This is a genomic window from Acidovorax sp. WCS2018Noco2-16 (assembly GCF_031843945.1).
Lineage (GTDB): Bacteria > Pseudomonadota > Gammaproteobacteria > Burkholderiales > Burkholderiaceae_C > Paracidovorax.
In genome coordinates this window covers 57,345-113,939 of record NZ_JAVTJJ010000001.1, presented here as the reverse complement: position 1 = coordinate 113,939, position 56,595 = coordinate 57,345, and the positions used below count along the sequence as shown (strand labels likewise).

Sequence of the window (56,595 nt, the reverse complement as noted above, 5' to 3'; positions counted from 1 at the left end):
CATACTGGCCGAAGTAGCTGAAAGGCCAGCCGTAGAAGCCGCCGTCCTTGACCGAGGTGAGGTAGTCGGGCACCAGGTCGCTGCCGATCTGGTCGCGCTCGTTCACCACCGTCCACAGGGTATTGGCGCCTGGCGCCCAGCCCATGCCGTTGGGGTTGCGCAGCCCGCTGGCAAAGATGCGGTGGGCGCCGCTGGCGCGGTCTACCTCCCAGATGGCGGCGCGGCCGCTTTCAGCCTCCAAGCCGTTTTCAGCCACGTTGCTGTTCGAGCCGACGGTGACGTAGAGCTTGGCGCCGTCCGGGCTGGCGATCAGATTCTTCGTCCAGTGGTGGTTGAAAGGCAACGCGGGCAAGTCCACCACCTTGGTGGCAGGCGCGGTGATCTGCGTCTGGCCGGGCTGGTATGGAAAGCGCACCACCGCGTCGGTGTTGGCCACATACAGGTCGCCGCCCACCAGCGCCATGCCGAAGGGCGAATTCAAACCCTGCTGCAGCAGCACGCTGCGGGTTTCGGCAATGCCGTCGCCGTCGATGTCGCGCAGCAAGGTGATTCGGTTGGCGGGCGTGCCGCCCGATCCGGCTCGCGCCATGACCTTGCCCATCACCCAGTTGGTCACCTTCTTCACCACGCCTTCGTCGGGCGATGGCGCCTTGGGCGGCGTGTTGGTTTCTGCCACCAGAACGTCGCCGTTGGGCAGCACCGCCAGCCAGCGCGGGTGGTCCAGCCCGGTGGCGAAAGGCGTCACCTGCATGCCGGTCATGGGCACCGGCTGCTGGCCTTGCGGCCAACCCTTGGCTGGGGCGATGTGGACGGTGGGGATCAGCGTCTTGTTCGGCTCGGGCAAGGTGGGCGCGGGGCCCACGCCGGCTTCAAACGGCAGCTTGGCGGTGTCGCCGCAGGCGGCCAGGCTGGCGACGGCGAGCACGCCCAGCACGCACGCGGGCCAGCGACGGTTGATGGTGGAAGGTTCGAGGGAAGATAGCTGATGAGCCATGGCGCGGTGATCGGGTGTCGAAGAATGTCGCGCAGTGTGGCAGCGCACCGGCTGCACGGTCTGTCAGTGGGCGGCCTGACATGCATCTTCCACTTGCTATTATTTCAATAGCTATCAGCGCTTATACAACAAGCGCTACAGGCCATTTTGATCAATATTTTGGCCTGCAACCCGTCGTATGAATCAATGCGATGCCGTCTTGGACAGCAGCTGGATCACCGCCACGCCCGCCACGATCAGCGCCATGCCGGCCATGGCCGCCGCGTCCAGCTTCTGGCCGTACACCACCCAGCCGACGATGGAAATCAGCACGATGCCCAGGCCCGACCAGATCGCGTAGACGATGCCGGTGGGCAAACTTTTCATGACCTGCGACAGCATGAAGAACGCGATGCCGTAACCCACCACAGTCAGCGCGGACGGCCACAGGCGGGTGAAGCCCTGGGACGATTTGAGGGCTGATGTAGCGATGACTTCCGCCACGATGGCGATGCCCAGAAGTGCGTAAGGATGCATTGGCGTGTCGAATGAGTGATGGGCTGAACGAGACAACGCGTGAACTATAAGGACGGCGGTCGCCCGGGCGCAGTGCACTGCCGGGTGCCCTGCACGGGCCTGCGGGCTTGGTTGCAGCAGTGGCAAGACTGTGCGCACACGGCGGTTGGGCGCAGCCGGTCGCTTCGCCATTTTGTAGGCCAACACCGCATTCCGTCGGCACAGGCCTGCTGCGTTGGCCGCGGGCCTTAGCCTTGCGGCTTCCCGCCGTTCCACCCGCCACCACGCCTGTCACTTCATGCCTACGCGATTTCCCCGCCACCCTGCCCGCCCCGCCACCAGCAACGCCGCACCCCGGCGTGCCCAGCCGTCACCACGCCCGTTGATCGCCCTGTGCGCGGCGCTGGCAGCCATGCCAGCCGCCTTTGCGCAGGGTGCAGGCTCAGGTGGCGCACTGCCCACGGTGGAAGTGCAAGGCGGCAGCGCAGACGCGCAGCGCCGCTTTGACGCCGCCGCCAGCAGCACCCGCGTGGAGGTGGATTCGTTCACCGCTGCCACGCCGCTGGTCAACCTGTCCGAGCTGCTGGCCGGCCAGGCCGGCGTGGTGGCGCTGGACCGGCAGAACTACGCGCAAGACCTGCAGATCGCAGTGCGCGGCTTTGGCGCGCGCTCCACCTTCGGCGTGCGCGGCGTGCGCATTCTGGTGGACGGCATTCCGGCGACCATGCCCGACGGCCAGGGCCAGGCCGCCACGGCGCAGCTGCAGTCGGCCGCGTCGGTCGACGTGCTACGTGGTCCGCTGGCCCAGCTGTATGGCAACGCAGCCGGGGGCGTGCTGCAGGTCACCACGCGCGAGCCGCGCGAAGGCGGCGGCGCGCAGGCGGCCGTTGCGGCCGGCTCGTACGGCCAGCGGCTGGTGGATGGCTCGGTCGACTTCGGCGACCGCACGCTGGGCGGGCTGGTCGACGTGTCGCGCTTTGAAACCGATGGCTTTCGGGACCACAGCGCCGCGCGCCGCACCCACCTGAACGGCAAGCTCGTCGCCCGGCCCGATGGCGACACCACCATCACCACCCTGCTGAACTTGTACGACCAGCCCAAGGCGCAAGACCCGCTGGGCCTGACCCGCGCGCAGTGGGATGCGGACGAACGCCAATCGCCCGAGGTCGCCCGCAGCTTCGACACGCGCAAGTCGGTGTCGCAGAACCAACTGGGCGTGGTGCTGGAACGCCGCCTGAGCGAACAGGACAGCGTGCGCGCCCGCGCCTATGGCGGCACACGGCAGCTGCGGCAGTACCTTTCGTTCAGCGGCGCGGCGGCCAGCAGCGCGGGCGGTGTGGTCGACCTGGACCGCGACTATTACGGCCTGGGCCTGGCCTGGACGCATGCCACGCGCATGCCATCGGGCCTGCCGCTGACCTGGACGCTGGGCGTGGACGCCGACCGCCAGAGCGAGCACCGCCAGGGCTTCGTCAACGACAGCGGCACGGCCGGCGCCCTGCGGCGCGACGAGCGCGACCGCGCCGGCAACACCGATCTCTACGCCCAGGTGGACGCATGGATCGCCCCCGCCTGGCGCGCCGTGGCCGGCCTGCGGTCGAGCCGCGTGCGCAGCACGGTGGACGACCGGCTGGTCAACGCCGCCAGCCCCGACGACAGCGGTGGCCGCACCTGGAGCCACACCAGCCCCGCGCTGGGCCTGGTCTGGGCAGCGACCGATCAATTGAACCTGTATGCCAACGTGGGCCGGGGTTTTGAAACGCCCACGCTGGCCGAGATGGCCTACAGCACCACCAATACCGGCCCCAACTTCGGCTTGGCCGCATCGCGCAGCCGGCAGATGGAGCTGGGCGCCAAGTGGCAGGGCGCGGTACACCGCGTGCAGGCTGCCTGGTTCGACGCGCGCAGCCGGGACGAGATCGTGCCCGCCGCCACGGTCAACGGCCGCACCGTGTTCCAGAACGCAGACAACGTGCGCCGCCGGGGCGTGGAGCTGGCCTGGAGCGCCCGCGCCGGCGCCTGGACGCCGCGTGCCGCCTACACCTATCTGGACGCCTACTTCGGCAGCCCCTACACCGGCGCGGGCGGTGCGCAGGTGGCTGCCGGCAACCGCCTGCCGGGCACCGCGCGGCATGTAGCGCAACTGGTGCTGGACTACGCGCCTACGCCTGCCTGGCAATTGGGCGCATCGCTGGATGTATCGAGCAAGGTGCGGGTCAACGACACCAATTCCGACGCGGCCCCCGGCTATGCGGTGGTGGGCCTGCGCGCCGGCTACACGCTGGGTGGGCGGGCCATGGGTGCAAGCAGCGGCGAAGGTTCAGCCACGCGCTGGCAGCTGTGGGCGCGGCTGGACAACCTGATGGACCGCCGCTATGCCGGCTCGGTCATCGTGAACGACGGCAACGGCCGCTTCTTCGAGCCCGCAGCCGGCCGCCGCGTGATGGTGGGCCTGCGCGCGCAGTTTCTTTAAAAGCGCTCAACGTTGCCGGGCTTGCGGCGCCGTGCCTGCGCGCAGGCGCCGCACTGCATAGGCACCAGCGCCGGCGAGCGCCAGCAGCATGCCATCCACACCCCAGACCGCCGCTGGCGTCTGTGCGATGGCAGCGCCATAGGCCCCAGTCGTCCACGCGTTGAACGCCACGCAAGCCAGCGCCAGCAGTGCGATGGACGCAGCCTGTTCACGCCACGCCCGCACGTCACGGATCAGCGCATGCGCCAGGCAGGCCAGCCACACCGCGCAGAACACCGCGACCTCCAGGCCGCTGCGGTCCAGCCCGCCCCACGGTGCGCCGGTGTGCGCCTGCGCGGGCAGCAGCCGGTTGGCCGCCAGATACGCCAGCGTGGCGGCGATGAGACCGGTGATGCCGGCGACGCACAGCGCCTCCACCAGCTGCCAGCGCGCACCGGGCGGCGTGCGGGCGCGGCGTGTGGCCAGCCAGTGGATGCTGCCGGTGGCGATCATCACGCAGCCCGACAACCCGAGCCCGAAGTACAGCCAGCGCAGCAGCCAGTGGTCAAACTGCACGAAGTGCAGGCCCGAAAAAAAGCGCTGCACGCCCATGGCGGGCGCGGCCTCGAAGCGGTGCAGCAGGCGCCCGGTGGCGGCGTCGAAGTAGAGCTGGTCAAGGTTCATCGACACCTCGCGTGCATACGAGCGGCGCAGCTCCACATAGCTGTGCGCGCTGCCGGGCTTCCACACCCGCACGAAGTACGGCTCGGCCCCGTTGCCCCACAGCCGGCGCGCTTCGCCCGCCATCGCCTCCAGCGAAGCCATGGGCGGCGCGGCACCTGGGTTGACCGCACGCGGCGGTGTGTATCGCCCATAGCCATCGGCCTGCACCGTGGCTTTGGCTCTTGCGCCGGGGCCGTACACGCCCACGTGCGCCTGGGGAAAGTAGATGGCCCAGAAGATCACCAGCCCCGACAGCGTGATGGCGAAGTGAAACGGCAGCGCCACCACGCCGGTGAGGTTGTGCAGATCCAGGCTGCTGCGCGGCAGGCGCTTGTGCGGGCGGAAGGTGAAGAAGTCGGCCAGCAGCTTGCGGTGGATGACGACGCCGCTGGTCAGCAGCACCAGCATGCCCATGCCCGCCAGGCCGACCAGCCATTTGCCCATGCCGTTCCAGTCGATGTGCAGGCCGTAATGGAAAGGAAAGAAAAAGCCGCTGGCACCCAAAGTGCCCGCATCGGGCAGCGGCGCCAGCGTGGCGGGGTCGAGGTAGCGCTGCTCACGCTGGCCCTCACGCGTCTGCCATGAAAGGCGCAGCACAGGCGTGCGCGCCGTGGGCCAGTCGATGCGCCACTGCCGCGCGCCATGGGGCACCTGGGCCTGAGCCAGCGGCATCAGCGCGTCGAGCCGGGGCGGGCCTTGTGGCGCGGCCAGGCGGGTGGCAGGCATCATCCAGCGATCGATCTCGCGGTCGAACACGCTGAGCGTGCCCATCCAGAAGATGGCGAAGAGCAATGCGGACAGCACGATGCCCGCCCAGGTATGCACGCCGCCCAGGCGCTTGCGGTAGCTGCTCATGCCGGCTGCCCCAGCCGGGCGAGCCAGGCCAGCAGCGCGAACGCAGCGCCGCCACACACCATCACTCCCACCAGGCGCGCCAGACTAGGGCATGCCAGCCCCCACATCAGCACCACCAGATAGGCGGGAAAGCCCAGCATCCCTGCGGTCACGACCGCATCGGACGGTGCCATGCCGCAGCGCGCCAGCACGGCCGCCACACCCACCACGGCCAGCGCCGTGAGCGCATAGCCGCCCACCACGGCGACAACGGCGCGCAAGACCGTCATGGCAGTGCTCATTGCCATGGCAGAAGGCGCCCGGCGCTGCATGCTCATCAGAAGTCGATGGAGTAACCCACCGTCAGCGTGCGGCCCCGGCCAGCGAAGTAGCGCAGCGGCTCGACCAGCGCGCTTTGCGAGTAGTAGGTGATGTAGTTGCGGTTGAGCACGTTCGCCACGGCCAGGCGCAACGTGCCCTTGGGCAGCTTGTAGTTCACGCTGGCGTCCACCAGCGTGTAGCCCGAAAAGCGCTTGGCCGCGTCGTCGAAGTTCTGGTTGAACGCGTGCTGCACCTGCAGGAACGAAGACAGGCGCTCGTCCCATTGCGCCGTCCACGACGCCATCACGCGGTCGGGCGAGACGTTCAGGCCGTCGAGCCGGGCGTCCAGGCTGCCGTTGTCGTCGCTGTCGTAGCGGCCCTTGGTGTGCACGTAAGACAGTTTTCCCTTGTGGGCGCGGTTGAAGCGGTAGCCCAGGCTGGTGTCCACGCCTTCAATGCGGTTCTTCTCGCGCGCCAGCAGAAAGGCGTCGTTCGCGCGGATCACGCGGCTGCCGTAGTCCGACTCGGACCGGAAATAGCTGGCCTCGGCCTCCCACGCGCCGCGCTTGAAGCGGGCACCCAGCTCCACGCTCTGGGTGATGATGGGGCTCAGGCTCTGCATGTCGTCCACGTTCTGCCCGGGCGTGTTGATGGCGCGCAGCACGCGGCCCACGTCGGGCATGCCGAAGCCTTCCGAATAGCTGGCGAAAACGTTCCAGTCCTTGGTGGGCTCGAACACCACGCCGGCGTTGTACAGCGTCTCTTTGAAGTCCAGCGTGCCGCCCTGCACCGCCACGCGGTTGTAGCGGGCCAGGGTGTTGTACGAATCGATGCGCAGGTCGGCCCGCTCGTGGCGCACGCCGCCGTGCAGCGTCCATTTGTCGAACGGCTTGTACTCGCCCTGCAGAAAGAGCGACAGGTTGCGGTATTCCGAATCGGGCACATAGGTGCGGCCCGTGCCATACAGGTCTTGTTTGCCCTTGTCGACCAGCGTGTCAAAGCCGGTCGTCAGCTTGAGGCGGCGGTCCAGCAGGTCGGCGCGGGTCAGCGCGACCTTGCTGCCGAACTTCTTGGACACGGCGCGCGACTGGTCGTAGAGCGTGCCGACCGGGGCAATGCGTGCGTCCTGGAAGGTGGCGGAGTTGTCCGCACCGAAGAGGCCTTCGAAGTCCTGGTGGAAGGCCATGGCGGATAGTTCCATGCCGGCCAGGTCGTAATGGTTGTAGCTGACGCTCGACGTCCACACATCGTTCCAGGGCGGCGTGCCCTCGGGCGTGCCGCGCACCGACGTGGTGGGCAGGCCCGTGGCACGGTTGCCGGCCACGGCCAGGTAGTTGGCCTCGGACTTGATCTGGTAGCGGTTCACCGAAAACTGCAGGCGCTGGTTGTCGTCCAGCCAGTAGCCGATCTTGCCCAGCACGTCGTAGCTGCGCGAATCCATCAGGTCGCCCTGCGTGTTGTCGGCGCCGATGGAGCGGCCCTTGGCGTCGCGGTACAGGCCCTGGTCTTCGCCAGCGATGGCGAACAGGTAGTCCAACCGGTCCTGGCGGCCACTGGCGCGGTAGGTGGTCTTGTAGGCCATTACGTCGCTGCCGATGTTCGACGTGGGCATGGTGGCCTGCACGTCCACATGCTGGTTGAAGGCGCCGTTCTCGGGCCGCTTGGTGATCAGGTTGATGGTGCCGCCGGTGGCGCCCAGGCCGTTGATGGCGTTGGCGCCCTGGATCACCTCGATGCGCTCGACCATCGAGAAATCGATGGTGTGCGCCTCGCGCCCGGTGGGGCGAATGGGGTTGGACTGCGGCACGCCGTCGATCAGGATCAGCGGGGTGCGGCCGCGCAGCGTCTCGCCGCTGCCGTTCATCTTGCCGCGGCTGGGGGTGTACGAAGGAATCAGGTTGCTGAGCACGTCCGACGAGTTGGTGGACAGCGTCAGCTGCCGCTCGATGTCGGCCTTGCCGATGATCTGCACCGTCTGCGGCGCTTTTTCTGCTTCGATGTTGGAGCGCGAGGCCTGCACCACCACGGTTTCCAGCGCTTCGCCCTCGTCGGGTTGTGCAGGTACGGTCGCCGTGGCCTCTGCGACGTCTGGGGCCGCGGCAGGCGCATCGACCGCAGATTCGCTGCGAGGCGCGCCAGCAGCAGCCGGCGTGGCCGGGGCCAGCAAGTATCCGGCGTCGGTCTTTTGAATGGCCAGGCCCGTGCCGCCCAGCAGTTGGGCAAAACCTTCATCGACGCCGTAACGGCCTCTCAAGCCCGGCGTTTGCAGGCCCGCCACACGATTGGCATCCACCACCAGCGCCACGCCGGCTTCCTGCGCATAGCGATTGAGCGCCGGCGCCAGCGGGCCGGCAGGAATGTGGAACACCCGCGCGCTCGCCGCCGCAGCGGGCTGGGCGTGCACGCCACTGCCAAGGGCGGCCAGCGCCAGGGACAGCGAAAGAGCCAGGGGCGAGAGGCAGCCACGAGGGCTGAAACGCTTTGCGTCGCGCATAGGGGAAGAGTCCTTTTCCATTGAGTTCATCGGCATTGACGAACCAGAACGAAAAAGTGGAACCACCAGCGCCCTCTTTTTTTCAGAAAAAGAGAACGCGGCGCCATCAAGACGCAGGCTGCCGGTCGACCCAGACCCAGCGCGAGGCCACCGACCGAACGCGCAGCTGCGGAAAATTGCGTTGCAGCAGGCGCAGCGCCTGTGCGGTGTCGTCCAGCGGCAGCACGCCCGACACGCGAATGCCTTGCAGCGCGTCTCGGTCGAACTGCAATGGCCCGGAGTGGTGGCGCGCCAGCTGGTCCAGCACCTCGGGCAGCGGACGGTCGTCCACCACCAGTTGATGCTGGCGCCAGCCCTGCTCCACCCCGCCCGGGTCCATCGCCTGCACGGCGCCCGCACCGGCGGGGCCCACCTGCACGCGCTGCCCGGCATCGACGAACAGCGCATCGCGGCCGCCCGCCTGCCACTGGCTGGGCGTCTGCACCGCCACGCGCGATTCCAGCATCTCGAGCGTCATGCCGCTGTCGTCGTAGGTGACGGCAAAGCGGGTGCCCAGCGCACGGATGCGGCCCAGCGGCGTCTGCACAACGAAAGGACGCGCGCCGTCCTTGGCCACGTCCACCAGAATGCTGCCGCGCACCAGCTCCACCACGCGGCTGCTGTCGTCCATGCGCCAGTTGAGGGCGCTGACGCCGCTGAGGGTGACCACCGATCCGTCGCTGAGCGTGTGGCGGCTCCATTCCCCGCTGCTGCTGCGCAGATCGGCCCACAGATGCGCGGGCGGGTGGCTGTGCACCGCCAGCCACGAGGGCACGGCAAGCAAAACCACCAGCGCCACCGCGCTAGCCACACGTGCGGCCGCCCGGCCCCGGCGGCGCAACAGGCGCGAGCCTTCCTGCGTTGCATCCAGCGCGGCACGGGCAGCCTGCGCATCGCCCCCGCCAGCGCTGCCCACCTGTTGCACCTGGCTGACGAAAGCCTGCAGCCGGGCCGCAGCGGCGGCGTGGCGCGGGCTCTGGGCCTGCCAGACGGCAAAGCCCTCGCGTGCACTGGCGCGCTCGGCCGCGTCGTCGCTATCGAGCAGGACGATCCAAGCGGCGGCCTGCTCCGCAATGTCCGACGCCCTGTCTTGAAGAGGCTGCACGTCAGCCCTCCAGCGCGCGGTGGCAGTGCGCCAGCGCCTGGATCAGATACTTTTGCACCATCTTGGTCGACACGCCCAGTTCCGCGGCGGCGACCGCGTGCGTGGCGCCTTCCAGGTAGCACAGCAAAAATGCCTGCCGCGCCTTCAGGGGCAGGCCACCCAGCGCCGCTTCGATCTGCATCAGCGCCTGCACGGTCTGCACCACGTCTTGCGCCGATGGCGCGCCCTGCGACGACGCGGCGACCAGCGCGAGTTCTTGCAGATAGGCCTTTTCGATCAGCTGACGACGGGCCTCGTCGATCAGCAGGCGCTTGGCCGTGGTGACCAGATAGGCGCGGGGTTCGCGCACGCCCAGCAGCGCGTCGCGCGAGCCGAGAATGCGCACGAAGGTGTCCTGCGCCACGTCGGCCGCATGGTGGCCGCAGCCGAGCTTGCGGCGCAGCCAGCTAAACAACCAACCATGATGTTCGCAATACAGCAGGCGCATTTGCCGCTGCATGGCCGTTTCCACGGCTGCCATATCGCCTCCAGAAGCGCTTGGTGCGCTCGCCCACACATTTGAGAATGTTTCTCATCTTAGCGCAGGGTGTTGGAGCCCTTTCACCTTGCTCGGGACAGCGCCGGCAGATGCGCCCCACTCCCATGGGCGAGCCTGGGCAGTCAAGCAGCAGTCACGGCATGGCGGAGAGACATTCAAGCGTTTTTGGCCTCTAGCGCTTGATTGAAAAGCGCGGGTAGCTACTATTTTTATAGCAAACATGACTCATGACAGGTCCGGCCATGGAAAGCCGTGCCAGCACGTCACAGCCGGCGGCAGACTGCGCCCATTCGTCTCTCTCCTACACACCAAGCGCCGCCGCGGGCGCAGCGTCCGGCGATGGGCAGGCTTCTTCCAGGTGTTGTGCTCCGCAAAATTGAGACACTTATGCGTCACTTGGTCAGGTGTTCGTCAGTGCCGAGTCAGCTTGGCGTCAGTTTGAACCCGCGAAATGGCAGCGAGCCTTGGCGACAGACCCGGGCCATGGGGAGGGCGTCATCTCTGGTTACGCCCTGAGGAGAACTATCGTGCGCAAGCCTAAATCGCTGAGCCATTCGACGCGCAAGATATTGATATTGCTGGTGCCAGCTCTGATCGTGGCCCAGATTGCAGCGTTCTTTTTTCTGCACTTCTCCAATCGCCGGATAGCACTGGAAACTGTTGATGCGGCTCTGGAAGCCGGCTCGCAGACCTTTGCCTACACCACGGCCACCCGGCGCGAGTACCGCCAGCTCACGTCGCAGCTGGTGGCCAAGGACTACGGCCTGCTGGGCACCATTGCCACCGGCAACCGGGTCACCACGGAGTCGGCGTTGGTGAGCCAGCTGGCGCGCACGGGCGCAGAAATGATCGTGCTGACCGATCTGGAGCATCAGGTGCTGGCGCGCGCTGCCAGCACGCCTTTGCTGAACGAGCGCGACGACGAACTGGACCGCAAGCTGGCGCAGGTAGCCGCACAGGTGCGCGAAAGCAGCGGCAACCTGATGCCGCTGCCCACGGGCGAAAGCCCTACACCGCTGTACGCCTGGGTCAAGATCGTGGTGCGCGCCCCCATGCCGGTCGCCAACATGTACCTGGCCTACCGCATCAGCGATGCCGCCATTGCGCAGTTCACCCGGATGACCCAGATGCGCATGGCCTTCGTTTCGCGCGAAGGCGATGGCGGCGCGCGCATCGTGCACACGTCCACGCTTCCGGCCGGCATCCTGGCCAGCGACATCGGTCAGGATGAAATCAGCAAGGACAGCTCCACCGTGACCACATCGACCGGTGAGCAGTACCGGGTGAAGCTGCTTCCCATGGGCGGCATCGTGGGGCACACCGTCGAGGCGCTGGTCGCCAAACCGTTCGCCCCGGTGTTTTCGCCCTTTTTGAAACTGGAGGGCCTGTTCGCCGCCAGCATCATCGTCAGTTCCGTCATCTCCATCCTGGCCGCCAACCTGATCACCAGCCGCGTGGTGAACCCGCTGGAAGACGTGGCGCAGAAAGACGCGCTCACCGGCCTGGCCAACCGCCGGCTTTTTGAATCGAACCTGAAAAATGCCGAGCAGAACCAAAAAGCGCTGGGCACGGGCTTTGCCGTCATGCTGATGGACCTGAACAAGTTCAAGCACGTGAACGACACCTACGGTCACGAGTCGGGGGACCTGGTGCTCAAAGCCGTGGCTCAGCGCGTGCGCAAGCTGATGCGGGCGCCAGACACACTGGCCCGGCTGGGTGGCGATGAATTCGCGGTGCTGTTGCACACCAACGACCCGCAGCGGGTGACGGCGCTGGCCCAGGCCATCGTGGAGGTGGTGGGCCAGCCGATTCAGCTCACGTCGGGCGCACTGGTGCAGGTGGGAACGAGCATCGGCATCGCCTTCGCCCCGCGCCACTCCACGCTGGGTGCAGAAGTGGTGCACGGTGCCGACCTGGCGATGTATGTGGCCAAGAAGCAGGGCAGCGGCTTCGCCTTTGCCGAGCCACCGCCCGCCGCAGCCTGAAGGCGCCTTGCCGACAGCGCCTTCAGCAAGTCGATCAACAGGTCAGGTCAGGTCAACAGATCAACCCATCAGCCGCGCGGCGCGCCCGGCTGCTTGCTCTTCTTGGAGCCCAGCCGCGACTCGGTACCCTTCATCAGGCGTTGGATGTTCTCGCGGTGGCGCCAGGCCAGCAAGGCCGACATGATGGCGATGGCCAGGCCGATGCGCGCGTCGGTGTACCAGACCACGCCCCCGAACAGCACGTAGTAAAGCAGCGCAAACACCGCCGCCACCAGCGAGGCCAGCGACGAATACCGAAAGAAGAAGGCGATGATGATCCAGGTCAGCAGCGTGGCCAGCCCCAGCCAGGCGCTGATGCCCAACAGCACGCCCAGCGCCGTCGCCACGCCCTTGCCACCTTCGAAGCGGAAGAACACCGGCCACAAGTGCCCCAGGAAGGCAGCCAACGCCACCAGCGCGACGGTGCCCTCTTCCAGCCCGAATGGCTGGCCGAACCAACGCACCAGTACCACCGGCAACCAGCCCTTGAGCGCGTCGAACAACAGCGTGACGACGGCCGCGGCCTTGGAGCCCGAGCGCAGCACGTTGGTGGCGCCGGGGTTCTTGCTGCCGTAGGTGCGCGGATCGTTCAGGCCCATGGCGCGGCTGACGATCACGGCGAACGAGAGCGAGCCGAGCAGGTAGGCGGCAAGGGCGGCCAGCAAAGGGTAGGCGGCGGGCAGGAAGGTGGCGGTCAAGATGGGCAATCCTCGTCAGCAGGGGAAGCGAAGCGAAACGCACGCCGGGGCGCGGCGCGCAGCGGGCTATTCTGCCAGCGCGCACTGCACCGGCTGCGCGCCCAGCACGCCCACGCACACCTGCGGGTCGATCTGCACCAGAAAGCCGCGCCGCCCGCCGTTGATGGCGATGCGCGGCAGCGCGAGGATGCTTTGCTCGATATAGACCGGCATGGCGCGCCGCGTGCCGAAGGGCGAGGTGCCGCCCACCAGAAATCCGCTGTGCCGCTGCGCCACCTCGGCCTTGCAGGGCTCGACCGACTTGGCACCGATCTGCCGCGCCAGGTTCTTGGTGGATACCTTGCAGTCGCCGTGCATCAGCACGATGAGCGGCTTGGCGTCCTGGTCCTGCATCACCATTGTCTTGACCACCACGTGTTCGCTCAAACCCAGCTGGCGCGCCGACTCGGCCGTGCCGCCATGTTCCACGTAGTCGTAAGGGTGCTCGGTAAATTGAACGCCCTCGGCCCGCAGCCATTGGGTGGCGGGCGTTTCACTGACGTGGACGGTTTTGGCGTTCTTCTTGCTCATTGATCAAAAATGCTTGACTAGATATCTGTCTCAGATCAACCCCGTTCGCCCTGAGCCTGTCGAAGGGCCTATCCAAAGCAGTGCCCTGGCTTCGACCCTTCGACAAGCTCAGGACAGGCAGGCTCAGCCCGAACGGATGGGGTGAGATATCTGAGACAAGTCGCTATTCAGGCAAAAATGATAGCTGCCTGCGCTTGCTGGATAAGCGCTACAGGCACTTTTGGCTTAAAAGTGCCTGCCTGATCAAAGAGCAGGGTCGCGCACTTCCCAGCGGATGGCGTCGATGGCCGCCAGCACTTCAGGGGACAGCTGCGTGCCCCAGGCGTTGAGGTCTTCGTCCAGCTGCGCCACCGACGTCACGCCGATGATGGTGCTGGCCACCTGCCACTTGGTATAGCAAAAGGCCAGCGCCAGTTGCGTGGGCGTCAGGCCATGGTCGCGCGCCAGCTGGTTGTAGCGGCGTGCGGCGGCCAGCGCTTCGGGCCGGCCCCAGCGCTGCTTACGCACCGACTCGTAGCGCGCGATGCGGGCGTTCTGCGGCGCGCCTGCATCGGCGGGGGCATGCTCGTCGTACTTGCCCGTCAAGAGGCCAAAGCCCAGCGGCGAATACGCCAGCAGCGACACGCCCAGGCGGTGGCAGGTTTCGTCCAGGCCGTTTTCCCAGGTGCGGTTGACCAGGCAGTACGGGTTCTGCACCGTGGCCACGCGCGGCAGGCCATGCGCTTCGGCCAGGCGCACGAATTCATGCACGCCGTAAGGTGTCTCGTTCGACAGCCCGATGTGGCGCACCTTGCCGGCCTTGACCAGACCGGCCAGCGCGTCGAGCTGTTCGTGGATTGGCGTGGCCGAGGTTTCCTTGGCCGGGTCGTAATACAGGTTGCCGAAGGCCGGCACATGCCGCTCGGGCCAGTGGATCTGGTAGAGGTCGATGACGTCGGTCTGCAGGCGGGCCAGGCTGGCGTCGCACGAGGCCACGATGTCGGCCGGCGTCATGCCCTTGCCTTCACGTACCCAGGGCATGCCGCGCGAGGGGCCGGCCACCTTGGTCGCCAGCACGATCTTGCTGCGCGCACCGGCGCGCTGGGCGAACCATCGGCCGATGATGGCTTCGGTGGCGCCGAAGGTTTCGGCGCGGGCCGGCACCGAATACATCTCGGCGGTGTCGATGAAGTTGACGCCGCGCTCCAGCGACCGGTCGAGGATGGCGTGTGCATCGGCTTCGGCAACCTGTTCGCCGAAGGTCATGGTGCCCAGGCAGATAGGGGTGACGCGCAGATCGCTCTGGCCCAGCAAGAGAGTGTTCATGGGAAAAGTGGCTTTCATGGACAAGCGCGGCAGTTTACGTTTTGCGGGCCGATGCTGCAGAAAGCTGCCATGCCGCTCGGGCAGCGCTGTCGCCGCCGGGCCAGCCGCAGCCGCCGGCCTTCCGGAATAATCGGGGCCATGTATCAGCCCCTCCGCCCGTCACGCAGCGACACCCTGCCCGTCCGTACCCTCGACTATCACGTTCGCCTCTGGGGCCCGTCTGCAGAGCAAAACGCCAGCGCCCTGCCCCCGCTGGTGCTGGTGCATGGCTGGATGGACGTGGGCGCTTCGTACCAGTTCGTGGTGGACGCGTTCTCGAGCGCCTTCGTGCAGGGCCGCATCATCATCGCGCCCGACTGGCGCGGCTTCGGCCTGTCGATGCCCAAGGAGCCTTGCGACCATTACCAGATCGCCGACTACCTGGCCGACCTGGAGCGGCTGCTGGAGCATTACGCGCCCGGCCAGCCCGTCGACCTGGTGGGCCACAGCATGGGCGGCAACGTCTCCATGACCTACGCCGGCATTCGTCCGTCGCGCATTCGCCGGCTGGTGAACCTGGAAGGCTTCGGCATGCCCGACGTGCCGGCGGCCAGGGCGCCCGACCGCTACGCCCAGTGGCTGGACGAGCTGGCGCAGTTCGAGCGCGGCGAGAAAGCGCTGAAAAGCTACGACAGCGCCGACGGCGTGGCCCAGCGCCTGATGAAGACCAACCCGCGCCTGTCGCCCGACAAGGCCGCCTGGCTGGCGCAGCAGTGGGCCAAGCCCGATGCCGACGGGCGCTGGCGCATTCGGGGCGACGCGGCCCACAAGATCGTGCGCCCGCACATCTACCGCGCCGACGAAACCCTGGCGCTCTACGAACGCATCGCCGCGCCGCTGCTGGCGGTGGAAGCCAGCGACGACAGCCTGGGCCAGTGGTTCAAGGGCCAGTACACGCTGGCCGACTACCACGAGCGCCTGCTGCGCGTGCCGGACAGCCGCACGGCGCTGGTCGAAGACGCGGGGCACATGCTGCACCACGACCAGCCACAGGCTGTGGCGGCGCTGATCGAAGACTTTCTGCGCTGAAGCCTAGCGAAAATTTAAGCCAAATCGGGCTATAGCGCACTATCCATAAGCGCTAACAGCTATATTATTGATAGCAAACTCATGGCTGCGTATCCCAGTGCACGCTGATGACGGTGCGGCCGGGTTCGGACGTGACGCTCAGCGTCGCGCCCATGCGCTGGGCGCGCTCGGCCATGCTGCGCATGCCCACGCTCAGGCCTGCATGCTGCACTGCAGACACGTCAAAACCCACGCCGTCGTCTTCGATGCGCACGCTCAGCGGCCCCGCTGAAGGCAATGCCCCCTCCATTTGCGCCGCCACCTCCACCGTCACACGCAGCCGGCACGCCCCGCTGTGCTTGATGACGTTGGACAGCGCCTCTTCCACCAGCCGTGTCAGGCCCAGGCACTGCAAGGTGCTGGGCATGGCTTGCCACTGCGGGGCAATATGCCATTCAGACGCCACGCCCATGGCCTCCAGAATGCGCGTGACGCGGTGGCGCAGCGGCGCCATCCAGCGCACCGGCGTTTCAGGCACCGAGGCGCCCGCGCTGGAGCCGTGATCGATCACCTGGCGCAGGTCGTCCCGCAGCACCTTCAACAGCGACATCACACGCGCATTGGGCATGGGCTGCCGTGCCTGCTCCACCAGCGCCATGCTGCGCACCAGGCTGCCACCCAGGCCGTCATGCAGATCGTGGGCGATGTGCATGCGCTCTTGCAGCTTGGCATGGTCGAGCGCGTGAACATGCTCGCGCGCCAGCACCTGCGACAGCTCTGCGCGCGCGTGGGCCACATGCGCTTGCAGCTCATGGTTGAAGCGCTCGATGCGCCGCGTGCCGGCCACCAGCCGCTCGCCCAGCAGCAGCGCCATGCACACCGTGCACAGCGGCGCGGCGATGGCGCTCCACGTCTCGCGCGCATGCCACACCGACAGCACCACCAGCACGTCATGCACGCCCACCACCAGAAACACCAGCCAGCACATCGCCAGCCACATGTGCGGCAGTTCGCGCCCATCTGGACGGGGGCGCCAGGCGTGCCACTGGAACTGCAGGCAGTTGGCAAAGAACACCAGCACACTGCCCAGCAAAACCACCAGAAAAACGGTGTCCACCAGCGCGCCCGGCGCCCACATCACCGCGCCCACCCCCACCGCAGCCGCTACCCATAACGCCTTCTCGGTACGCGGCAGCAACTGCACTCCGAAGCGCCAGGTGAAGAGGCAAAAGCACAGCACGTACAGCACGAAAGCGGCGATGTTGACGCGCGACATCGTCAGCGTGTCGGCAAACGGCCAGGGCGTGACAGCCAGCAGGGTGAGCATGTAGACCACCCAGGCGATCGACATCAACGCATACCAGCCGAACGCACGCTCGGAGCGGCGCAGGCACCACACCACGCCAAAGAGACAGCCCACCGCAACCGAGAGGCCCGAGCAAAACAGATACACGGTGCGCTGGCGCCACAGGCTGTGCGCGTGCTCGGCCTGCACCGCGTCAGCGTTGCCAATCCGCAGGGTGCCCAGCCCCGGCGACAGCACGTCGAGCCCCACCACCCGCACCCAGACGGTGTTGACGCCAGCCTGCAGGGCCGATGCGGGCAGCAGCCACCAGCGCGGCGTGTTCCAGCTGCGCGACAGCGGCTCTGCCAGCGATGCATCGCTCCACAGCAGGTCGTCGTTGATGAAGACGGCGCCCGCCATGCTGATGCCGTCCACGCCCAGTCCGACGGGCCCGCTGGAGTCGGCGCAGCCGCGTTGCCAGGTGACGCGGTACCACACCGTGCCGTCGTGGCCCGGCCAGCGGCGGGTCCATACATCGGGCACCTGCACCGGCTCCCAGCCATCGGCAGGCCGCACCTGCGGGTCGGCGCCGGTCATGACTCGCGCGGCCTCCACGGCCAGCACGCGCGGCGAACACGCTCCGGGCATGGCGACGGATTGCGCCCACGCCGGGCTGCACACCGCCATCGACCAAGCCACTACACACACCGCTCTCCACGCCGTCCTCCACGCCATTACCCAGACGCTGCGCCACCCACTCATCCGATCACCCCTCGCGCGCGTCCGGTGCGCACGGCCATGGTGCGCGAGGACACCGCCAGCTTGCGGTAGATGCGCTTGACATGGCTCTCGACCGTGTAGCGCGACAAGAACAAAGCCTCGGCGATCTCGCGGTTGCTCAGGCCGTCGGCCACCAGCCGCAGGATCTGGCACTCGCGCTCGCTCAAGGCGTCGCCAGCCACCACCGCAGGGGTAGAGTCAGAGGCAGAGGCAGAGGCCGGCACGGGCACGGCTGCGGGCAGCAGTTCGAGAATGCGGCGCGCGATGAACGGATCGATCGGCGCGCCCCCGCGCAGCACGCTGCGAATCGACAGCGACACCTCGATGTCGTCGCGCTCCTTCAAGACGTAGCCCGTCGCCCCGGCGCGCAGCGCGCCCAGAATGGCTTCCTCGGAACTCCACGCCGACACGACCAGAATGCCGAGCCCCGGATCCTCGGCCCGCATCTGCTCGATCAGCTCCATGCCGCTGCCATCGGGCAGCGCCAGATCCACCAGCGCCAGCGCCATGGGCTGGGCCGCCAGGCACTCGCGCGCCTGAGCCAGCGACGAGGCGAACACCAGCGCATCCGGCGCGTACCCCAACCCTACCAGCAAGGTGCGCAGGCGCTGCTGCAGCAAAGGCTCGTCTTCCACCACCAGCACGGGGGCCGGCAAGGTGGATTCAACGGGAAACGGCATGGGATCAGGCATGAATGGAGGGAGGCGTTGTGGCACCAGGGCGCGCCATGGTAGGCGACGCTGGAGCGATTGCACGTCCCTGCCCTCCACGAATCGGCAGGCGCGAAGCAAATTACCTGATTTCAGGGATAGCCGTAGCGATGACAAATTCTTACAGTCACCTCATGCGTTGCGCCTTGGATGCCAAAAATGCCCCCAGCGCTTATTCATCAAGCGCTGACAGCTATAAAAAATAGAGCAAACCGAGAGGCTGCCGTGGCCGTGCGTCTCTATCCCGCCGGACGTTTTCGTCAGCAGCAAGGGCCCCACACGGGGTCGCCAAAGCACATTCCCGCTCACTCATGCCCATGCCATGCCTTCCTCGATGAACAAGCCTCTTTGCCTCGCCACCTTGGCACTGGCCTGCACGGCGGCCAATGCTGGATGGGTGATGCCTGCCGGCACGCAAGTGCATCTGGGCGGAGGCACCGCCACCATGGGGTGCGCCGATGTGGCCAGCAGCGGCACGCTGACCCTGGGCGGCGGCACCGTGCGCGCTGCGCGTGACGTGCTGGTGACGGCAGGCTCCAGCGTTCAACTGGACAGCGGCCAGATTCAGCTCGCACAGCAGTGGACCAACGATGGCACCGTCACCGCGACCAGCGGCGGTGTCGTGCGCGCGGCCAGCACCGGCTGCCCCGTGGTGGGATTGCCCGGGCCGGTGCCGCTGCAGGCGCTGCCCACACCCCAGCCCGTGCCGCTGCCGGGCGGCGGTACGGCCCAAGTCACCATCAGCGGGCTGCCTTCCGGCTGCCTGGTAACCCAGCCAGCCACCATCAGCCACACCGCGCCGCCAGGCACCCCGGCCAACGCCACCTTCCCGCTTGGACTGCTGCGCTTCACCGCCGCTGGCCTGGGCTGCCAGAACGCCACGCTGGCAGTTCGCATTACCTACCCGCCTGGCAGCCTTGCCGGTCTGGCGATGCAAAAGCACGGCCCCCATGGCGCAGCCCCGCGCCAGACCGGCTGGTTCACGCCGCCCGGCCTCACGGTGAGCGGCGACACCGTGGGTTTCACGGTGACGGACAACGGCGACGGCGACAACGCCCCTCAGCTCGGCACCATCGAAGACCCTTTCGCCCCCCTGCTGCTGGCCGCGCCCGGCCCGGGCGCCGCCGGTCTGCAAGGCATTCCTACCCTCAGCGAATGGGGGCTGCTGCTGCTGTCTGTGCTGGCAGGGCTGACAGGCGCGTGGCGCATGAAGACCCATGTACCTAGCGTCCCACGCCGACCCCGTTTTTGATCCGATTTTTGCCTTGAACAGGACAAGCGTTCCATGAACTTCCCACACCGCGCCTCAGCCATCGCATGGGCCGTATCGGCTGCCTCGGCACTCTCTTGCGCCCTGCCTGCGGCGGCCGCCGACATGACCTTCACGCCGGCCCCTGGCAGCGGGGTGGTGATCGACTCCTCCGCCGGCACGCCTGCACTGCGCGTACAGCCCACGGGCGAGGTGCAGGTTCCCGGGCTGTTGGGCACGCCGGCAGCCGGCAGCGCGGCCGTGTGCCACGACGCCAACGGCACCCTGGGCCGCTGCGATCCCACGGCGCTGGCCGGAACGCCTGGGCCCGCTGGGCCTGCCGGCCCTACAGGTGGCACCGGGCCTGCGGGAGCAACAGGCGTTGCCGGCCCCGCCGGCGCTGCAGGCGCCAAGGGCCTGACAGCGCGCGTGGCCTCCTCGGTGGAACCCATCGGAGCCAACTGCTCCACCGGCGGAGTACGCATGGCCCAGGGGCTGGACACCAACGACAACGGCACGCTGGACGCCGGTGAAATCACGCAAACCAGTTATGTATGCAACGGGGCACAGGGTGCCGTGGGCGCCACAGGCCCACAGGGCCCACAGGGCCCGGCAGGGGCCACTTTGACCGGGCTGGCAGAGGTACGCCATGGCTGCTTCAACAAGGACGCGGTCGCTGTCAGCGGCGCTGGCTACAGCGTGGCCAAAGACGCAGGTGGGACGTTCGCAGTCAGCTTCGCCCCGGCGCTGGGCGCGGGCGACTACACCCTGCTGCTGGACGCCCGCACCAGCACGGGCCGCGCGTTGGCCGTCAACACCACCGGCGATGTGAACACGGGCATGGTCTTCACGCCCGGCTGGCTCGCCGCCGACGGCCCCGAGACCATCGCCCGCATCTGCTTCATGCTGGCCCGCTGACCATGGCACCTATCGCACTCCCCTCTGCCCGATGCCGGTTGCCGGTTTGGCGCCGCCTGGCCATCCATGGCGCTTGCGGTTTCGCATTACTGGCGGCTTGCCAGCAGGCCCAGGCCGATGTCGATCCCTTTGTCGGCTCGCTGATGCCGATTGCGAGCCTATATCGCACCGACCCGGTCTGCACCTTTAGCTATTTTCTCAAGAGCGTTCCATCCTCTTTGCGAGCCGCCGCGCTGACTGTCATGGCACTTGTTGCCTGCGGTGGTGTGCAGGCCAATGAACCCTACCTCGGCGAACTGCGTGCCTTCGCCTTCGACTTCTGCCCTCAAGGCTGGGTCGCGGCAGACGGATCCACCCTTCCAGTCCGGCCCAATCCAGCACTGTTTTCGCTGGTGAACACCACCTTTGGCGGCGACGGCTTGGTCAACTTCGGCCTGCCAGATCTGCGCGGGCGCACGCCGCTGGGTTCGGGCTTCGACAACTTGGGCAACAACTACCAGCGCGGACAAAAAGTCGGACAGGAAACCGTCACCCTCAGCGTCGCCCAGATGCCGGCACATGTGCATGGGCAGATCGCCACCACGGCTCTGGCGACGCACGCCATGCCCACCGCTAACGCCCTGCTGGCCCAGGCGCAGAACGCTGGCCTGTATGTGGACAGCGCCGCTGCCAACACCACGCTGGCGACTGCTGCTGCTGGCAACGGCGTGCCCGTGCCCACACGCGACCCGTATCTGGCCATTACGTGGTGCATGGCGAAATCGGGCATTTTTCCAGCTCCACCTTGAAAATAAAAAAGGCCTCTAGCGTCCGTCTTTAAAGCGCATAAAGCTATTATTTTCATAGCATTTCACAACGCTGGCAGCTTGGTGCGTCCCTGCTGCAGCAAGACCTTCCGCGCTGGGGGCCAAGCCGCGCGGCACGGTGTGCGTCCCATGAGAAAATCGCGTGTTATTCCACAGAACACTCAGGACAAGCACCATGGACGCAGAACGTATCAACCTCATCGGCACCTCCCTTCAAGACTTGGCTCTGCGCACGCAAGAGTTACGGAGGTATCTTTGACTTCGATGCCAAATTTGAACGCCTGCGCACGGTAAACGCGTCGCTGGAAGACCCGGCCGTCTGGAACGACCCCAAGAAGGCCCAGGAACTGGGCAAGGAACAGAAGTCGCTTTCCGGCGTGGTCGTCACGCTCGACAAGCTCACCCGCGAGCTGGCCGACAACGCCGAGCTGTACGACATGAGCAAGGAAGAAGGCGATGAGGCCGGCCTGCTCACCATCGAGGCCGAGACCGCCAAACAGCGCACGGCCGTCGAAGAGTTGGAGTTCCGCCGCATGTTCCGCATGGAGGCCGATCCGCTGAACTGTTTTGTGGACATCCAGGCCGGCGCCGGCGGCACCGAAGCCTGCGACTGGGCCAGCATGCTGCTGCGCCAGTACCTCAAGTACGCTGAGCGCAAGGGCTTCAAGGCCACGGTCGAAGAGGAAACCCCCGGCGACGTGGCGGGCCTCAAAAGCGCCACCATCAAGATCGAGGGCGAGTACGCCTATGGCTTGTTGCGCACCGAAACCGGTGTGCACCGCCTGGTGCGCAAATCGCCGTTCGACTCCTCGGGCGGACGCCACACCTCGTTCGCGTCGCTTTTCGTCTACCCCGAGATCGATGACTCGATCCAGATCGACATCAACCCCTCGGACGTGCGCACCGACACCTACCGTGCCTCCGGCGCGGGCGGCCAGCACATCAACAAGACCGATTCGGCCGTGCGCCTGACGCACATCCCCACCGGCATCGTCGTGCAATGCCAGGACGGCCGCAGCCAGCACAGCAACCGCGACGTGGCGTGGCAGCGGCTGCGCAGCCGCCTGTACGACTACGAGCTGCGCAAGCGCCAGGAAGAGCAGCAAAAGCTCGAAGACACCAAGACCGACGTGGGCTGGGGACACCAGATCCGCAGCTACGTGCTGGACAACAGCCGCATCAAGGACTTGCGCACCAACGTCGAAATATCCGCCACCCAGAAGGTGCTGGACGGTGATCTCGATGCGTTCATCGAGGCCTCCCTCAAGCAGGGTGTTTAAGCCAAGCTGCCCGCAAGCCGCCAAGCACCATGCCCATGCCCATGCTCCACCAACGGTTCATCCCTCGATGGAGTCTTGGCGTGCTGGCGTCTGCATGGGCCTTGGCTGCCGGTGCGCAAACGCCGGGCGCGGACGAGATTCGCCAGCGCAAGATCCAATACTTGCAAGAGTGCTGCTACAACGCGGGCGGAGTCTCCGAAGCCAGCATTGCCGCGATCCCGACCGACGAACTCCTGCAGTACCCCGCCCGGCGCGAGACCGCCGAAGCCCAGGTGCCGCGGCTGAACCAGATGTTTGCGGGGCGCTACCTGGGAAGCGTCGTCGCGCTCGATGACTTCAAGCCGCGGATTCTGTATTTCGTCAAAGGTCTGACTGCGGCAGACCGGGCCCGCGTTCAATCAGACCCGGCCTTGGCCGGCGTGTTGCTGGCGGACACGGCCTATTCGCTGCAGGACATTCCCCGGCTGAGCCGGCAGATCGAAAAAGAGCACCTTTGGCGGGAGCTGTCGCCGCAGGCGAAAGCGACCTCCATGCAAACGTACCAGGTGCAGTACCCCAGCCTGCAGTCGGTCAATGCATTGCCCGATGAGGTTTTCATCCAGCATTGGCCAGCGGATACGAATGCGCTCTACGACGCGGCCACCCAGATTTTCGGCGAACAACTCGTCTCCATCGCCTGGAACAACGGTGTCTTCGGCCACGCGACGCTCGATGTATTTGTGTATCAACCTCAGCCAACGCAATTGCGGCAGCTGCGCGCGGATCCGAAGCTCCGTGACGTTCGTGTGGTGGCGTTTGCCATGAGCAAGGCAGAAATCGAGCGAATCAAAAGCCGCATCGCTGACGCACTCTTCGACGCCATCAAGGAGAGCGGAACGCCGCCGCTGGTGAGCTTGTCGTTTGATCATCGAAAGCGCCGATTCGACGTGGGCATATTCACAGGTCAGGTAGAGAGGGCCCGAAAAATCTTGCAGGATCATGCCGATATCCCTGAGGACTGCTGCGACGTCCAGGAGCGTCTGCCGTTTCAATTCTTCAACGGCACGGTGGACGCTCCGTGACCCCCGCCCTCCTGTTGACACGCGCACCAACGCTGCGTGCAATCCCATCCCAGCGATACGCGCACCGCTTCTCATCCCCGAGGAACATGCACGCCATCACCCGTTCCGCCGCCATGCCTCTCGGCATGAAGCCAGTGCCTCGCCACGGAGTGGCAGCATGCTCCCGCTCCGACACCCGATTTTTTTGACCCTGCTCAACAACCAATTTTTGGAGAAGCATCCATGATGCGTGAAGGACAAGCACAGACCGTGCACCGCGCCGACTACCAGGCCCCCGCATGGTGGATCGACACGGTCGACCTGACATTCGACCTGGACCCGGCCAAGACCCGCGTGCTCAACAAGATGCGGGTGCGCCGCAACCCCGCCGTGCCGACCGCGCCGCTGCGGCTGGATGGCGACCAACTGAACCTGGCCCGCGTGATGGTCAATGGCGCCGGCACGTCGTTCAAGATGGAGGGCAGCTGCCTGGTGCTGGAGAACCTCCCCGGAGGCGACGCGCCGTTCGATCTGGAGATCTTCACCACCTGCTGCCCGGTCAAGAACACCCAGCTGTCGGGCCTGTACGTGAGCCAGGGCACTTTCTTCACGCAGTGCGAGGCCGAAGGCTTCCGCCGCATCACCTACTTTCTGGACCGTCCGGACGTAATGGCCAGCTACAGCGTGCTGCTGCGCGCGAACAAGGCGGACTACCCCGTGCTGCTGTCCAACGGCAACCTGGTGGACCAGGGCGTGCTGGACGACGGCCGCCACTTCGCCCAATGGGTCGACCCGCACAAGAAGCCCTGCTACCTGTTTGCGCTGGTAGCGGGCAAGTTGGTGGCGCGCGAGCAGCGCATTCGCGCACGCACAGGCACTGACCATCTGCTGCAGATCTACGTGCGCCCGGGCGATCTGGAAAAGACCGAGCACGCGATGAATTCGCTGATGGCCAGCATCGCGTGGGACGAAGCACGCTTCAACCTGCCGCTCGATCTGGAGCGCTTCATGATCGTCGCCACCAGCGACTTCAACATGGGCGCCATGGAAAACAAGGGCCTGAACATCTTCAACACGAAGTACGTGCTGGCCAGCCAGGCCACGGCCACCGATGTGGACTTCGGCAACATCGAAAGCGTGGTCGGCCACGAATACTTCCACAACTGGACGGGCAACCGCGTCACCTGCCGCGACTGGTTCCAGCTGTCGCTGAAGGAAGGCCTGACGGTCTTCCGCGACCAGGAATTCAGCCAGGACTTGTCGGGCAGCCCGTCGGCCCGCGCCGTCAAGCGCATCGAGGACGTGCGCGTGCTGCGCACCGTGCAGTTTCCCGAAGATGCCGGCCCCATGGCCCACCCGGTGCGCCCCGACAGCTACGTGGAAATCAACAATTTCTACACGGTCACCATCTACGAAAAGGGTGCGGAAGTCGTCCGCATGCAGCACACCCTGGTGGGCCGCGAAGGCTTTGCCAAGGGCATGAAGCTCTACTTCGAGCGCCACGACGGTCAGGCCGTGACTTGCGACGACTTCGCCCAGGCCATTGCCGACGCCAACCCAGACAGCGACCTGGCGCGCCTGCTGCCGCAGTTCAAGCGCTGGTATTCACAGGCAGGCACGCCGCGTGTTCGCGCCACTGGGCAGTACGACGCGACTGAGCGCACGTACACGTTGACGCTGTCGCAATCGCTCGCGCCTACGCCCGGCCAGCTCACCAAGGAGCCGGTGGTGATCCCCGTGGCGCTGGGCCTGCTGACCCAACAAGGCGAGCCCATCGCCCTGCAGTTCGAAGGCGAAGCCACTGCTGGCGACACCAACCGCACCGTGGTGCTGACCGATGCCAGCCACCGCTTCACCTTCATGAACGTGGATGCCGCACCGGTGCCGTCGCTGCTGCGTGGCTTCAGCGCGCCGGTTCATCTGGACATCGATTACACCGACGAAGCGTTGCTGACCCTGCTGGCGCACGACACCGACGCCTTCAACCGCTGGGAAGCAGGCCAGCGCCTGGCGCTGCGAATTGCTATTAATTCAATAGCATCCAACGCAGGTAATACGGGCGCTACAGGCCCAATTGCCTCTGATCTGCTGCCAGAGAGCTTCATCGCTGCGATGCGCGACGTGTTGCGCCACCCCACGCTGGACGCTGCCTTCAAGGAGCTGGTGCTGACGTTGCCCTCCGAGGGCTACATCGCCGAGCAGCTGGACGTGGTGGACCCGCAGCGCATTCACGCGGTGCGCGAAGCAATGCGCACGCAACTGGCCGTGGCGCTGCAGACCGAATGGGAAGCGATCTGGGATCAGCACCACGACACCGGCGCTTATCGCCCAGACGCACTGTCGTCCGGCCGCCGCGCGCTGGCGGGCATGGCGCTATACATGTTGTGCGTGGCTGCGCGCGAATCGGGCGACACCGTCTGGCCCGGCCGCGCCTACCAGCGCTTCAAGGATGCCGGCAACATGACCGACCGCTTCAATGCCCTGAGCGCACTGGTGACCAGCGGCCAGGCCCTGGCCGAGCCCGCACTAGCGCGCTTTCATGCGATGTTCAAGGACGACGCACTGGTGCTCGACAAGTGGTTCTCGCTGCAGGCTGCCACGCCCGATCGCGGCGGCCAGGCGCTGCCAGCCGTGAAGGCGCTGATGGGCCATGCCGACTTCAGCATCAAGAACCCCAACCGCGCGCGCAGCGTGATCTTCAGCTACTGCAACGGCAACCCCGGCGGCTTTCATCGCGCCGACGGCGCGGGCTACGCTTTCTGGGCCGACCGCGTGCTGGAACTCGACGCGATCAACCCGCAGGTCGCATCGCGACTGGCGCGCGGGCTGGACCGCTGGACCAAGCTCGCCGAGCCCTACCGCAGCGCAGCGCGCCAAGCCATCGAACGCGTGGCGGCCAAGCCCGCCCTGTCGAACGATGTGCGCGAAGTCGTCACGCGCGCATTGGCCGACTGAACCGAATCGCACTCAACCGCACTCACCGCATCTGAACGAAAGAACCATTTCATGGCCCAAAAGATCAGCCTGACCCGTTACCTCGTCGAGCAGCAACGCGTCGATGGCCTCATCCCGTCCCAACTGCGCCTGCTGCTCGAAGTGGTAGCCCGCGCCTGCAAGCACATCAGCCATGCCGTGAACAAAGGCGCCCTGGGCGGCGTGCTGGGGACCGCGCACAGCGAGAACGTGCAGGGCGAGGTGCAAAAGAAGCTCGACATCATCGCCAACGAGGTGCTGATCGAAGCCAACGAATGGGGCGGCCACCTGGCGGCCATGGCGTCTGAAGAGATGGACAGCATTTATGTCGTGCCCAACCGCTACCCGCAGGGTGAATACCTGCTGCTGTTCGATCCGCTCGATGGCTCCTCCAACATCGACGTCAACGTCAGCATCGGCACCATCTTCAGCGTCCTGAAAAAGCCCGAAGGCCACCCTGGCGTGACCACCGAAGACTTTTTGCAGGCCGGCTCGCAGCAAGTCGCGGCGGGGTACTGCATCTACGGCCCCCAGACCACTCTGGTACTGACGGTGGGCGACGGCGTGGCGATGTTCACCCTTGACCGCGAGCAGGGCTCCTTCGTGCTGGTGGAAGAGAACGTGCGCATTCCGGCGGACACCAAAGAATTCGCCATCAACATGAGCAACATGCGCCACTGGGACGCACCGGTGACGCGCTACATCGAAGAGTGCCTTGCCGGCACCGATGGGCCGCGCGGCAAGGACTTCAACATGCGCTGGATCGCCAGCATGGTGGCCGACGTGCACCGCATCCTCACGCGCGGCGGCGTGTTTCTGTACCCCTGGGACAAGCGCGAGCCGAACAAACCCGGCAAGCTGCGACTGATGTACGAAGCCAATCCCATGGGCTGGCTGGTGGAGCAAGCCGGTGGCGCTGCCACCGACGGCAAGCAGCGCATCCTCGACATCGAACCGACCCAGTTGCACCAGCGCGTCAGCGTCATCCTGGGTTCAAAAAATGAAGTGGAACGCGTGACCGGTTACCATTCCGCTATATAATTCGAGTCTTAGCCGGTGTAGCTCAGTCGGTAGAGCAGCTCATTCGTAATGAGAAGGTCGGGTGTTCGATTCATCTCTCCGGCACCAAATGCAAAGCCCTGATTCGCAAGAGTCAGGGCTTTTTGCGTTGGCCCCGCCATCAACTCTTTGCAACATCCTCGCAAGGCGGCAAACCGCTTCGGCAGAGCATCACTGGCTAGACTTCACGGTTGTCCGTGTGGACGCAATCCCAAGGAGTTTTTTCGCATGCTCAAGTCATCGGCCGCGCTCTGCTGCGCTCTCCTCGTCTCATTTGGCGCCTCGGCGTTGGAACTCGCCAAATACCCGCAGGTGTTCAACGGCCCGCAGGGTCTGGAAGTGGCGCTGGCGCCCAGCCGTGATGGCAAGCAAGCGCTGATGCGCGTGAGCGGTGTCAACCACCCGATCGACGCGGTGGTGTTTCTGGGCGATCGCGAGCAACGCGGCGCCTCTACCGAGGCTTATGTCACCACGCTGGACGGGCGCGAACATGGGCTGGTGCAAAAGCAGCGCAGCGCTTACGGCGGCAATGAGCAGACCGTGGCGTATTTGCCCGGCCAGCGCGACGCGATTGCATTGACCTACGACGAGCAGAAAAGCAAGGCGCTGCAGCCTTCGGCGCTGCTGGCCGTGTACGACCGGCAGAACAAGGAAGGCATTCAGAACACGCTGGCGCGCTTTGACCGTGAAAAACGCATGGCGCAGGCGCAAAGCGCGCTGCAGCGCGTGGACCAGACCGCCAGCGAATCGTGCGGCAGCCAGGTGAAAACAACGGTGGACTGGTCCTCGGTTTCAGAGGCGCAATTCAAGAGCCTGAGCATCGCCGGCTATTGCGGCGAAGTGGCGTCGCAACTAGATCAACAATGCCGCAGCGTGCCGGCCTTCAAACAGAAGGTGGCCGAGTTGGGCCAAGTCAATTGCCGCTTCGGCACCGAGATGAAGCTGCGGACAGAGAACCGTCAGCTGATCTTCACCACGCAGGAAGATGCACCTAATCAAGGCGACTTCGTGCAGCAGTTTTTGCGTAATCAGTGAGCTTCAGCGGTAGGGCGCCTTTGCGATCACTGGATTTTGGGGTCGGCCTCAGTGGTCGGCACGGCTCGCCGCACTCGCGTGCAGACAAATGGCTGCCGCGGCACCGACGTTCAGCGACTCTTCGCCACCCGGCTGCGTGATACGGATGTGCTGGACAGCTCGCTGCTGCAGCGCAGTCGAAACGCCCTGCCCTTCATGCCCCATGACCCACGCGCAGGGCCAAGGCAGTGCCGCACGGTGCAGGTAGCTGCCTTGGTGCGAACTGGTGGCAAGCAATGGCAAGCCGAGACCATCGATGTTCTCGGGCTCGAGCCCTTCCACCAGCCGAAGCGCGAAATGCGCGCCCATGCCGGCACGCAACACCTTGGCACTCCAGAGCGCGGCCGTGCCTTTCAATGCTGCGATCTGGCCGAAACCGAAAGCCGAAGCACTGCGCAAGATGGAACCGACGTTGCCGGCGTCTTGCAGGCGGTCGAGCACCACGGTCCCCACACCAGGCTGCAACAGCTGCGCATCGGACAGATCGAGCACAAACCCCATGCGCGCAGGTGATTCCAAGCTACTGATGTCCGGCCACAGCGCATCGTCTATTACTACCATTTTGATAGCTGGCTGCGCATACTCATGCTGCGCTAGAGGCCAAAAAGACTCCGAAAAAACGGCGATAGAAGGCACCTGCCCACGGTCCAACGCCGCGCGGCAAAGATGGTCACCCTCCAGCCAGATGCGCCCTTGTTTTCTATAGGCCGTGCTGTCTTGTGCCAGACGGCGCAAGTCTTTGATGAATGCGTTGTCGCGAGAGCGTATAGGTATGAGCGGAGCAGTCATGCGGGTCGGCAATCGTCAGACGCCAATGGTGGGCTGAAGCGATGGGGCAATCACTGTCATCGTCGTGATACATGTCATCTGCGCCACCTGTGCCACCGGCGCAAACGAACGGCGATGCTGCGGGCAGGCACCGTGCAGGCGCAATGCAGCCATGTGCTCGGCCGTGCCGTAGCCCTTGTGCGCGGCAAATCCGTACTGCGGGTACTCATCGTGCAGCTGTGCGCACCAACGGTCGCGCGTGACCTTGGCCAGAATGGATGCAGCCGAGATGGCCTGCACCAGCGCGTCGCCCTTCACGATGGCGTCGGCGGGCACGTCCAGTTGCGGCAGCCGGTTGCCGTCAACCAGCACGCGCACCGGCCGCAGCCGCAGGCCCTGCACGGCTCGTCGCATGGCCAGCAGGGTGGCCTGCAGAATATTGATGTCGTCGATCTCGTCGACACTGGCTTCGGCCACGCTGCAGCACAGCGCCTTGGCGCGAATCTCGTCGTACAGCGCTTCGCGGCCGGCTGCGGTGAGCGTCTTGGAATCCGCCAGGCCCTTGATAGGGTTCAGGTCGTCCAGAATGACCGCAGCAGCCACCACGGGTCCTGCCAGCGGGCCGCGTCCGGCTTCGTCCACGCCGGCGATGAGGCCGGGCGGGTGCCATTGCAGCGAGCCTTGCTCAGGCAGCGATGATTTTCTGGATCGCATCGGCAGCCAGTCGGGGGGTGTCGCGCCGCAGGCTTTCGTGCAGCGCTGTGAAGCGTCGGTGCAAGGCATCCAGCGCGGAAGGATTTTCGGTGCGGGCGTTCAACCACTGCTGAACCGCAGCCGCCAAAGCTTCGGGCGTGGCGTCGTCCTGAAGCAGTTCCGGCACGACGAAATCCTGGCACAGGATGTTGGGCAATCCGACCCACCGCTGCAGCTGCTTGCGCCGCATCAACCACCAGCTGATCGGGTGCATGTGGTAGCCAATGACCATCGGCCGCTTGAACAACGCCGCCTCCAGCGTGGCGGTGCCGCTGGCGATCAAAGTGCAATCACAGGCCGCGAGCGCGACGTGCGACTGCCCACGGATGATCTGCACCGCGTGGCGCACTCCGCATTCCTGTGCAATCTGCTCAATACGAGCGTGCAGTGCCGGCACGGCAGGCACTACTATTTTTATAGCAGGCCGCGCTTGCAGAATGAGCGCTGCAGCCTGAAAAAAGGGTTTGGCGATGTACGCCACCTCGGCCGAGCGGCTGCCCGGCAGGATGGCGAGGACCTCGTCATCCGCATCCAGGCCCAGTTGCGCGCGCGCAGCCAGGCGGTCGGGCTCCATCGGAATCACATTGGCCAGCGGATGGCCCACATAGGTCGCGGCGATGCCGTGGCGGGCCAGCAGCTCGGGCTCGAAGGGGAAGATGCACAGCACATGGTCAGCGCTGCGGCGGATCTTGTCGACGCGTTCAGCGCGCCAGGCCCAGATCGAGGGGCACACGAAGTGCACGGTCTTGATGCCGTCAGCGCGCAGGGCTGCTTCCAGCCCGAGATTGAAGTCGGGTGCGTCCACGCCGATGAAGACATCCGGCCGCGCATCCGGTGACTGCAGGCGCCGGCGCAACTGCTTTCGGATCGCCAGGATGCCGAGCAGCTTCTGCACCAGCTCCAGGCTATAGCCATGCACGGCCAGGCGCTCGCTGGGCCACCAGGCATCGAAACCACGGCGCTGCATCTGGGGGCCGCCAATACCCTTCGCGACCAGTCCGGGCCATTGCTGCTGCAGTCCGTCGAGCAAAAGGCCCGCCAGCAGGTCACCGGATGTCTCGCCGGCCACCATGGCTACATGTGGCGCCTGCCTCACCGCACTCACCCTGTGCGTCACCGCGCAATACCGCGGCGGGATGCAGCAGCGAATTCGCGAAGGAGTTCGATGTCGGCAGAGGCTTCAGGATGGTCGGCCGGCAGAGCCTGCAGCGCTGCCAGCGCGGCGTCGAGCGTCAGCCCTTGCCGGTACAGCAGCCGGTGCGCCTGCTTGATGCCTGCAATGCGGCCGGCCGAAAAGCCCCGGCGGCGCAGGCCTTCCACGTTGAGGCCGCGCACGGCCAGCGGGTTGCCGTCCACCATCATGAAAGGCGGCACGTCCTGCGACACGTGGCTGGCGAAACCTGCCATCGCATGCGCACCCACCTTGGTGAACTGGTGCACGCCCGTCAGCCCGCCGATGATGGCGTAATCGCCCACATGGACATGGCCTGCCAGCGCGGCGTTGTTGGCCAGGATGGTCTGATTCCCCACCACGCAGTCGTGCGCGACGTGGACGTATGCCATGACCCAGTTGTCATCGCCTACCGTGGTCACGCCCAGGTCTTGCGTCGTGCCGGTATTGAACGTGCAGAACTCGCGGATGGTGTTGCGGTCGCCGATGATCAGTTCGGTCGGCTCGCCGGCGTATTTCTTGTCTTGCGGCGCCGCGCCCAACGACGCGAACTGGAAAATCCGGTTGTCCGCGCCAATGGTGGTGCGGCCTTCGATCACGCAGTGCGCGCCAATGGTCGTGCCTGCGCCGATGCGCACGTGCGGGCCGATAACGGCATACGGCCCGATGGATACCGAGCCGTCGATGACCGCAGCGCCGTCGACGATGGCTGTGGGGTGAATGCTGATGCTACTGGTCACGTGCCGCCCTGCCCTCACGCCCTGGTCAGGCCACGGTGCGCATGGTGCACATGATTTCGGCTTCGCAAGCCACGTTTTCGCCCACGCGAGCGACGCCCTTGAACTTGTAGATGCCGCCCTTGATGCGGTCGAGATCGACGTCGAGGAGGAGCTGGTCGCCCGGCTCCACAGGGCGCTTGAAGCGCGCCCCGTCGATACCCACAAAATAGAACACCTTGTCGTCGCCCGGGGCCTCGCCCATCATGTCGAACGAGAGCAAGCCGGCTGCCTGGGCCAATGCCTCAAGAATCAAAACGCCGGGCATCACCGGGCGTGCCGGAAAATGTCCAGTGAAGAAGGGCTCGTTGATGGTGACGTTCTTGAGCGCTCGAATGCGCTTGCCCCGTTCGAGCTCGACCACCCGGTCCACCAGCAAAAATGGGTAACGGTGTGGCAGGAGCTTGAGAATTTGGTGGATATCCATCATTGCTGGAGCGGCCTAGCCGTCCTTTTGAGTTTGTTTTTCAAGGGCCTTGATACGCTCACGCAGGGTGTGCAGCTTCCGAAGCGTGGCCGCGTTCTTTTCCCACTTCGCATTTTCGTCCATTGGGTACACGCCCGTGTAATGTCCGGGTCGTTTTAGCGAATGCGTGACCACGGTATTAGTGGACACGTGCACATGATCGGCCAATTCCAGGTGCCCCAGGATCGACGCTGCGCCACCAATCGTGCAATGAGCGCCAATGGTCGTACTACCCGCGACGCCCGAACAACCCGCCATGGCGGTGTGCCGCCCGATGCGCACGTTGTGGGCAATCTGGATCAGGTTGTCGAGCTTGACCCCATCTTCAATCACCGTGTCTTCCAGCGCTCCCCGATCGATACAGGTGTTGGCGCCGATCTCCACATCGTCGCCCACGCGCACCGACCCCAACTGCTCGATCTTGACCCATTCGCCACGCCGCGGAGCGAAGCCGAATCCGTCTGCACCGATCACGACACCAGGGTGCACCAGACACCGCTGCCCGATCTGACACCGCTCACCCACCGTCACTCGCGACTTCAGCACCGTATGCGCGCCAATGCGAGCGCCCCGCTCCACCACGCACAGCGGGCCGATGGTGGCTGTCGGATCTACTTCGGCTTCTTCATCGACTACTGCCGATGGATGAATTCCGCCGCCTGTTCGAAGCGCATGGCTGCGTTTCCACAACTGGGTGACCTGTGCGAAATACACATACGGGTCATCTGTGACGATGCACGCACCGCGGGCCAATGCGGCGTCGCGCATGGCAGGCGCCACAATGACACAGGCCGCCCGGGAGGCGGCCAGTTGTGGCTGGTATCGCGGGTTGCTCAGGAAGGCGATGTCACCGGGGCCTGCGGATTCCAGCGGGGCGATACGGAGAATTTCCACCGTGTTGTCACCACCCTCCAGAATCCCGCCCAGTGCATCGACGATCTGTCCAATACGCAGGCTCACGGACAGCCCGCCGAGCGCACAGAATTACTTGGCAGCGGTGCCATTCGCCGCATTCAGCGCCTTCAGCACCTTGTCGGTGATGTCGTGCTTGGGATTGATGTAGACGGCCTCTTGCAAGATGACGTCGTACTTTTCGGCCTCTGCCACCTGCTTGACCACGCGATTGGCGCGCTCGAGCACTTGGCTCAACTCTTCGTTCTTGCGGGCACCCAGGTCTTCCTGGAACTCTCGGCGCTTGCGCTGGAAATCACGGTCTTGGTCGACCAGTTGGCGCTGGCGCGTAGTGCGCTGGCTTTCCGCCATCGTCGGTGCTTCACGTTCGAACTTTTCGGTAGCCGTTTTCAGCGTGTTGCCCTGATCGACGAGTTCCTTTTCGCGGCGGGAGAATTCCTGCTCCAGCTTGGCCTGGGCCGCCTTGGCGGTGTTGGCTTCGCGGAAGATACGGTCGGTGTTGACGAAACCGGCCTTGAACTCCTGTGCCTGTGCTTGTGCAGGCACCGCAGCGGACAGCGTGCCGAGCAGGAGGACGAGAGGAATGTGGCGGGAAATGGATTTCATTAGAAAGACGTTCCGATCTGGAATTGCAGTTTCTGGATTCTATCGCCGGCAAACTTGCGCACTGGTTGCGCAAAGGCGATGCGCAACGGGCCCAACGGAGAAATCCAGCTCAAGCCAAGACCTGCGGAGACCCGCATGTCGGCCAACTCTACCTTGTCATTTTCACCATAGACATTGCCCGCATCCACGAAAGTGAACACGCGCAGCGTGCGGTCATTGCCCGCGCCAGGGAACGGCGCGATCAACTCGGCATTGAGTGTGACCTTCTTCGGGCCACCCAAAGAGGCACCGGTGACGTCACGCGGGCCCAACGTGCCTTGGTCGAAACCACGGACCGACCCAAGACCGCCGGAATAGTAGTTCTTGAATACCGGGAACGGGCGACCGTTCATGCCGGTACCCCAACCGAGCTCCCCGTTGAATGCAGCGGTGAACTGCTTGTTGAGGGGCACGTACTGCTGAACCTGGTAATTGGCGCGCACGTACCGGGCATCTCCAGCAACGGACCACTCTGAATTCAAGCGCTGATAGCGACCGGAATTCGGAGCCAATGCGCTGTCACGATCGTCACGCGACCATCCGACGGTCAAAGGCACCGAGAAGCTCGTCGCACCGTAGTTGTCTGCATAGGCCAGATACGCAGCCGGAATGTTCGTGCCGGCCTTGATCTTGGTCTGCTCCAGGCCACCGCCGAAGAACACCGTGTCAGTCTCACTGAAAGGGATGCCGAAGCGCACGCTCGTACCGGCAGTCACCAGCTCGTAGTTGCCGCCTTGGTCTTCATAGGGCTTATCAGTACGGTAGTACAGATCCAGCGTGCGGGAAATGCCGTCCTTGGTGAAGTACGGATCCGTCGTGCTGAACACCAGGGTGCGGCGGTACTTGCTGGTGTTTACGTCCACGCCCAGGTAATTGCCCGAGCCAAAGACGTTTTCCTGCTTGATGCTGAACGACAACGATACCTTTTCGGCACTGGAGAAGCCGGCGCCCAGCTGCAGCGAGCCTGTCGGCTTTTCAGCCACGTTGATGACCAGATCGATCTGATCGGGCGAACCTGCCACCTCCTGCGTTTCGACGTTCACTTCCGTGAAATAACCCAGACGGTCCACGCGGTCCCGCGACAGCTTGATCTTGTCACCGTCATACCAGGAGGCTTCGTACTGGCGGAATTCACGGCGGATCACTTCGTCGCGTGTCCGGTTGTTGCCGCTCACGTTGATGCGTCGCACATAGGCACGGCGCTGCGGCTCCGCACGCAGAACCACGGCAACGCGATTGTTCTCACGATCGACTTCAGGCACGGCTTCTACACGCGCGAACGCGAAGCCGAAATTGCCGAAGTGATCGGTGAATGCCTTGGTGGTTTCCGCCACCTTGTCAGCGTTGTACGGCTCGCCTGGACGGATGGTGATGAGCGACTTGAACTCGTCGTCACGGTCGAGGAAATTGCCCTCGATCTTGACACCAGACACCACATAGCTCTGACCCTCCGTCACATTGACGGTGATGGTGATGTCTTGCTTGTCGGGCGAGATGGCGACCTGCGTGGAGTCGACCTTGAATTCAAGGTAACCGCGCGACAGGTAGTACGAGCGTAGGGTTTCCAGATCGGCGTTGAGCTTGGCGCGCGAATAGCGGTCAGACTTGGTGTACCAGCTGAGCCAGCCACCGGTGTCCTGATCGAACAGGCCTTTCAAGGTCGATTCGCTGAACGCCTTGGCGCCCACGATGCGGATGTCCTTGATCTTCGCGGGTTCGCCTTCGGTCACCGTGAAAGTCAAGTTCACCCGGTTGCGTTCAATAGGCGTCACCGTCGTCACCACTTCGGCGCCGTACAGGCTCTTGCTGATGTATTGGCGCTTGAGCTCCTGCTCGGCGCGGTCGGCCAATGCCTTGTCATAGGGACGGCCTTCGGTCAGGCCAACGTCGCGCATCGCCTTCTTCAAGGTGTCCTTGTCGAACTCCTTCGTGCCGGCAAAATCGACATCGGCGATGGTGGGACGTTCTTCAACGACCACCACCAGCACATTGCCCGAAGCCTCGAGCCGCACGTCCTTGAACAATCCAAGTGCGAACAATGCGCGGATCGCAGCCGATCCTTTTTCGTCGTTGTAGTCGTCGCCCACGCGCAGCGGCATGGAGGCAAAGATGGTACCCGGCTCCACACGTTGCAGACCCTCGACACGGATGTCCTGCACCTTGAAGGGCTCCAGCGCCCATGCGGCGTTGAAGGCCAGAATCATTGCGGCAGCGGCCACCGTTCTGCGCACGCCCATGCGATTGTTGTGTTTTTTCATGAAGTGAAGCTGTAGCCGTTGCGGGGTTGCAGATGCGGCATTAAGTTAGCCAAACAGGCGGGTGACATCGTTGAAAAGGGCAATGGACATCATCAGAAGCAGCACCGCAACGCCCCCGCGCTGCAAACGCTCCATCCAGGCTTCTGACACGCCCCTGCCCGTCACGCCCTCCCAAAGATAATACATCAGGTGACCTCCATCGAGGACGGGCAGCGGAAGCAGGTTCAACACGCCCAGACTGACGCTAATAAGCGCCAGAAACGCGAGATATTGCGTCAGGCCCATGCTGGCGGAACGGCCCGCGTAGTCGGCAATGGTCAGTGGCCCGCTCAGGTTCTTGAGCGAGGCCTCTCCGATCACCATGCGGCCCATCATCTTGAGAGTGAGTAAAGACACTTCCCAGGTTCGCACGGCGCCGTTCCACAAGCCTTCCACTGCCCCGTGACGAACGGTCACAAACTCAGGGGGGTTTCCGACATAGGCAGCGATGCGCCCCACCGTCATGCCGGCATCCTGCTGCACTTCGGGTGTGACTTGCACGGCCTGCGACTGGCCGGAACGCTCGATCAACCAAGTCTGCGTGACCGACTGTCCGCCGCGCACGGACGCACGAATCAGTTCACGCAGTTGCTGGCCGTCGACCACGGCGACCGAGCCGACCTGGCGCACGAGATCTCCCTCACGCAGCCCGGCACGTTGCGCGGCACCACCCTGCATGACTTCACCCAGCACCGGCCGTGTCCACGGGCCGACGATACCGATCTTGCGGAACAGTTGCGCATCGGCTTCGCGCGTTTCGATTTGCGAAAGGTCGAGCAGATACTGGCGTGTCCCCGAACCGGCAGCGGGCTGCACCTCCAGACGCACACTGTTGCCGTCCAGCGCACCGCGCGTGAGCGTCCAGCGCAGGTCTTCGAAAGAACGCACCGGCTCGGCTTCATCGCCGTTCAGCGCGGCACTCAGCACCAATTCGCCGCCTTGCAGGCCTGCCCGTTGGGCGACGGACCCTGCCACAGGGCTGGCCAGATAGGCTTTCGGCTCCTCGACGCCCGACCAGTTCACAGCGGCATACAGCGCCACGGCCAACAAGAGATTGGCGGCCGGCCCCGCCGCCACGATGGCTGCCCGCGAGCGCAACGGCTGGGTGTTGAACGCCAGATGCCGATCTTGCGGTGCCACGGGCGCCTCACGCTCATCGAGCATGCGAACGTACCCGCCCAACGGAAACGCGCCAATCACAAATTCAGTGGGCGACCCTTTGGGTTGCCAGCGCAGCAAGGGTTTGCCAAAGCCGACAGAAAATCTCAGTACTTTGACCCCGCAGGCCACGGCCACGCGATAGTGGCCATATTCATGCACCGCGATCAGCAAGCCCAGCGCGACGATGAAAGCAACCACGGTCAAAAGCATGTAATTTCCTCAGCGACTATCAGTTGGAGGATGCCCACCGGCCAGCGATCTGATCGGCCGTGGCGCGCGCCTCGGCATCCAACGCCAGCAAGGCCTCGAGCGATTCCGGTTTGGAGGGTGATACTGCCTCCAAAGTTGCAAGATTCAACTGGTGAATCTGATCGAACCGAATACGGCGATCCAGAAAAGCGGCTACCGCCATTTCGTTGGCGGCATTCAGCACCGCGGTAGTTCCCGGCGCAGCGCGTAACGCCTGCCAGGAAAGGTGCAAGCCGGGGAATCGCGTGGCATCGGCCTCCTCGAACGTCAGCCCGGCAAGCGTCGTGAAATCCAGCCGACCCGCACCACTCTCGATGCGCTCGGGCCACGCCAGTCCGCAGGCAATGGGAACACGCATGTCGGGCGTACCCAACTGCGCGATCACCGACGCATCGACGAACTGCACCATAGAATGAATGATCTGCTGTGGATGAATAACCACCTTGATCTGCTCAGGCGTCAGATCAAACAGCCAGCGCGCTTCGATCACCTCAAGCGCTTTGTTCATCATCGTCGCCGAGTCGACGGAGATCTTGCGCCCCATGGAAAAATTGGGATGCGCACACGCCTGTCCCGGCGTCACATCCCGCAGCGTCGCAGGGTCGCGCTGACGGAAGGGCCCACCGGACGCAGTCAAAAGGACGTGATCGACCCTGCGTGCCCAGGTCGATGCATCTTCCGGCAGGCTTTGGAAGATGGCCGAATGCTCACTGTCGATCGGAAGCAAGGTGGCACCACCCGACTTCACCGCCGACATGAACAGGTCGCCGCCGACAACCAAGGCTTCCTTGTTGGCCAAAAGCAAACGCTTTCCGGCGTAAGCCGCAGCCAGACAAGGAGCCAAGCCGGCCGCACCGACGATGGCCGCCATCACCAGATCAACATCCGCATGCGATGCTATTAATTCAATAGCGCCCTGCGCTTGAAGGACCTGCGTTGGAAGTCCATTTGCCTTGATTTTTTCGGCCAGAGCCTCAGCATGCGGTGCGCTGGCCATCGCTGCAAACCGTGGCGTGAAGCGAGCGCACTGCGCCAGCAACTGGTCTACCTGGGTCGCAGCACTGAGGGCGAAGACTTCGTAGCGATCCGGATGCCGGCTCACCACATCGAGCGTGCTGGTGCCGATCGAACCGGTCGATCCCAGTACGGTAAGACGTTGTTTCATGCAGAAGCGAAGAAGGAAAGCATCATGGCCAGGGGCAGCGTGGGCAGCAAAGCGTCGACACGATCAAGCACGCCGCCGTGGCCCGGCAACAAGGCGCTGCTGTCTTTGACACCGGCGCTGCGCTTGATGAGCGACTCGATAAGATCACCGGCCACACTCATCGCCGCCATGAAAACGGCGCCGATCACCAACAGCCACCAGCCCGCGGCCGCAAGGCGGCTGTAAAAACTAGGCACGTCTGTCTGCGAATAGGCATCTGCAGCCACCCATGCAATTGCCAGCACCAGCACACCGGCCATGCCGCCCCAGACACCTTCCCAGCTTTTGCCAGGACTGATGGCTGGCGCCAGCTTGCTTTTGGTAAAGCGCAAGCCGAATGCACGTCCGGCAAAGTAGGCAAAGATGTCGGCCACCCAGACGAGCACCAGGATCGACATCAGAAAATTGATACCCGTCATGCGAGCCTGCACCACGGCGACCCAGGCCATCCAGAGGGCCAAAATGCCGCCCACGAGACGCAGCATTCGAGGAACGCGGGGCCATCCAGCGACGCCGGCGCGCAGCAGCCAGGCTCCGCCCAGCACCCAGGCCGCACCGCCCAAAGCCCACACCCACGGCAGAGGACGTTGCAGTCCGCCCAACGCCCAGGTCAGCCCGCAAAGGGCAACGCAGACGGCGCCGACCGCCACGGCGCCAACGCCATGCACGCCATTGAGCCGCGCCCATTCCCATGCGCCTGCAGCCATGAGCACCAGGACCACCGCGGCGAATGGCTGCGGCGATGGATAGAACAAGGCCGGCAGCAAAATGGCCAGAAGTACCAGGGCTGTGATGACACGCTGTTTGAGCATGGGGCGCCCTTCGAAAGAGGATGGAACGATCAGGCGTGCAGCGAATCTGAATGCGGCGTTGCATTCAGGATCTGCGCGGATGTGCGGCCGAAACGACGTTCACGCCGGCCGTATGCCGCAATGGCCTCGTCCAGCGCAGCCTCGTCGAAATCGGGCCAGAGGCGGTCGCTGAAATACAGCTCGGAATACGCAGCCTGCCACAGCAAGAAATTACTGATGCGCATCTCGCCGCCCGTGCGGATGACCAGATCGGGATCAGGCACGTGCGCCAATCCCATCGTCGTGTGCAGGCTGGCTTCGGTGATGGGCTCGCCCCGTGCAGCCAGCGTGGCGGCAGCCTGTGCGATGTCCCAACGTCCGCCATAGTTGAAACAGACGTTCAACACGAGCCGATCATTGTGAGCCGTAGCCTGTTCGGCCTCGCACAGCCCCGTGCGCACCTTGTCCGACAAAGTGCTCTTGTCGCCGACGAAGTGCAGACGCACACCGTCCTTGCGCAGAGTCGGCACCTCTCGCGACAAAGCCCGTGCCACCAGGTCAAGCAGCCCAGACACTTCGTCGGCAGGCCGGTTCCAGTTCTCGGAAGAAAAGGCAAACACCGTCAGCACCGACACGCCGCGATCCGCGCAAGCACGAGCGCATCGACGCAGAGACTCAACGCCTTGCCGATGTCCTGCAAGGCGAGGCAGGAAGCGCCGTGTAGCCCAGCGGCCATTGCCATCCATCACGATGGCAATGTGCGCAGGCGCGGTGGTTGCAGCGGCAAACATGGAAACAGCACCCATGAGTAGAAAAACGACCGTCCAACGCTGAAGCGTCAGACCGCCATGATTTCCTGTTCCTTGGCGTTCACCAGGGAATCAATCGTCGCAATGTGCTTGTCTGTCAGTTTCTGCACTTCGGTCTCGGCACGCTTCTGGTCGTCTTCCGATGCCAGCTTGTCCTTGACGAGTTTCTTGACGCTTTCGTTCGCATCGCGGCGCAGGTTGCGCACGGCCACTTTCGCGCTCTCGCCTTCGTTGCGCACTAGCTTGGTCATTTCCTTGCGGCGCTCTTCGCTCATGGGCGGCAGCGGTACGCGGATCAGGTCACCCATGGAGGCCGGGTTGAGGCCCAGGTCGCTCTCACGGATGGCCTTCTCGATCTTGGCGCCCATGCCCTTTTCCCAGGGCTGCACACTGATCGTGCGCGAGTCGATAAGCGATACGTTGGCGACCTGCGATAGGGGCACAGCCGAGCCGTAATAGTCGACCATCACCGAGTCCAGCAGCGCCGGATTGGCACGGCCGGTGCGGATCTTGCCCAGGTTGTTGTTGAATGCCGCGATGGACTGATCCATCTTGGCTTCGACGTTCTTCTTGATATCGGCAATCGTCATTTTCAATTCCTCTGCAAAAGGCCGCGTTCGTAGCGCGGGCCAGCCGTCAAGCGTACACCAGCGTGCCTTCGTCCTCGCCCATCACCACACGCTTGAGAGCGCCATGCTTGATGATCGAAAACACACGGATCGGCAGCTTCTGGTCGCGGCACAGTGCGAACGCGGTCGCATCCAGAATGCCCAGGTTGCGAGACATGGCCTCGTCGAACGTGAGCTTGGTATAGCGGGTGGCGGATGGGTCCTTCATCGGGTCAGCCGTGTACACGCCGTCCACCTTGGTGGCTTTCAGCACCACCTCGGCACCGATCTCAGCACCGCGCAGAGCAGCAGCCGTATCGGTGGTGAAGAAGGGGTTGCCGGTACCGGCAGCGAACACCACGACCTTGCCCTCTTCCAGATACTGAAGCGCCTTCGGGCGCACATAGGGCTCGACCACCTGCTCGATGGCAATGGCCGACATCACGCGCGCAGTCAGGCCTTGCTTGTCCATGGCATCTGCAAGCGCCAATGCGTTCATCACCGTAGCCAGCATGCCCATGTAGTCGGCCGTGGCACGGTCCATGCCGACGGAGCCGCCCGCCACGCCGCGAAAGATGTTTCCCCCGCCGATGACCACCGCGACCTGCACGCCCATGCGGGTGACTTCGGCAATCTCCTCCACCATCCGAACGATGGTGGCACGGTTGATGCCGAAAGCGTCATCCCCCATGAGCGCCTCGCCAGACAACTTAAGCAAAATGCGCTTGTGGGCTGGGACAGCGAGGGTCATGGGAGTTTCTCCGTGAGGCAATGCGGTTGTCAGGAAGGGGATGGGAAGCAGAGCGGAGATCAGGCTGCCGACTTGGCAGCAGCCACCTGCGCGGCCACTTCGGCTGCGAAGTCGTCGACCTTCTTCTCGATGCCTTCGCCAACCACGTACAGGGTGAAGCCCTTGATGGTCGTGTTGGCAGCCTTGAGCATCTGGCCCACGGTCTGCTTGCCGTCGGCGGCCTTCACGAAGACCTGATCGAACAGCGAGACTTCCTTGAGATACTTCTGCACGCCGCCTTCGATGCGCTTGGCAACGATCTCATCGGACTGCACAGGCTTGCCTTCGGCTTCGGCCTTGGCCTTGTCTTCCGCAGCCTTGGCAGCGGCGACCGAGCGTTCCTTTTCGATCAGGTCGGCAGGCACGTCGGCGCTGGTCAGCGCGACAGGCTTCATGGCAGCGATGTGCATGGCCACGTCCTTGGCAGCCACGTCGTTGCCTTCGAACTCGACGACCACGCCGATGCGCGAGCCGTGCAGGTAAGAAGCGAGCTGGGTGCCGGTGAAATGCTTGAAGCGGCGGAACGACATGTTCTCGCCGATCTTGCCGATCAGGCCCTTGCGCACCTCTTCCAGCGTCGGACCGAAGCCGTCCTGGCTGTAAGGCAGCGCGCCCAGGGCTTCGACGTTGGCGGGGTTGTGCTTGGCGACCAGTTCAGCGGCGGCTTTGGCCAGGCCCATGAAGCTGTCGTTCTTGCTCACGAAGTCGGTTTCGCTGTTCACTTCGATCAGGCCACCGTTCGTGCCGTCGATAAAGCTGGCGACAACGCCTTCAGCCGTGATGCGGGAAGCGGCCTTGCCAGCCTTGGTACCCAGCTTCACGCGCAGCAGTTCTTCCGCCTTTGCCAGGTCGCCTTCGGCTTCCGTCAGGGCCTTCTTGCATTCCATCATGGGCGCGTCTGTCTTAGCGCGCAGTTCAGCCACCATGCTTGCGGTAATTGCAGCCATCGGTATTTCTCCAGTCTCAGTTCAGTTCGTTACAGAATAAAAGGCTAAAAAAAAGGGGGCTCACCAGGGGCCCCGCTTTCATTCGCGACGCATCGCGTGGCCAGGAACTCAGGCAGCAGTTTCTTCCACTTCCACGAATTCGTCAGAGCCTTCCTTCGCCACAGCCTTGGCCACGTCGTTCACGGCGTTGTTGCGGCCTTCGATGATGGCGTCGGCAATACCGCGGGCGTACAGAGCTACAGCCTTGGCCGAGTCATCGTTGCCAGGAATCACGTAGTCAATGCCTTCAGGCGAGTGGTTGGTATCCACCACACCGATCAGCGGAATACCCAGCTTCTTGGCTTCTGCGACGGCGATCTTGTGGAAGCCGACGTCGATGATGAAGATGGCGTCAGGCAAGGCATTCATGTCCTGGATGCCGCCGATATCGCGCTCGAGCTTGGCGATTTCACGGCTAAAAGTCAGCTGCTCCTTCTTGCTCAGGCTGTCGAGGCCGGCTTCTTGCTGGGCCTTCATGTCCTTCAGGCGCTTGATCGACGTCTTGACGGTCTTGAAGTTGGTCAGCATGCCGCCGAGCCAGCGCTGGTCGACGAAAGGCACGCCAGCGCGCTGGGCTTCGGTGGACAGGATTTCACGGGCTTGACGCTTCGTGCCGACCATCAGGATCGTGCCGCGGTTGGCCGACAGCTGCTTGGCGAACTTCTGTGCGTCCTGGAAAAGCGGGAGCGACTTTTCCAGGTTGATGATGTGGATCTTGTTGCGGTGACCGAAGATGTACTGAGCCATCTTGGGGTTCCAGAAACGGGTTTGGTGACCGAAGTGGACACCGGCTTCCAGCATTTCGCGCATGGTAACGGACATGAGATTCTCCAAAAGGTTAGGTCTAAAATCCAACCCCGACTTCACACCCGAACACCGTGAAACGGGCGGGAATGACACCTTGGGAGGGCTGGTTTGCGATTAGTCTTGCCGTAAGCCGCGAAGCCATCAAAGCCCACGATCATCGGCAAAACCACGGGATTCTAGCACAGCCGCCCTCCCTCTTTTGGCGGCTAGCCCTCTGAGGGCCTAAGCGATCCACTACGAAAACAATAGCTGCCAGCGCCCGTCGACGGGGCGGCGCAGCCCAGATAATCCCATCCATGCAGATCGCTATCGTCGGTGCCGGCATTGTCGGCGCCGCCACCGCCCATGAACTCGCCCTTGATGGCCACGACGTCACCGTTTTCGAGCAGCGCAGCGCCGCCGCCGAAGAAGCCAGCTTTGCCAATGCCGGGCTGCTGGCCCCTGCCCTGCTGATTCCCTGGGCTGCTCCGGGTCTGGGCAGCGGGCTGCGACGCCAACTTTGGGGGGCGCAAGCTTCACTGCGTATGGCGGGGGGCACCTGCCGGGCCGATTTGGCATGGCTGTGGCGTTGGCAGCAGGCGTCCCGCTCGGCGACCGCGCCGGCAACGCTCGCTGCCCTGGCCCGGCTCGGCCAGTACAGCCTGGAGCGCACCCGGCAGATTTCCGCAGACATGGAGATGGATGCGGAAACCAGCCGTGGCACTCTGGTGTTGCTGCGCACACCGCAAGACCAGGAACAGCTGCAACCCGCACTGCACGCGTTGCGCGAGGCCGGTGTCGTCGTGAATGCGGTCGACGCCGACACAGCCCGGTTGATCGAGCCCGGCCTGGGGGCCGAGGTGCCGTTGGCCGGTGCACTGCACGCACCCGATGGCGAATCCGGCAACTGCCGCTTGTTCGCACAGATGCTGCGATATGCAGCGCAAGAGCGTGGCGCGCGGTTTCTGTTCCAGTCGCGTGTTCAATCCATTACCGGCGCACCGACAAGTGTGCGGATCGCGGGCGAACCCGTCGGCCAGACCCACCGGTTCGACGCGGTGATCGTCTGCGCCGGGCTGGCCACGGCCAGCTTGCTGCGCCCGCTGGGCCTGCCACTGCCAGTCGTCGCGCTTCACGGGTACTCGATCAGCGCACCACTGCGCGAGGAATCGCACGCGCCGCAAGGCGCAGTCGTCGACCCCCTTCACCGCGTGACCATCACGCGTCAGGGTCAACGTGTGCGCGTGGCGGGCGGTGCAGAACTGGGCCACGGCAGCGCAGAGCACCATGCCCCGACGCTCCAGATGCTCTATCACACGTTGTCCGGCTGGTTTCCTGGCTGCGCGCAGTTGTCCTCACCGCAGGTACAGGTCTGGCGCGGCGCACGCCCCACCCTGCCCGATGGCGGACCCGTGCTGGGCGCCAGCGGCATTCCCGGGGTGTGGGTCAACGCGGGGCATGGGGCGGCCGGCTGGGCGCAGGCCTGCGGCAGCGCACGTGTGGTGGCCGACCTGCTGCTGCAGCGTGCGGCCGCCGTGGATGTGCAGGCCCTGTCGATGCAGCGCTTCTGACCGGCGCTTCCCTTCAGCCGCCGAGAGCAACAGCCGGCCACAATCGCCGCATGCTGCAGCGCATTACCTCCCACCACTCCCACCTTCTTCACGACACCGCTGCCACGCGGCGGCTGGAGCAAAGCGCCGCCGCGCAGTGCCCTGCGCACACATTCATGCAAAGGGCCGGATTGGCTCTGGCACGTCTGGCGCAGGCACTCGCGCCCCACGCGCCCACCATCTGGCTGGCGTGCGGCTCCGGCAACAACGGTGGCGACGGGCTGGAAGCCGCCGCGAACCTGCGTCGGGCCGGGCGCCATGTCGTGGTGACCTGGCTCGGCACGGCAGCATCCTCGCCCGCCGACGCCCTTGCCTCCTGGCAGCGCGCCCAGGACGCGGGCGTCACGTTCCTGCCTGACGCACCCGAAGACCTGGGACAAGACGACTTGTGCATCGACGCCCTGCTGGGCATTGGGCTGTCGTCGGCGCTGCGCGACCGCCCTTCCCGCGCGAATCTGGATCTACTGCGGCTGCTGCAGCGCTTGCAGACCACGGCTGCGCCGGTGCTGTGCGTGGACGCGCCTTCTGGCCTCCTCGCAGACACCGGCCAGTTCGCACCGGGCCTGGAGCCCGTGGCGCCAGCATCCCGCTCGCCCCGCCACACGCTCAGCCTGCTCACGCTCAAGCCCGGACTCTTTACCGGCATGGGGCGCGACGTTGCCGGCACCGTCTGGCTGGATGACCTGGGCGCGTCGCCCGGCAGCGAACTGCCCAGCGCCCAGCTTACTGCGGCCGCATCCGCCTCACCGCGCGCCCACGCCACCCACAAGGGCAGCTTTGGCGACGTGGCGATAGTCGGGGGAGAAGGACTGCAGGCGCGCGGCATGGGAATGACCGGCGCGGCCTTGCTGGCCGCCTCCGCCGCGCTGCACGGGGGTGCAGGCCGCGTAATGCTGTCGCTGCTGGATGCCGGCGCACTGCAGCTCGACGCCCTGCAGCCGGAATGCATGCTGCGGCGCTTCGATGCGCTGGCGCTGGAAGCGCTCACCGTCGTGTGCGGCTGTGGCGGCGGAGACGCCGTGCGCACGGTGCTGCCCAGCGTGCTGCGCGATACGCGCCGGTTGGTGCTTGACGCCGATGCCCTTAACGCCATCGCACAAGACCCCGCCTTGGGCGAGCAGTTGGCCGACCGTGCGAGCCGGCAAGGCAACGGCGCCACGGTGCTCACACCCCACCCCCTGGAAGCGGCCCGTCTGCTGGACACGGACACCCGCAGCGTGCAGGCCGACCGCCTGCGTGCCGCGCGGCAGCTGGCAGAACGTTATCGCTGTGCCGTCGTGTTGAAGGGCTCGGGCAGCGTGGTAACCGCTCCCGGCCAGGTGCCGCGCATCAACCCTACCGGCAACGGCCTGCTGGCCACTGGCGGCACCGGCGATGTGCTGGCCGGACTGCTGGGCGCCCTGCTGGCCGCCATGCCAGCCGACCAGGCTCACGCCGCGTTTCTGGCGGCAGAACGGGCCTGCTGGCTCCATGGCTCCGTGGCTGACCATTGGCCTGCTGACAAGGCATTGACTGCATCCGAGCTCGCCCGTGCCCTTCGTGCTCATTAACGTTCAGCCAAAAGCAGCTAACGGTTTTTAACAGGCAGCAACCAAAAGTAAATCCAGTCTCCGCACGCGTCCCAGAGCGTTTGTCTGACAGTTTTGAGGGGTTTTGCAGCGTTTAATCCAAACAACGCCTTCCCGACCATCACCTCACCCAATCCCCACCGAGGACACCGCCATGAAACGCCATCTCCCCCCAGGAATCCGCGCTTTCACTGCTTTCACCGCAACGGTGTTGCTGGCCTTGGCGGCTACCGCCATGACTTTGGTGCCGGACGAAGCGGTGCAGGCAGCGGATTCGCTGGTCACCTTGCCCAATCAGCTGGACACGATCCTGCCTTCCGACGTCTTCAACTGAGTCGTATCACCCGGTCGATTTCCTTCACCAGCCTCCGCAAAGCCGCCGTCACTGGCGGCTTTGTCGTTTTCGGGGGGACTTCACCCGCGCTCAATCTCTTGCAGGTGGAGCGCCCTGCTTCTCGATGAGTTCGATGCGCCGCTGCAAGGCCGCAGCAGCGGTACCGTCGCCCTGCGACTGCAACCGCTGAGAGCGCAACGTGAGCCAGGCCAGCAAAGGTCGTCGCCACCCTCGCTCCGATGCAGCATCGACCGCCAGCGCCAGCATGGCATCGTCGGCCTGACCCGCCTGAACAGCTACTGAGGCCGCCACCAGCCGAGAGAGCGGATCGTCAATGCCTGCAATGCTCCGCACGCCGCCCGAGGCCACTGCGCCGCGCTGTGCCGAGGGAAGCAGCGCCACGTCGCCCGGCGCGATTCGTCCAGCCAGATAGTCGGCGTAAGCGCGCTCGGCCGCCGCCGCATCGGCGCGCAACGGCTCGAACGCTGTGCACTCCTGCAGATCAAGGGCCGCCCGCTGCGCCGCGCAGCGCAGCAGTTCCAGCCGGGCCAGCAGCTCCGGGCGGCCGGTGCGGGCGACCTCGGCACGGGCGCGCGACCATTCCAGATCAGCCACGCGGGTGTTGCCCGACAAGTAGGCCTCCGTGGCCTTGGTGGCGGCCGCGTGCGCGTTCATCTCCCAGTCAGGCGCTGGTGGGCGACTGCCGCAGCCGGCCAACGCTCCTGCCAAGGCCGCCACGCACAGCGCGGCAGTGGCCGCGCGCAATGAGGAAAAGCGGAGCAATGTCATGGCAGCTTCAGCTCCGTGTCGCGCGCAAACGGCCATTTGCGCTGGATGTCGTTCACCAGCCCTTCCACCTTGCGCAGATTGGCTTCGACCTCGGCGCGCAGCGTGCCCAGGTCGTTGGTGGCTTCTCGCGTATTGGCGCCGATGGCCTGGGCCTCGGCCAGCACGGCGTCGACCTTTTTCAGGCTCTGGCGCGTGTCGGCCAGCAGGCCGTTCAGCTGGACCACGGTGGCGCGCACCTCAGGCACCAGGCCAGGGTCGCCCGCCGCGCCGAACACCTGCTTGTCGGCCTTGGCGGCCATGCCGTCGATGCGCGCCAGCAGCTGGTTGGTGCGGTCCAGCGTGGCGACGATCTTCTTCGCATCGCCCTCGTTGCCCATCAGCACGCCCAGGGCACCGCCGGGCGCGTTCAACCGCTCGGTCAGCGAGCGCACGTTGGCGACCGTTCCGCTCAGCGCCGCACCTTCTGCGGTGATGGCGTTCAGGTTGCCGAGCAGTTCGCGCGCAGACGCCATCAGCTGCGGGATCTCGGCCGTGGCGTCGCCGCGCAGCACCGGGCGCTCGGCACCGTCGGCCATGGGTGGGTCAGTCAGGATGCCGCTGTAGGCCTTGATGGTGGTGCCGCCGACCAGGCCGCGCACCAGGGTGAAGACGCTCGATTCGCGCAGCCAGTGCGCGTCGCGCCGGGCCACGTCGATCAGGATGCGCACGTTGCCATCGGGCGCCAGTTCGATGCGCCGCACGCGGCCGATGGGAAAGCCGGAAAACGTCATGTCCATGCCGACCACCACGCCCTCGGAATCATCAGCCGTCAGCACCAAGCTCTGCGTGGGCTCGAAGGCGCCGCGCGCATACAGCAGGTAGATCGTCGCGCCGATCACCAGCGCGAGCGTGAGCGCCAGCAGCGCGGCAGCCTTGCGCTCCAGGTGCGCCACGGGGCGCAGCAGCAGGTCATCGGCCGGTGGCGGCGGCATCGCCGGTTCCTTGTCGTGGGGTGTCATCGGGAATTCTTCTTGGGGACGATGTCAGTAGTAGTTGCCCATCAGCGATGCGATCTCGATCAGCAGCAGCACGGCGAACATGCGCGCCAGGCCACCCAGTTCCGAGTCGGGCTGCATCGCTGTGCGGTGGTCGCCGCTCTCGTACACGCCGGCGGCCATGGGAATCAGCGCCACGGCCAGGCTGAAGAACAGCGTTTTCAGCATGAAGACCAAAGTGATCTGCGGCGTGAAGACCTGGCCGAACATGCGGGTGTAGCCCGGCAGCTCCGACGTGTTGAAACCATAGACGCCCAGGTAGGCCATGACCAGTGCGACGACGCATGACAGCACCGCCAGCGTGATGCTGGCGTAGATGCCCGCCACCACGCGCGGCAGCACCTCCACGCGCACCGGGTCTGCGCCGTGCGAGCGCAGCGCATCGAGCCGGCCCGACTGCCGCATCAGCGCCAGCTGCGTGCCGTTGGGAATGGTGGCGCGCATGGCCACGAACAGCGCGGCGGTGAGCGGAATCAGTTCAAGCACCAGCACGCGGATCACCATCTCCAGCGCGTAGCGCGACAGGCCATAGCTCAGCGCCGTGACCACCACGATGCGCGTGATGACCAGGCTGATCAACGCCGCCAAGACGGTGAAGCCCAGCAGGATGGGCGCCGTATCACGGTACACGTGCCGCGCCAGCCGCCAGCGCGCGCTGCGGCCCCAGCTGGAGGGCGACAGCATCAGCACCAGCACGACCGAGCCCAGGTAGACGATGCGCCACCAGGCCAGCGCCCGCCTCCGCACGCCCTGGCCGATGCGCTCGGTCAGCGTCAGAGGATGCAGGTGGCTGGGAATCATCGGGCGATCATAGAGGAGGCGGGTGGCATTTAAGTAACAAATCGGCCTGCAGCGCTTATAGATAAAGCGCTAGTAGCTATTATTTTAATAGCATATAAGACTTGCAGGCTCACACGTGCCTGCGGTGGGCCGGCCCGGGCGGCGGCGCGGGCTGGGTGTCGGCGCGCTCATGCAGGGCTTCGATCACGCGGCAGTGCGCGCCTTCGCCGCTGCAGCGCCCGCGCAAGGACAGCAGCTCGTCCTCCAGCACGCGCAGCTCCTGCAGGCGGGTGCGCACATGCGACAGATGCTCGTCCAGCGTGGCGCAAGCGGCGTGGTTGGCTTCGGTGCTGTGTACGTCCAGCGCCAGCAGCGACCGCACTTCGTCCAACGACATGTCCATCGCACGGCACAGGCGGATGAACCGCAGCCGGTGCACCTCGTCGTCGGTGTAGATGCGGTACTGGTTGTCGCCACGGGCCGGCGCAGGCAGCAGGCCTTCCTTGTCGTAATAGCGGATGTTGGTGGCCGACACGCCCGACAGGCGGGCGGCATCTCCGATACGGTGGTAGGGGCTTGGCGCGGACATGGCTTGACCTTCGAGTGGCTTCAAGGTTTTCAATCATGCCATCGCTGCTGGCAAGCAATCGCTTGCCAGCAGCCCAGCCTAAAAGAGGGATCACGCCATGACAGAACCGCTCGCTTCCCATCACTCCGTTTCGCCCCGGCAGCCCCGCATCGACGTGTCTTGCTGCGGCGGCGGCTGCTCCTCACCGCCAGCGCCCGCTCATAAGACACAGCCTGCGCACGACCATGACGGGCACGACCACGCACATGCCGACGGCGCAGCTCCCAACGACGACCACGACGGCCACGACCACGGCGCCCTGCCCGGCTGGGGCCGTCTGGCCGCCGCGCTGGTCGCCGCACTGGCGGCCGAGCTGCTGCATCTGCTGGGCCCCGAAACAACGCCCTGGCGCGTGGCCGGCATGGCCATCGCCGCAGCGGCCATCCTGCTGGCGGGGTTGGGCATCTACCGCAGCGGCATCCGTTCAGTGCTGCGCGGGCAGCTCGGCATCAGCGCGCTGATGGCGGTGGCCGTCACCGGCGCCTTCCTGATCGGCCAGTGGCCCGAAGCCGCCATGGTGATGGCGCTCTATGCCCTGGCCGAGCGCATTGAAGACCGCGCCGTGGGCCGGGCGCGCGACGCCATCGGCGCGCTGCTGGCGCTCAGCCCCGAACAGGCCGACGTGCGTGGCGGCGATGGCCAGTGGCGCACCGTGCCCGCCGCCGACGTGCCGGTGGACAGCATCGTGCGCATTCGCCCCGGCGCGCGCGTGCCGCTGGACGGCGTGGTGACCACCGGGCGCAGCGCGGTCGATGAATCCAGCGTGACCGGCGAGAGCCTGGCCGTGGACAAGGCGCCCGGCGACAAGCTGTTCGCCGGCACGCTCAACGCGCAGTCCGAGCTGGAATTTCGCGTCACCTCGGCCCCCGGCCAGACCACGCTGGACCGCATCATCCGCGCGGTGGAAGAGGCCCAGGCCACGCGCGCGCCCACACAGCGTTTTGTCGACCGCTTCGCCGCCGTCTACACGCCCGCCGTGTTCGTCGGCGCGGTGCTGGTCGCCGTCGGCGCGCCGTTGCTGCTGGACTGGACCTGGCTCGACGCCATCTACCGCGCTCTGGTGCTGCTGGTCATCGCCTGCCCCTGCGCGCTGGTGCTGTCCACGCCCGTTACCGTGGTCAGCGGGCTGGCAGCCGCCGCGCGGCGCGGCATTCTGATCAAGGGCGGCACCTGGCTGGAACAAGCGCGCGGCGTGCGCGCCGTGGCCTTCGACAAGACCGGCACCGTGACCGCCGGCCGGCCCGTGCTGGTGGGCCAGCACGCCTTTGGCAGCGATGCGGCGGGCGACGTGGCGCTGGCCCTGGCCAGCCGCTCGGACCACCCCGTGTCCAAGGCCATCGCCGCCGGACTGGCGCAGGCGAACACGCAGCCGGGCGACTTGCCGCAAGTAGATGACTTCACCGCGCTGCCCGGCCGAGGAGTGTCGGCGCGCGTCGGCGGCGCTACCTGGCTGCTGGGCAATCGCCGCCTGGCGCAGGAAAAGGGCCTGTGGACCGACGCAGTGGAAGTCGCCGTGGCCGCACACGAATCGCAAGGCCGCAGCGTCACCTTGCTGGCCGACACCCACGGCGTGCGCGCCCTGTTCGCCGTGTCGGACACGCTGCGCCCGCAGGCCGCCGAAGCGGTGGCGGACCTGCGCGCCCTGGGCATCGTGCCCGTCATGCTCACCGGCGACCACGCCGCCGCCGCACACGCTGCCGCGCGCGAGGCCGGCATCACCGACGTGCAGGCCGGCCTGCTGCCCGAACACAAGCTCGCCGCCATCGCCGCGCTGCAGCAAAAGCACGGCATGACCGCCATGGCCGGCGACGGCATCAACGACGCACCCGCGCTGGCCAAGGCCGACATCGGCTTCGCCATGGGCGCGGCTGGTACCGACGTAGCGATGGAAACGGCCGACGTGGTGATCATGAACGACGACCTGCGCCGCGTGGCCGAAACCGTGCGCCTGTCGCGCCGCACGCACACCGTGCTGTGGCAGAACATCACGCTGTCGCTGGGCATCAAGGCGGTGTTCTTCGGCCTGGCGCTGGCGGGCCACGCCACCATGTGGATGGCCGTGTTCGCCGACATGGGCGCCAGCCTGCTGGTGGTGGCGAACGGACTGCGAATGCTGCGTACGCCCGCCAGGCCATGATGATTAGCTATATATTTAATAGCAACAAGCGCTTGCTGGACAAGCGCTAGAGGCCTTTTTTGCCTTGAATCAGCGGCTGGCGACGAAATCTCCTGGCGTCTCATGGTTTTCCCTAGAATCGCGTGCTTCCCCTCTCGAACACTCCTTTTCTGTGCCCATGAGCAGCCCCACCCCCGCCCTGTCGCCCGTGGCACCACATTCCACACCGGAAGACGCGCTGGCGCTCTTCACTGGCGTGCTGCTGATCTCCGTGGGTGTGGCCTTCTTCACCAGCGCCGGCCTGTTGACCGGCGGCACGGCGGGGCTGGCGTTTCTGGCGCACTACGCCACCGGCATCAGCTTCGGCAAGCTGTTCTTCGCGTTCAACCTGCCGTTCTACTGGCTGGCCTGGCGCAAGATGGGCCGCAGCTTCACGGTCAAGACTTTCGCGGCGGTGCTGCTGCTGTCGGGGCTGACGGAATTGCAGTCGCACTTCCTGCAGTTCGCCCAACTGCAGCCGCTCTACGCCGCCGTGGCGGGCGGGCTGATCACCGGCACCGGCTTTCTGGTGCTGTTTCGCCACCGCTGCAGCCTGGGCGGCGTGGGCATTCTGGCGCTGTACCTGCAAGACCGTTATGGCTGGCGGGCCGGCAAGGTGCAGATGGGCGTGGACTGCTGCATCGTGCTGCTGGCGCTGTTCACGGTAGAGCCGCTGAAGGTAGTCTGGTCCATCGTCGGCGCTGTCGCACTCAACCTGGTGCTGGCCATGAACCACCGGCCGGGGCGCTACACCGCCGTGTGAACCCGGCGCCTGACGGAACTCATCGGCACGCGCCTTATCATTTCCTTCATGCGCCGCGGCCCCTTGCTCTTGCTGCTTTTGATCGTGCTGATGACCCTGCGTGGGCTCGTCGGCCCGGCCATGGCTGCCGGCATGGCGCTGCCGCATGCGGCGGTGGCAGTGCCCGCGCAGCACGACCAATACTCCTACGCGGGGCTTGGTGAAGATCACGCTGACCACGCTGCCAGCACGCCACATCACTGCCATGGCGATGTGCCCGTCGAGCCATTCCACAGCGACGCGCACGCGGCCGCCGGCTGCGAATCCGGCGCAGGCAGCCACGCGGCGTGCGCTGACTGCGAAATCTGCCACACCGCGCTGCTGTTGCCTGCCACCGCTGCCGCATCACCCCCAGGCCAGCAGGCCGACCGCGTGCGCCCCCCTGCCGCCCGCTTTGCCAGCGCCTCAGCCGCGCTGCTCATCAAGCCACCCATTTCTTGAACGCTGACGCCCAAGGTGCGTCTGCCGCGCGCTGCGCTGGCCTCTGAAGGCCGGAGCAGCGCGAAGCACACGCCTTCCCGTTCCCGTTCAGGAGATGCCCATGCGCGCTTTGCCGCGACTCCCCGCCGTTCTTCGGCTCATCGAATACAGCGCCCAAGCCGCTCACACCGGCCGAATGCTGGCGTTGTCTTGCACGGCCGTGCTGTCTTTTCACGCGGCGGCCACCCCTTCAGCGGCCGATGCCGACGCGACACCGGCTCCTTTGCTGCACCGTGCCCTGCCCGGCACGGCTGCAGGCGTGGAAACCGGCCAGACCGACTGGCGCGCAGCGCACCGCGCGGTGGGTGAATTTCCACGCGGCCATGCGGACATCGTCGCGTGGGAGCGCCACCAGATGGCCGCACAGCAACCGCCTGGCGTTGCGCTGCCGGCCATCGCACCCATCGCCGAACACCACAGCCATCACCACCACGGCCACGGCTCCGCAGCACCGGAGGCCAGGCCATGACCGTGCGCCCATCCCTCGCCGCAGCCTTGCTGTGCCCCCTGCTGCTGGCGGGCTGCGCCAGCGTGTCGCACGACGGTTTGCAAGCCGACGTTCAAGCCGCAGCGCAAGGCCGCACCGCTGGCGTGAACGGCGCCGCGCTGCCGTCGCCGGACGCCACCGCGCAAGCCGACGCTCACGCCGCCATCCAGCGCTGGCTCGCCGAGCCCCTCACCGCCGACTCCGCCGTGCGCATCGCCCTCTTGAACAACCCCGGCCTGCAGTCGCGGCTGGCGCAACTGGGCGTGCAGGACGCCGACCGCGTGCGCGCGCTCACCCTGCCCAACCCCAGCTTCGCCATTGGCGGCCTGACCAGCCATAGCGAACGCGAGATCGAACGCACGCTCTCGTTCGGCTTGATCGACCTCGTCACCTTGCCCTGGCGCACGCGCTGGCAGACCCAGGCCCTGCAGCGGTCCACGCTGGCCGCCGCACAGGACGTGGCGCGGCTGGCCACCGATGCGCGCAGCGCCTGGGTGCGGGCCGTGGCCGCGCAGCAGGTGCTGGCGGCGCATGAGCGCATGCACGATGCAGCCGAGGCCGGCGCCGAGCTGGCCCGGCGCATGACCCGCGTCGGCAACTGGAGCCGCCTGCAACAGGCGCGCGAACAGGCCGCGCTGGCCGACAGTCGCACCCAGCTGGCGCAGGCCCGCCTGGCCGCGGCCACCGCGCGCGAGCAACTGGCCCGCATGCTTGGGCTGTGGGGCGATTCAGCCCGTTTCACGCTGGCTGAGCGCCTGCCCGACCTGCCTGTGCAGCCATTGGCAGCGGACGGTCTGGAGGCGCGCGCCCTGCGTGAGCGGCTGGACGTGCGCGCCGCGCGCCTGGCGCTGGATCGCGTGGCCGACCAGCAGGGCACGAGCGGCATCGCCAGCGTGTTCGGCGACATCGGCCTGGCCTACAGCCGCAACACCACCACCGAGCGGCCCTCCACCGGGCAGCGCGACGTACAGCGCGGCTGGGAGCTGGAGCTGCCCCTGCCCCTCTTCGACTGGGGCGGCGCCGCCAGCGCGCGGGCGCGGGCCCTCACCCGGCAAAGCGCGGCCGAGCTGCAGCACACCGCGCTGCAGGCCCGCACCGACGTGCGCACGCGCTGGCTGGCCTACCGCACCGCGTGGGACGTGGCGCACCAGCAAACGACCGAAGTGGTGCCGCTGCGCAGCTTCATCCAGCAGGAGACCCTGCTGCGCTACAACGGCATGCTCGCCAGCGTGTGGGACTTGCTGGCCGAAGCGCGTGCCAGCACCGGCGCGGTCGCGCAGGCCGTGCAGGCCCAGCGCGACTTCTGGCTGGCCGACGCCGCGCTGCAGTTCGCCGTGACGGCCGCATCGCCGGGCGACGCCCCGGCGACCGCCCAGGCCGCTTCCCCATCTCCCACATCCGCAGGGCAATGACATGAACCGCCGCAACTTCTTCGCTACCGGCGCGGCCACCGCCGTGGCCGGCGCCAGCATCGGCCGCAGCGCGCTGGCCGCCTTGCCCGAGATCGCCACGCATGGCGGCACCGGCACCGCCGTGCCGCCGCCCCCTTCCACCGGCCGGCCGTTTCGCCCGGTGGTCACCTTGAACGGCTGGAGCCTGCCCTGGCGCATGAACGCAGGCGTGAAGGAATTCCACCTCGTCGCCGAACCCGTGGTGCGCGAATTCGCGCCCGGCTTCACCGTCAACCTGTGGGGCTACAACGGCCAGAGCCCCGGCCCGACCATCGAAGTGGTGGAAGGCGACCGCGTGCGCATCTTCGTCACCAACCGCCTGCCCGAACACACCAGCGTGCACTGGCACGGCCAGCGCCTGCCCAACGGCATGGACGGCGTGGCGGGGCTCAACCAGCCCGCCATTCCCGTGGGCAAGACCTTCGTCTATGAATTCACCGCGCGCCGGGCCGGCACCTTCATGTACCACCCACACGCCGACGAAATGGTGCA

General features: G+C 65.6%; 52 protein-coding genes and 1 tRNA gene (2 of these 53 running past the window's edge). 21 read left to right on the top strand and 32 right to left on the bottom strand.

The window, feature by feature from the left end:
• Together RQI28_RS00520 and RQI28_RS00515 are read right to left on the bottom strand one after the other, a co-directional pair.
• Positions 1–994, bottom strand: partial view of a sorbosone dehydrogenase family protein gene (locus RQI28_RS00520; RefSeq protein WP_311220648.1) — the 5' portion only. The gene continues 392 nt to the left of window position 1, outside the view; only the first 994 of its 1,386 coding nucleotides appear in the window; its start codon is at positions 992–994; the stop codon falls past the left edge of the window.
• Positions 995–1,177: 183 nt separating this feature from the next.
• On the bottom strand, positions 1,178–1,510 hold the full coding sequence (locus RQI28_RS00515) for an SMR family transporter (RefSeq protein WP_311220647.1): 333 nt from the start codon (positions 1,508–1,510) through the stop codon (positions 1,178–1,180).
• A 277-nt stretch (positions 1,511–1,787) separates the two neighbouring features.
• On the opposite strand from RQI28_RS00515, the gene RQI28_RS00510 reads away from it, so the two are divergent.
• Positions 1,788–3,962, top strand: coding sequence for a TonB-dependent receptor family protein (locus tag RQI28_RS00510; RefSeq protein ID WP_404976851.1), 2,175 nt, complete (start codon positions 1,788–1,790; stop codon positions 3,960–3,962).
• Between the two features lie 6 nt (positions 3,963–3,968).
• On the opposite strand, the gene RQI28_RS00505 is transcribed toward RQI28_RS00510, so the two are convergent.
• From RQI28_RS00505 to RQI28_RS00485, 5 genes are all read right to left on the bottom strand, one after another.
• On the bottom strand, positions 3,969–5,519 hold the full coding sequence (locus RQI28_RS00505; protein WP_311220646.1) for a PepSY-associated TM helix domain-containing protein: 1,551 nt from the start codon (positions 5,517–5,519) through the stop codon (positions 3,969–3,971).
• Positions 5,516–5,788: an iron uptake protein gene (locus RQI28_RS00500; protein ID WP_311220645.1), complete on the bottom strand. Its 273-nt coding sequence runs from the start codon at positions 5,786–5,788 to the stop codon at positions 5,516–5,518. Before RQI28_RS00500 ends, RQI28_RS00505 begins: the two co-directional genes overlap by 4 nt.
• Positions 5,789–5,835: 47 nt before the next feature.
• Positions 5,836–8,313 carry a TonB-dependent receptor gene (locus RQI28_RS00495; protein ID WP_311220644.1) on the bottom strand — a complete coding sequence of 826 codons (2,478 nt, stop codon included), beginning with the start codon at positions 8,311–8,313 and terminating at the stop codon, positions 5,836–5,838.
• A gap of 106 nt (positions 8,314–8,419) precedes the next feature.
• Positions 8,420–9,457: a FecR domain-containing protein gene (locus tag RQI28_RS00490; RefSeq protein WP_311220643.1), complete on the bottom strand. Its 1,038-nt coding sequence runs from the start codon at positions 9,455–9,457 to the stop codon at positions 8,420–8,422.
• Between the two features lies 1 nt (position 9,458).
• Entirely contained in the window at positions 9,459–9,977 is a 519-nt protein-coding gene (locus RQI28_RS00485; RefSeq protein WP_311220642.1) for a sigma-70 family RNA polymerase sigma factor, read from the bottom strand.
• Between the two features lie 545 nt (positions 9,978–10,522).
• Between RQI28_RS00485 and RQI28_RS00480 the strand changes: the two genes are divergently transcribed.
• Positions 10,523–11,980: a diguanylate cyclase domain-containing protein gene (locus RQI28_RS00480; protein ID WP_311220641.1), complete on the top strand. Its 1,458-nt coding sequence runs from the start codon at positions 10,523–10,525 to the stop codon at positions 11,978–11,980.
• 68 nt (positions 11,981–12,048) lie between these two features.
• Here RQI28_RS00480 and plsY read toward each other — a convergent pair whose 3' ends face one another.
• From plsY to RQI28_RS00465, 3 genes are all read right to left on the bottom strand, one after another.
• Positions 12,049–12,702, bottom strand: coding sequence for a glycerol-3-phosphate 1-O-acyltransferase PlsY (plsY, locus tag RQI28_RS00475; protein ID WP_311221523.1), 654 nt, complete (start codon positions 12,700–12,702; stop codon positions 12,049–12,051).
• An 81-nt stretch (positions 12,703–12,783) separates the two neighbouring features.
• Positions 12,784–13,287, bottom strand: a complete 504-nt coding sequence (locus tag RQI28_RS00470) for an aminoacyl-tRNA deacylase (RefSeq protein ID WP_311220640.1) — start codon at positions 13,285–13,287, stop codon at positions 12,784–12,786.
• Between the two features lie 243 nt (positions 13,288–13,530).
• Complete coding sequence (locus RQI28_RS00465; RefSeq protein WP_311220639.1) at positions 13,531–14,592, bottom strand: aldo/keto reductase; 1,062 nt, start codon at positions 14,590–14,592, stop codon at positions 13,531–13,533.
• Between the two features lie 138 nt (positions 14,593–14,730).
• On the opposite strand from RQI28_RS00465, the gene RQI28_RS00460 reads away from it, so the two are divergent.
• Positions 14,731–15,660, top strand: coding sequence for an alpha/beta hydrolase (locus RQI28_RS00460; protein WP_311220638.1), 930 nt, complete (start codon positions 14,731–14,733; stop codon positions 15,658–15,660).
• A gap of 79 nt (positions 15,661–15,739) precedes the next feature.
• Here RQI28_RS00460 and RQI28_RS00455 read toward each other — a convergent pair whose 3' ends face one another.
• Together RQI28_RS00455 and RQI28_RS00450 are read right to left on the bottom strand one after the other, a co-directional pair.
• A complete protein-coding gene (locus RQI28_RS00455; RefSeq protein ID WP_311220637.1) occupies positions 15,740–17,572 on the bottom strand; it encodes an ATP-binding protein in 1,833 nt (610 codons plus the stop codon).
• 110 nt (positions 17,573–17,682) lie between these two features.
• Positions 17,683–18,396 (bottom strand): response regulator transcription factor, encoded by a 714-nt coding sequence (locus RQI28_RS00450; RefSeq protein ID WP_311230405.1) that lies wholly within the window; start codon positions 18,394–18,396, stop codon positions 17,683–17,685.
• Positions 18,397–18,748: 352 nt separating this feature from the next.
• Between RQI28_RS00450 and RQI28_RS00445 the strand changes: the two genes are divergently transcribed.
• The 9 genes from RQI28_RS00445 to RQI28_RS00405 all read left to right on the top strand — a co-directional run bounded on the left by RQI28_RS00445 (position 18,749) and on the right by RQI28_RS00405 (position 28,774).
• The gene (locus tag RQI28_RS00445) at positions 18,749–19,666 is read left to right on the top strand and encodes an IPTL-CTERM sorting domain-containing protein (RefSeq protein ID WP_311220635.1); all 918 of its coding nucleotides are present in this window, start codon (positions 18,749–18,751) and stop codon (positions 19,664–19,666) included.
• Between the two features lie 33 nt (positions 19,667–19,699).
• Positions 19,700–20,581, top strand: a complete 882-nt coding sequence (locus RQI28_RS00440) for a hypothetical protein (protein ID WP_311220634.1) — start codon at positions 19,700–19,702, stop codon at positions 20,579–20,581.
• A 242-nt stretch (positions 20,582–20,823) separates the two neighbouring features.
• Complete coding sequence (locus RQI28_RS00435) at positions 20,824–21,369, top strand: tail fiber protein (RefSeq protein WP_311220633.1); 546 nt, start codon at positions 20,824–20,826, stop codon at positions 21,367–21,369.
• 193 nt (positions 21,370–21,562) lie between these two features.
• Positions 21,563–22,667 (top strand): peptide chain release factor 2 gene (gene prfB, locus RQI28_RS00430; RefSeq protein ID WP_311220632.1). Its coding sequence is split into 2 segments (ribosomal slippage): positions 21,563–21,643 and positions 21,645–22,667, totalling 1,104 coding nucleotides; the frame shifts between segments, so codons are not numbered across the junction.
• Positions 22,668–22,702: 35 nt separating this feature from the next.
• Positions 22,703–23,728 (top strand): hypothetical protein, encoded by a 1,026-nt coding sequence (locus RQI28_RS00425; protein WP_311220631.1) that lies wholly within the window; start codon positions 22,703–22,705, stop codon positions 23,726–23,728.
• 225 nt (positions 23,729–23,953) lie between these two features.
• Entirely contained in the window at positions 23,954–26,662 is a 2,709-nt protein-coding gene (gene pepN, locus RQI28_RS00420) for an aminopeptidase N (RefSeq protein ID WP_404976862.1), read from the top strand.
• Between the two features lie 51 nt (positions 26,663–26,713).
• Positions 26,714–27,721, top strand: a complete 1,008-nt coding sequence (locus RQI28_RS00415) for a class 1 fructose-bisphosphatase (protein WP_311220629.1) — start codon at positions 26,714–26,716, stop codon at positions 27,719–27,721.
• Between the two features lie 11 nt (positions 27,722–27,732).
• A tRNA-Thr gene (locus tag RQI28_RS00410) sits at positions 27,733–27,808 on the top strand.
• Between the two features lie 159 nt (positions 27,809–27,967).
• Positions 27,968–28,774 (top strand): hypothetical protein, encoded by an 807-nt coding sequence (locus RQI28_RS00405; protein ID WP_311220628.1) that lies wholly within the window; start codon positions 27,968–27,970, stop codon positions 28,772–28,774.
• 48 nt (positions 28,775–28,822) lie between these two features.
• Here the strand turns inward: RQI28_RS00405 and RQI28_RS00400 are convergent, their stop codons facing one another.
• The 16 genes from RQI28_RS00400 to rpsB all read right to left on the bottom strand — a co-directional run bounded on the left by RQI28_RS00400 (position 28,823) and on the right by rpsB (position 44,021).
• Positions 28,823–29,602, bottom strand: a complete 780-nt coding sequence (locus RQI28_RS00400) for an RNA methyltransferase (protein ID WP_311220627.1) — start codon at positions 29,600–29,602, stop codon at positions 28,823–28,825.
• A 15-nt stretch (positions 29,603–29,617) separates the two neighbouring features.
• The gene (gene rnhB, locus RQI28_RS00395) at positions 29,618–30,295 is read right to left on the bottom strand and encodes a ribonuclease HII (protein WP_311220626.1); all 678 of its coding nucleotides are present in this window, start codon (positions 30,293–30,295) and stop codon (positions 29,618–29,620) included.
• Positions 30,267–31,406, bottom strand: coding sequence for a lipid-A-disaccharide synthase (gene lpxB, locus RQI28_RS00390; RefSeq protein ID WP_404976863.1), 1,140 nt, complete (start codon positions 31,404–31,406; stop codon positions 30,267–30,269). The genes rnhB and lpxB overlap by 29 nt, the downstream gene beginning before the upstream one ends.
• Before the next feature lie 41 nt (positions 31,407–31,447).
• A complete protein-coding gene (gene lpxA, locus RQI28_RS00385; RefSeq protein WP_311220624.1) occupies positions 31,448–32,245 on the bottom strand; it encodes an acyl-ACP--UDP-N-acetylglucosamine O-acyltransferase in 798 nt (265 codons plus the stop codon).
• 25 nt (positions 32,246–32,270) lie between these two features.
• Positions 32,271–32,711 carry a 3-hydroxyacyl-ACP dehydratase FabZ gene (gene fabZ / locus RQI28_RS00380; protein ID WP_311220623.1) on the bottom strand — a complete coding sequence of 147 codons (441 nt, stop codon included), beginning with the start codon at positions 32,709–32,711 and terminating at the stop codon, positions 32,271–32,273.
• Positions 32,712–32,723: 12 nt separating this feature from the next.
• Positions 32,724–33,707 (bottom strand): UDP-3-O-(3-hydroxymyristoyl)glucosamine N-acyltransferase, encoded by a 984-nt coding sequence (gene lpxD / locus RQI28_RS00375; RefSeq protein ID WP_311220622.1) that lies wholly within the window; start codon positions 33,705–33,707, stop codon positions 32,724–32,726.
• A gap of 24 nt (positions 33,708–33,731) precedes the next feature.
• Positions 33,732–34,265 (bottom strand): OmpH family outer membrane protein, encoded by a 534-nt coding sequence (locus RQI28_RS00370; protein WP_311220621.1) that lies wholly within the window; start codon positions 34,263–34,265, stop codon positions 33,732–33,734.
• Positions 34,265–36,562, bottom strand: a complete 2,298-nt coding sequence (gene bamA, locus RQI28_RS00365) for an outer membrane protein assembly factor BamA (RefSeq protein ID WP_311220620.1) — start codon at positions 36,560–36,562, stop codon at positions 34,265–34,267. The genes RQI28_RS00370 and bamA overlap by 1 nt, the downstream gene beginning before the upstream one ends.
• Before the next feature lie 45 nt (positions 36,563–36,607).
• Positions 36,608–37,972: an RIP metalloprotease RseP gene (gene rseP / locus RQI28_RS00360; RefSeq protein ID WP_311220619.1), complete on the bottom strand. Its 1,365-nt coding sequence runs from the start codon at positions 37,970–37,972 to the stop codon at positions 36,608–36,610.
• Positions 37,973–37,991: 19 nt separating this feature from the next.
• Positions 37,992–39,176 (bottom strand): 1-deoxy-D-xylulose-5-phosphate reductoisomerase, encoded by a 1,185-nt coding sequence (ispC, locus tag RQI28_RS00355; protein ID WP_311220618.1) that lies wholly within the window; start codon positions 39,174–39,176, stop codon positions 37,992–37,994.
• Positions 39,173–40,027 (bottom strand): phosphatidate cytidylyltransferase, encoded by an 855-nt coding sequence (locus RQI28_RS00350; protein ID WP_311220617.1) that lies wholly within the window; start codon positions 40,025–40,027, stop codon positions 39,173–39,175. The genes ispC and RQI28_RS00350 overlap by 4 nt, the downstream gene beginning before the upstream one ends.
• 29 nt (positions 40,028–40,056) lie before the next feature.
• A complete protein-coding gene (gene uppS, locus RQI28_RS00345; RefSeq protein WP_311220616.1) occupies positions 40,057–40,797 on the bottom strand; it encodes a polyprenyl diphosphate synthase in 741 nt (246 codons plus the stop codon).
• A 47-nt stretch (positions 40,798–40,844) separates the two neighbouring features.
• A complete protein-coding gene (frr, locus tag RQI28_RS00340; protein WP_311220615.1) occupies positions 40,845–41,405 on the bottom strand; it encodes a ribosome recycling factor in 561 nt (186 codons plus the stop codon).
• 46 nt (positions 41,406–41,451) lie between these two features.
• The gene (gene pyrH / locus RQI28_RS00335; protein WP_311220614.1) at positions 41,452–42,174 is read right to left on the bottom strand and encodes a UMP kinase; all 723 of its coding nucleotides are present in this window, start codon (positions 42,172–42,174) and stop codon (positions 41,452–41,454) included.
• Between the two features lie 59 nt (positions 42,175–42,233).
• On the bottom strand, positions 42,234–43,160 hold the full coding sequence (tsf, locus tag RQI28_RS00330) for a translation elongation factor Ts (RefSeq protein WP_311220613.1): 927 nt from the start codon (positions 43,158–43,160) through the stop codon (positions 42,234–42,236).
• A 108-nt stretch (positions 43,161–43,268) separates the two neighbouring features.
• Complete coding sequence (rpsB, locus tag RQI28_RS00325; protein WP_311220612.1) at positions 43,269–44,021, bottom strand: 30S ribosomal protein S2; 753 nt, start codon at positions 44,019–44,021, stop codon at positions 43,269–43,271.
• A gap of 281 nt (positions 44,022–44,302) precedes the next feature.
• Here rpsB and RQI28_RS00320 point away from each other — a divergent pair, with 281 nt between their 5' ends.
• The 3 genes from RQI28_RS00320 to RQI28_RS00310 all read left to right on the top strand — a co-directional run bounded on the left by RQI28_RS00320 (position 44,303) and on the right by RQI28_RS00310 (position 47,497).
• Positions 44,303–45,556, top strand: a complete 1,254-nt coding sequence (locus RQI28_RS00320) for an FAD-dependent oxidoreductase (protein ID WP_311220611.1) — start codon at positions 44,303–44,305, stop codon at positions 45,554–45,556.
• A 50-nt stretch (positions 45,557–45,606) separates the two neighbouring features.
• On the top strand, positions 45,607–47,145 hold the full coding sequence (locus RQI28_RS00315; protein WP_311220610.1) for an NAD(P)H-hydrate dehydratase: 1,539 nt from the start codon (positions 45,607–45,609) through the stop codon (positions 47,143–47,145).
• Between the two features lie 172 nt (positions 47,146–47,317).
• The gene (locus RQI28_RS00310; protein WP_311220609.1) at positions 47,318–47,497 is read left to right on the top strand and encodes a hypothetical protein; all 180 of its coding nucleotides are present in this window, start codon (positions 47,318–47,320) and stop codon (positions 47,495–47,497) included.
• Positions 47,498–47,587: 90 nt separating this feature from the next.
• Here RQI28_RS00310 and RQI28_RS00305 read toward each other — a convergent pair whose 3' ends face one another.
• The 4 genes from RQI28_RS00305 to RQI28_RS00290 form a co-directional block, all read right to left on the bottom strand.
• Positions 47,588–48,286, bottom strand: a complete 699-nt coding sequence (locus RQI28_RS00305) for a hypothetical protein (protein WP_311220608.1) — start codon at positions 48,284–48,286, stop codon at positions 47,588–47,590.
• The gene (locus RQI28_RS00300) at positions 48,283–49,284 is read right to left on the bottom strand and encodes an MlaD family protein (protein WP_311220607.1); all 1,002 of its coding nucleotides are present in this window, start codon (positions 49,282–49,284) and stop codon (positions 48,283–48,285) included. Before RQI28_RS00300 ends, RQI28_RS00305 begins: the two co-directional genes overlap by 4 nt.
• 24 nt (positions 49,285–49,308) lie before the next feature.
• Positions 49,309–50,121 (bottom strand): ABC transporter permease, encoded by an 813-nt coding sequence (locus RQI28_RS00295; protein WP_311220606.1) that lies wholly within the window; start codon positions 50,119–50,121, stop codon positions 49,309–49,311.
• A 109-nt stretch (positions 50,122–50,230) separates the two neighbouring features.
• Positions 50,231–50,689: a Cd(II)/Pb(II)-responsive transcriptional regulator gene (locus RQI28_RS00290; protein ID WP_311220605.1), complete on the bottom strand. Its 459-nt coding sequence runs from the start codon at positions 50,687–50,689 to the stop codon at positions 50,231–50,233.
• A gap of 97 nt (positions 50,690–50,786) precedes the next feature.
• On the opposite strand from RQI28_RS00290, the gene RQI28_RS00285 reads away from it, so the two are divergent.
• From RQI28_RS00285 to RQI28_RS00260, 6 genes are all read left to right on the top strand, one after another.
• A complete protein-coding gene (locus RQI28_RS00285) occupies positions 50,787–52,865 on the top strand; it encodes a heavy metal translocating P-type ATPase (RefSeq protein ID WP_311220604.1) in 2,079 nt (692 codons plus the stop codon).
• A 157-nt stretch (positions 52,866–53,022) separates the two neighbouring features.
• Positions 53,023–53,646, top strand: a complete 624-nt coding sequence (locus RQI28_RS00280) for a YitT family protein (RefSeq protein WP_311220603.1) — start codon at positions 53,023–53,025, stop codon at positions 53,644–53,646.
• A 48-nt stretch (positions 53,647–53,694) separates the two neighbouring features.
• The gene (locus RQI28_RS00275; RefSeq protein WP_311220602.1) at positions 53,695–54,126 is read left to right on the top strand and encodes a hypothetical protein; all 432 of its coding nucleotides are present in this window, start codon (positions 53,695–53,697) and stop codon (positions 54,124–54,126) included.
• Positions 54,127–54,226: 100 nt separating this feature from the next.
• The gene (locus RQI28_RS00270) at positions 54,227–54,634 is read left to right on the top strand and encodes a hypothetical protein (protein ID WP_311220601.1); all 408 of its coding nucleotides are present in this window, start codon (positions 54,227–54,229) and stop codon (positions 54,632–54,634) included.
• Positions 54,631–56,064: a TolC family protein gene (locus tag RQI28_RS00265; RefSeq protein WP_311220600.1), complete on the top strand. Its 1,434-nt coding sequence runs from the start codon at positions 54,631–54,633 to the stop codon at positions 56,062–56,064. The genes RQI28_RS00270 and RQI28_RS00265 overlap by 4 nt, the downstream gene beginning before the upstream one ends.
• 1 nt (position 56,065) lies before the next feature.
• Positions 56,066–56,595, top strand: the 5' end (the start) of a protein-coding gene (locus RQI28_RS00260) for a copper oxidase (RefSeq protein ID WP_311220599.1). Its footprint extends 865 nt past the window's final position; 530 of the gene's 1,395 nt are visible here — the first part of the coding sequence; the start codon lies at positions 56,066–56,068; its stop codon lies off the right edge, out of view.

Excerpts from the sequence above, each read along its gene's own strand:
- RQI28_RS00370 (WP_311220621.1), bottom strand. The coding sequence starts at position 34,265 with ATGAAATCCATTTCCCGCCACATTCCTCTCGTCCTCCTGCTCGGCACG.
- RQI28_RS00295 (WP_311220606.1), bottom strand. The coding sequence starts at position 50,121 with ATGATTCCCAGCCACCTGCATCCTCTGACGCTGACCGAGCGCATCGGC.
- RQI28_RS00315 (WP_311220610.1), top strand. The coding sequence starts at position 45,607 with ATGCTGCAGCGCATTACCTCCCACCACTCCCACCTTCTTCACGACACC.
- RQI28_RS00350 (WP_311220617.1), bottom strand. The coding sequence starts at position 40,027 with ATGCTCAAACAGCGTGTCATCACAGCCCTGGTACTTCTGGCCATTTTG.
- RQI28_RS00290 (WP_311220605.1), bottom strand. The coding sequence starts at position 50,689 with ATGTCCGCGCCAAGCCCCTACCACCGTATCGGAGATGCCGCCCGCCTG.
- RQI28_RS00285 (WP_311220604.1), top strand. The coding sequence starts at position 50,787 with ATGACAGAACCGCTCGCTTCCCATCACTCCGTTTCGCCCCGGCAGCCC.
- RQI28_RS00445 (WP_311220635.1), top strand. The coding sequence starts at position 18,749 with ATGAACAAGCCTCTTTGCCTCGCCACCTTGGCACTGGCCTGCACGGCG.
- RQI28_RS00460 (WP_311220638.1), top strand. The coding sequence starts at position 14,731 with ATGTATCAGCCCCTCCGCCCGTCACGCAGCGACACCCTGCCCGTCCGT.
- RQI28_RS00320 (WP_311220611.1), top strand. The coding sequence starts at position 44,303 with ATGCAGATCGCTATCGTCGGTGCCGGCATTGTCGGCGCCGCCACCGCC.
- RQI28_RS00485 (WP_311220642.1), bottom strand. The coding sequence starts at position 9,977 with ATGGCAGCCGTGGAAACGGCCATGCAGCGGCAAATGCGCCTGCTGTAT.
- rnhB (WP_311220626.1), bottom strand. The coding sequence starts at position 30,295 with ATGCGATCCAGAAAATCATCGCTGCCTGAGCAAGGCTCGCTGCAATGG.
- RQI28_RS00505 (WP_311220646.1), bottom strand. The coding sequence starts at position 5,519 with ATGAGCAGCTACCGCAAGCGCCTGGGCGGCGTGCATACCTGGGCGGGC.
- rseP (WP_311220619.1), bottom strand. The coding sequence starts at position 37,972 with ATGCTTTTGACCGTGGTTGCTTTCATCGTCGCGCTGGGCTTGCTGATC.
- lpxB (WP_404976863.1), bottom strand. The coding sequence starts at position 31,406 with ATGGTGGCCGGCGAGACATCCGGTGACCTGCTGGCGGGCCTTTTGCTC.
- pyrH (WP_311220614.1), bottom strand. The coding sequence starts at position 42,174 with ATGACCCTCGCTGTCCCAGCCCACAAGCGCATTTTGCTTAAGTTGTCT.
- RQI28_RS00310 (WP_311220609.1), top strand. The coding sequence starts at position 47,318 with ATGAAACGCCATCTCCCCCCAGGAATCCGCGCTTTCACTGCTTTCACC.
- bamA (WP_311220620.1), bottom strand. The coding sequence starts at position 36,562 with ATGAAAAAACACAACAATCGCATGGGCGTGCGCAGAACGGTGGCCGCT.
- RQI28_RS00300 (WP_311220607.1), bottom strand. The coding sequence starts at position 49,284 with ATGACACCCCACGACAAGGAACCGGCGATGCCGCCGCCACCGGCCGAT.
- uppS (WP_311220616.1), bottom strand. The coding sequence starts at position 40,797 with ATGTTTGCCGCTGCAACCACCGCGCCTGCGCACATTGCCATCGTGATG.
- RQI28_RS00455 (WP_311220637.1), bottom strand. The coding sequence starts at position 17,572 with ATGCCCGGAGCGTGTTCGCCGCGCGTGCTGGCCGTGGAGGCCGCGCGA.
- RQI28_RS00470 (WP_311220640.1), bottom strand. The coding sequence starts at position 13,287 with ATGAGCAAGAAGAACGCCAAAACCGTCCACGTCAGTGAAACGCCCGCC.
- RQI28_RS00415 (WP_311220629.1), top strand. The coding sequence starts at position 26,714 with ATGGCCCAAAAGATCAGCCTGACCCGTTACCTCGTCGAGCAGCAACGC.
- RQI28_RS00435 (WP_311220633.1), top strand. The coding sequence starts at position 20,824 with ATGGCACTTGTTGCCTGCGGTGGTGTGCAGGCCAATGAACCCTACCTC.
- RQI28_RS00450 (WP_311230405.1), bottom strand. The coding sequence starts at position 18,396 with ATGCCTGATCCCATGCCGTTTCCCGTTGAATCCACCTTGCCGGCCCCC.
- ispC (WP_311220618.1), bottom strand. The coding sequence starts at position 39,176 with ATGAAACAACGTCTTACCGTACTGGGATCGACCGGTTCGATCGGCACC.
- RQI28_RS00515 (WP_311220647.1), bottom strand. The coding sequence starts at position 1,510 with ATGCATCCTTACGCACTTCTGGGCATCGCCATCGTGGCGGAAGTCATC.
- rpsB (WP_311220612.1), bottom strand. The coding sequence starts at position 44,021 with ATGTCCGTTACCATGCGCGAAATGCTGGAAGCCGGTGTCCACTTCGGT.
- RQI28_RS00270 (WP_311220601.1), top strand. The coding sequence starts at position 54,227 with ATGCGCGCTTTGCCGCGACTCCCCGCCGTTCTTCGGCTCATCGAATAC.
- RQI28_RS00305 (WP_311220608.1), bottom strand. The coding sequence starts at position 48,286 with ATGACATTGCTCCGCTTTTCCTCATTGCGCGCGGCCACTGCCGCGCTG.
- RQI28_RS00405 (WP_311220628.1), top strand. The coding sequence starts at position 27,968 with ATGCTCAAGTCATCGGCCGCGCTCTGCTGCGCTCTCCTCGTCTCATTT.
- RQI28_RS00275 (WP_311220602.1), top strand. The coding sequence starts at position 53,695 with ATGCGCCGCGGCCCCTTGCTCTTGCTGCTTTTGATCGTGCTGATGACC.
- pepN (WP_404976862.1), top strand. The coding sequence starts at position 23,954 with ATGCGTGAAGGACAAGCACAGACCGTGCACCGCGCCGACTACCAGGCC.
- RQI28_RS00495 (WP_311220644.1), bottom strand. The coding sequence starts at position 8,313 with ATGCGCGACGCAAAGCGTTTCAGCCCTCGTGGCTGCCTCTCGCCCCTG.
- RQI28_RS00510 (WP_404976851.1), top strand. The coding sequence starts at position 1,788 with ATGCCTACGCGATTTCCCCGCCACCCTGCCCGCCCCGCCACCAGCAAC.
- RQI28_RS00265 (WP_311220600.1), top strand. The coding sequence starts at position 54,631 with ATGACCGTGCGCCCATCCCTCGCCGCAGCCTTGCTGTGCCCCCTGCTG.
- RQI28_RS00500 (WP_311220645.1), bottom strand. The coding sequence starts at position 5,788 with ATGACGGTCTTGCGCGCCGTTGTCGCCGTGGTGGGCGGCTATGCGCTC.
- fabZ (WP_311220623.1), bottom strand. The coding sequence starts at position 32,711 with ATGATGGATATCCACCAAATTCTCAAGCTCCTGCCACACCGTTACCCA.
- RQI28_RS00425 (WP_311220631.1), top strand. The coding sequence starts at position 22,703 with ATGCCCATGCTCCACCAACGGTTCATCCCTCGATGGAGTCTTGGCGTG.
- RQI28_RS00280 (WP_311220603.1), top strand. The coding sequence starts at position 53,023 with ATGAGCAGCCCCACCCCCGCCCTGTCGCCCGTGGCACCACATTCCACA.
- RQI28_RS00400 (WP_311220627.1), bottom strand. The coding sequence starts at position 29,602 with ATGACTGCTCCGCTCATACCTATACGCTCTCGCGACAACGCATTCATC.
- frr (WP_311220615.1), bottom strand. The coding sequence starts at position 41,405 with ATGACGATTGCCGATATCAAGAAGAACGTCGAAGCCAAGATGGATCAG.
- tsf (WP_311220613.1), bottom strand. The coding sequence starts at position 43,160 with ATGGCTGCAATTACCGCAAGCATGGTGGCTGAACTGCGCGCTAAGACA.
- RQI28_RS00465 (WP_311220639.1), bottom strand. The coding sequence starts at position 14,592 with ATGAACACTCTCTTGCTGGGCCAGAGCGATCTGCGCGTCACCCCTATC.
- RQI28_RS00440 (WP_311220634.1), top strand. The coding sequence starts at position 19,700 with ATGAACTTCCCACACCGCGCCTCAGCCATCGCATGGGCCGTATCGGCT.